Genomic DNA, 57,671 nt, shown 5'->3' on the forward strand with positions numbered 1-57,671 from the left:
CTGTGTTGATAACGCAGAGGTCCCAGGTTCGAGTCCTGGATGGCCCATGACAAGAAGAGGACTTCCTCTTCTTTTTTTGTGCGATAATATTGGTATGACAAGTTCTGATAATCAAAATTTAAAGCCCTTTGACCTCGATGATTTAACAAAAGACCAGGCTACTGTCTTTACTGAGCTGGAGCAATCCGTCGTAAAAGCGCTAAACCAAGTCGATGGAAAGTATATTGGCGTGGTTGAAGGTGCAGCGGGCACTGGGAAAAGTGTTTTACTAACCAAGCTTTTTAAAGAGATTAAGGCAGACTATAAAGACTCGAATAGTCCTTATTTTAATTTGAAAACAGCTTTTACTGTTAACCACCCTGAACTTTTGAAGGTTTATCAGGAGATGAGTGACCAGTATTCCTTCATTCATAAAAAAGACTACCTCAGGCCAACTTCTTTAATTAACCGAGCACGGCAAAATGATGAAAAATATGACTTGGTTATTGTTGATGAGGGGCACTTGCTCTTAAGTAAGAAGGAGCCATATATTAAATTCAACCAGAATAACCAGCTTGAAGAGATTATCAAATTAGCGAAGGTCGTGATAGTGGTCTTTGACTTTCAGCAGGTTATTCAAAGTAAGATGTTTTGGTCAAACGACTTACTGAATTCATTAATTGAACCTTATTCCCATCAAGTTTTTAACCTGGACTTTCAGTACCGGATGACGGCTAATCAATCGGTTTTGGATTGGGTAGAGAATTTTTCTAAGGGGGTGTTAAAGCCTTTACCAGCTTACCCAGAAAACTACGATTTACGAATTTTTGATTTGGCAATTGACCTTTTTGATGAAATTAAAAAACGTAACCAAGAAAGCGGTATGGCCCGAGTGGTGGCAACGACGGGCTTTCAACGGCGACCAGATGGGGCCCACCATGTTGTCTTGGATGGCTTTGATTTGCCATGGGATGAATTGGATAGTCAAGTTAAAACTTGGCCGAATCGGCCGGAGTCAATCAACCAGGTTGGTTCAATTTACACTGTCCAAGGTTTCGACCTGAACTATGTCGGTTTACTTTTGAGCCCGGCCTTTGAATATGATGAGGCTAAAGACCGAATTAGAATTAACCCAGACAAAGTAACTCACCGGGAAATTTACAAAAAGAGTCCACATCTAAATAATCAAGAAGCAATTAACCAGGCCAAGACTGATTTTATGATGAATGCCTTAAATATTTTGGCCAAACGAGGCCGTCATGGTCTGTACATTAAGGCCGCTGATTTAGCTTTTAATCAGCGGTTATTAGAATTACAGCAATAAAAAAAAAGTCCGAGGCTAATCGGACTAGGAGAATCAATCAAAGGACCATTCGTCAAAGTTTTGAACGGTATGGCTTGGTTGGTTCTTTTCTTTTGCAATTAATTCGGGCGTTGAAACGCCGGTGTATACAAGCAACGTTGATAGGCCATTTTGAATACCAGCTAAAATATCAGTGTTGTAGTTGTCACCAACCATAATTGGGTTTTCGGGGTTGCCAAGCTTAGCTAAAGCGCCTTCCATGATTGGTGCTTCCGGTTTAGCAATAATAGTGGGTGTTACGCCTGTAGCGGTAGTCAGTGCAGCTACTAAAGAGCCGGCTCCGGGGAGCATACCGTTTTCACTTGGTAAGTTGGTATCAGCATTAGTGGCAATGAACTTGGCCCCGCGTTGAATAGCAAAGGTGGCTTCTTGAAGTTTCTCATAGGTAAAGTGCCGGTCTAAGCCCATCACGACAACATCGGCTTGGTCGCCAGCGACTAAGTCAATCTCATTTGCTAGCAAAGCATCTTTTAACCCGGCTTCGCCAATTAAGTAGACCTTTTGCTTTCCTTCTCCACCGTCGAGATTTTTGACGTAATCAGCCGTGGCCATGGCCGAAGTATAAACCTGGTCAATAGTTGTGGGAATCTGATGGTTTTTCGTTAAGTTATCCGCAACGTCGACCGCTTTTTTAGTTGAATTGTTGGTGACAAATAAATAAGGAATTTTTGCCTGGTTTAGCCGCTCAATAAAGCGCTTGGCAGCGGGAATTTGGTTAGCACCATGGTAAATGGTTCCGTCTAAGTCGATTAAGTAAGCATCATATTTGGGCATTTTGGTTATCCTTTTATATCTCTTAGTTCCTTTATTGTCCCGTATTTTGCTTGAATTAGCAAGAAACCGACATATGTCTGATTATTTTCAGATGAAACAAAAATTTCAGTGAAAAGCCCAGTAATAAAGGGTATAATGGCAGTACTATGGAAAAAGTGTTGCACAATTTGCCAGGTAAAATGAAGTTCTGGTTCCACCAAAGTTTAAAGGCTGTTCAGACCCGCCGTGGTTTTTATGGTTGGGCTGTTTTTTTGTTTACGGTTAAAACCATTATTGCCTATGGCGTCGACTTTCACTGGATGCACGCTGGGTCGCCCTTTGAATTTTTGTTGATGCTGGTAAACCCAATTGGTTTTACCATGCTGCTTTTTGCGATTCCGTTGCTTTTCAAGAGTCGACAGCTTTTTTATGGTGGCATAATTGTTATTGATAGCTTATTAACGACTTTGCTGTACTTGAACATCGTTTACTTCCGTGAATTTAGTGACTTCATGAGTGTCAACGTGATGCTGACCTACTCATCGGTTAACCAAGGAAGTAAGGCTTCCGGGGCGATTTCATTTGGCTATCACGATTTCATCTTTTGGCTTGATATTGTGATTCTGATTTTTCTTTTGATTTTTAGAAAGATCAAGCAAGATAAGAATGCGATGAAGCGGACCAAGGCCTTAATTCTAATGGCCTTTAGCTTTTTCTTTATCATGGCAAATTTGACTTTGGCAGATATCGACCGGCCCCAATTGCTGACCCGGCAGTTTGACCGGGAGTACTTGGTTAAGTACTTAGGCTTAGGGCCCTTTACCATTTTGGATGCCTATAATACGTATAATACGAGCCAGGTCCGTAAGAGTGCCAAGCCAGAAGAAGTCAATGCGATTAAAAAGTATGTGCAAGAGCACTACGCCGGCATGAATCCAACCTATGCTGGTCAGGCGGACGGAAAAAATGTGATTGTTATTCACTTGGAGTCCTTCCAGCAGTTTGTAATTGATAAAAAGATTAACGGTCAAGAGATCACGCCGTTCTTGAACTCTTTGTACCACAGCAAGGATTCGCTTTCATTTGATAACTTCTTTAATGAGGTTGGTCAGGGAAAGACTTCCGATGCTGAAAATATGCTAGAGACCTCAACCTTTGGTTTGCCACAGGGGTCTTTGTTCTCAAAGCTTGGTTCTGACCAAACTTTCCAGGCTATGCCAGCGATTTTAAGTGAACGAGCTGGTTATACCTCAGCGGTCTTCCACGGAAATAATGGCTCATTTTGGAACCGGACTAATGTTTATAAGAATATGGGTTACCAGTACTGGTTCTCAGGCGAGTACTTTAATGTGACGGGTAAACGGTCGACTGCCTGGGGTCTAAAGGATAAACTTTTGTTTAAGGATTCCATCCAATACCTTGAACAGTTGCAAGAGCCGTTTTACGTGAAGTACCTAACGGTTACCAACCACATCCCGTATGAATTAGATAAAGAAGACCAGGATCCAAACTTCCAGACCACTGATTCTGGTTCAAAGTATGTTGATAACTACTTTATTACCAACCACTATTTGGACCAGGCTATCAAGGAATTCTTTACTTATTTGAAGAAATCTGGCTTGTACAATAATACGATGGTGGTCTTGTACGGTGACCACTATGGCTTGAATAACTCAGATAATAAGTACTTGGCCCCAATCTTAGGAAAGTCTGCTAGCCAGTGGACGGACTTGGATAACGAAAACTTGCAACGAACGCCGCTGATTATCCATATGCCTGGATTAAAGGGTGGGGGCATCAAGCATACCTATGGTGGAGAAATTGATGTGATGCCAACGATTGAGCACCTTCTTGGCATTTCAAGTAAGCAATATATCCAGTTCGGTCAAGACTTGCTATCGAAAAACCGCAGCCAATTGGTTGTGATGCGCAACAAGGACTGGATTACCCCTAAGTATGCCTCAATTTCAGGGACAGTTTGGAATACTCAGACTGGTCAGGCCATCAAAAATCCGACTGAATCTCAACAGAAACTCTTTGACAAGTACCAGGCTGAAGCCAATGAAAAGTTGGCCATGTCTGATTCTTTGAACCAAAAGAACTTACTCCGGTTCTACCACCCTGATAGTTTTCGGGCAGTTGACGCCGCTTCTTATGACTATTCGAAGAACGCGGCCTTGGCCCGGTTAAAGAAGGGTGAGCGGAAGGCTAACAGCACAGCTTTGATTACGAAGAATGGTGGTCAGTCAACGGTTAGCGAATACGTTACTAACGCACCAGAAGATAATAGTAAGACGACTTCAACTACACGGATTATGCCGCGTGGACAAGACGATTCGTCTGGTGATGATTAAAAAAGATTAAGTCAGGAAATTTTCCTGGCTTTTTCTATAGGAAAATAGATGTACCAAAAAGAAATCACAATTGAACCCGGATTTTCCGGGTTAACAGTTAAAGAATACCTGACTGCCATTTATTTGCCAAAGCACTTGCGAGGGTACCTTCGCCAAGAACGGTTAATTAAAGTCAATGGCCAGCAGGTATCGGTTGCAACTGTTTTAAACCAAGGGGACTTTTTGACTTTGTCGTTTGCTGACCAAGCCTTTGGACCAGGCCAGGGCCCTTATCCAGCCAATAATAATCAAACTGTCAGTGTGGTCTATGAAGATGAGGACTTAGTAGTTGTCGACAAACCAGCCGGAATGAAAATGCACCCGCACTCGCCGACAGAAACGGATACAGTTTTAAATTATTTGGCTGCTTATTTGAGAGAAAGTCAGTCAATTTCAGCAGGACAACCTGCCAAACCTTATATGGTCCATCGCTTGGACAGGGGGACGTCTGGCTTGGTGATTATCGCAAAAAATCCAGTGGTGGTCCCGATTTTAAACCGGTTAATCAAAGAAAAAATTATCAAACGTGAATATACTGCTTTAGTTACTGGGAAGTTTGAAAACCAACAGAACCAGTTTAACCAACAAATTGGAGCTCATCCACAAGACAAACGGTTACGCTGGGTTGACCCAGAGGGCCAGTCTGCTAAGACCCTTTACCAAGTCGTAGACTACCAATCAAAATCCGATACTACTCGGGTGTTGTTACAACTTTTCACGGGGAGGATGCACCAACTTCGGGTTCACTTAGCAGCTAGCGGCCATCCGATTGTTGGTGACGAGTGGTATTTCGGTCGTCCAGCGGACCGATTGGCCTTGCATTCAACCAAGTTAAGGTTAATCGTGCCCTTTACCAAGAAGGAAGTAAATTTAAATTATTTAGTACCATTTTAAAGATAATTCAAAAAAGATGAACAATTTTCTATGTCGACTGGAAAATAACCACAAAAAGATAACAAATACGATAAGAAAGTCGATAAAAAGTCTAAATTGCATCAAAATTTTAATGAAGGAGATAGTAAAAAGATATACTTTGCTAACCGAACGTGTCATAATAATGGTGCATTTGTTAACAATAATTATAATAGTATCGGTTGAAAGGCTTTTTTGGTGATGAGATTTAGAAGACCCGAATATTTTAACAGTCGGGAAATTAGCTGGTTGGATTTTAATTTTCGGATTTTGGATGAAGCGCTTAATAAGGCGAATCCACTGTTAGAACGGTTACGTTTTTTGGGTATCACGCAAAGTAACATTGATGAGTTTTTCAATGTTCGAGTTGGTTCACTGCATAATAAGATTCAAAATGGTGAACACGCAGATAGTGCTGGTCGTCTACCGGCCCAACAGCTAGCTGTAGTGTTGAACCGTGTTGGTTATTTTTTTGACCAGCGCGGGCATGTCTATCGTCGTCACATTATGCCTCATCTGCGTCGGCAAAAAATTAATCTCAAAAAATGGCGGCAACTCAGTCTTAGTCAAAAAAGGACTTTGGATAAGGTTTTTGAAAAGGATATTTTCCCAATTATTACGCCGATTATTGTTGATTCAGCCAAGCCACTTCCATTTCTTAAAAATGGTACTTTAAACCTTGCTGTTCAGCTGAAAGCTGACAAGCGTGGGGGTCAACAGACCTTTGCTATTATTCCTATTCCGACTAGTTTGTCACGGGTGATGCAACTTGAGAAAGGTAAGAATGACTTTACCTTACTAGAAGATGTCTTGCTGCACCATTTGAACCACTGGTTTTCAAAGCGGAATGTCGAGGCGACAGCTGTCTTTAAACTAGCACGGAACCGAGATGTTGATGTCAATGAAAACACCGATGATATTAAAGCAGCTGTAAAAGAAACCTTAAGAAAGCGGGATGTAGGGGCCGTTTTAGGGATTGAAATCTCTGCTCGTGCAGGCAAAGCAATGATTGCTTGGTTGAGTGAATCGTACCATGTGACGACGGATTCAATTTTTTCAACAACTGCTCCAGTTGATTTAACTTTCGTTAACAAGCTTATCAAGCAAGTAGAGGGTCGCAAAAACTTATTGTTTAAACCCTTTAAGGCATATGACCCAGCCGTTTTGCAAGAGGGATCAATTTATGATTTGATTTTGCAAAATGATATACTAGTACAGCACCCCTATGACTCGTTTAACCCTGTAATTCGCTTTGTTCAGGAAGCTGCGACTGACCCGCAAGTCTTATCGATTAAGATGACCTTATACCGGGTATCGAAAAATTCACCGATTATTAAGGCCTTAAGCCAGGCTGCTCAAAATGGTAAGTCCGTGACGGTGATGATTGAATTAAAAGCCCGCGGCGATGAAGCCAATAACTTGCATTGGGTAAAGGTCTTGGAAACAGCAGGATGTCGGGTTGTTTATGGCATTAAGGACCTGAAGGTCCACTCTAAATTGGCTTTAGTTGACCGTCGAGAGGGTGTCGGTGTTAAGCGTTATGTTCACCTGGCGACGGGAAATTATAATGATAAGACAGCACGTTTATACACGGACATGGGCTTGTTCACAGCGAACCCGGCCATTGGAAATGATGCTGCTAAGATTTTTGATATGTTCACAGGCCCATTAAGAATGCCAAAGTTGAACAAATTGGTGGTTTCACCAAACAACATCCGAGACTTTTTGCTTCATAAAATGGACCAGGAAATTGCGAATGCTAAAAGCGGTAAGCCTGCCGGCATCTTTTTGAAAATGAATTCTTTGTCGGATAACCATGTGATTGAAAAGATTTATGAAGCTAGTCAGGCTGGTGTTCAAGTGCATATTTTGGTCCGAGGAATTTGTGATTTACGGGTTGGCGTTCCTGGTATTAGTGATAACGTCACAGTTCACTCAGTTGTCGGTCGCTTACTGGCTCACAGCCGAATTTATATCTTTGCCAATGGTGGCGGTCAGCCTGATGTTTATATGTCTAGCGCTGATTTGATGGACCGGAACTTGAGTCGCCGGGTTGAAATTCTTTTCCCAGTGGAAGATTCAGCACTAAACGAATCAGTACGGCAAATTATGCACCTGCTTTGGCGTGATAACGTGCAAACTCGGTACCTGGACAATACGGATACTTGGAAGCATATTAAACACCGAGGGGTGAAAGGGTTTAATGCCCAACAATACCTGATTGACCATAACAAAGAAATTACTGATCGGCGGTTAGCCGCCTCGGGTTTTTTAGTACCGGCCCGGTCACGGGAAAAGGTGGCACCGTTATTTAAGGAAAGTCTTTGAGTAGCATCTAGTTAGTCACAATTAAGTAAGTATCAATTGGCGCCTCGTTGCTTCGAGCTTTTCAGCACCGACCCTGCCATAGGAGAGAGCTATACTCATTGAGTACGGGAGGTTTTACTATGGAAAATTTTGTCATTATTGATTTGGGATCGAATTCTGCTCGTTTGGAAGTCAACCAAATTAACGATGATGGTTCTTACGAACCAATCATGGATGGGAAGGAGCCAGTTCGCTTGTCCGAAAATATGGCGCCTGATAATATTTTAAAACGCCCAGCAATTGACCGAACAATTGCTGCGTTGAAAAGTTTTAAAGAACGTTTTCAGGACTTGCCAAATTTGCGTGTGCGTGCGATTGCGACTGCGGCTACCCGAAATGCTGTTAATCAAGCCGAGTTCTTACAAGAGGTCCGAGAAGAAACCGGAATTGATTTGCAGGTGATTTCAGGAACTCAGGAAGCTCATTACGATTACTTGGGCGTGATTAATTCGCTACAAATCGTTAATGGTATTATCATGGATACTGGTGGCGGTAGTATTGAAATAGTTTTGGTGCAAAATAAAGAGCAGGTTAATTCGATTAGTATTCCCTTTGGTGCTGTGACGCTTTCGGAAACTTTCCTGGATGAAGACGAACCAAGTGCCAGTGAGTTGTTCCAGCTCTTTGATTATTTGCATACGACTTATAATGATATCTGGTGGCTAGAACGTGGTATGAACCTACCGATTATTGCATTGGGTGGGTCAAACCGGACCTTAGGACGGATCAAGCGCCGTAACAGTTCTGACCGCAGGACCTGGGAAGATATCCATGGTTTCCATATGTCAGCTGAGGAAGTCAAAAGCATCTTCGTTAATATTTTAAATACTAGTCTGGAAGGTCGCCGTGAAATTCCTGGTTTGGCCAAAGAACGAGCTGATATCATTGTTGGTGGTTTATCACCAGCAATGACGCTTTTACGCCGGTTAAATTCAGACCGGGTTATTTTTTCAAAGCGGGGCGTTCGCTTTGGTATTTTGCATGAACGGATTTTTGAAATTCGTGATGAAAACGATAAGACTCTGGGTAAAGATAAAAAGTCTAAGAAAAAAGAGAAGTAAAAAAAGCAGCCATCAGTTGATGGCTGCTTTTAATTTGTTCGCTATTAGTTTTTCTTAGAGAAGTACTTAACTGTCCAACCAGCCAAGGCCCCTGCAAGGATTTCAACGATTAAGAAATACCAGAGGTGGATCGTGTTACCAAAACCAGAGCAGATGGCTGGGGCCAAAACCCGGGCAGGGTTCACCAAACCACCGGTGATTGGGTAAGTTACAAAGGTAATTACAGTGAAAGTAGCACCGGTAATTACAGCACTTTGCTTGGCATACTTCTTCAAGGCTAAGATAGTAAAGAAGGCCAAAACGTAGGTGAAGAAAAGCTCGATCAACAAAGCGGCGCCAAAGGCGATTGATGAGGCCGATGGTTCCACGGAAGCAAAGAGCTGGCTGGCTTTGACAGTCGTGCTCGTTGCTGTTGAGGTTGAAGTTGAGGTTGCTTGGTTGTTGATGACTGGCAACAAGGTAATGGCAGCGATACCCAAACCAACAACAGCGCCAACTAGTTGCGCAAGGACGTAATAGCCAAAGTCCTTCCAAGAAATATCCTTATCGATGGCTGCTGCCAATGAAACGGCCGGGTTAAAGTGACCGCCATGGGCAAATGAACCAAAGACCATCATCAAGATGGCAAGTGACAAACCAAAGATAGCGCTGGCGTCGAAAAGACGACCAGTTTGGAAGGTAGTGACGTACAACATTGCTGTTGTGGTAAAAATTACCAACAGCATCGTTCCTAAGAATTCTGCAAAGTACTTGCGCATAAAAAAAGCTCCTTTTATTTCTGCTAAAAACCATTATACAGTTTCAGCTTAAAAGGTGCTTTAAAAATAAGATTTTTAATTGTTTTTCGTCAAATTACTTATGCAAAGTCATGGCGTTTCCGGCCACGATAACTGTTGAAAGGGACATGACAATCGCACCAACCATTGGGTTTAACATGATGCCGATAAAGGCGAAGAGTCCAGCAGCGGTTGGGATAGCGAGGATGTTGTAACCAGCACCCCACCAGAGGTTTTGTAATTCCTTACTGTTGGCGTTGTGCGCCAAGTTAATCAAGTCAATAATCTTAGGTAATGACTTTGAAATCAAAACGGCATCGGCAGAGGCTTGCGCAACGTCGGTTCCAGCGCCAATTGCAACTGATAAGTCTGCTTGAGCTAAGGCAGGGGAATCGTTGATACCATCACCAATCATCATGGTCTTACCTTTCTTTTGGTATTCCTTGACCAAGTCAATCTTGTCTTGTGGTGAAACTTCAGCCTGAACGACTTCGATACCAAGTTCTTCAGCGACCTTGTTAGCCGTCTTTTTGGCATCACCGGTTACCAAAACAGGGGTGATGTGGTGAACCTTCAATTGTGAAACGAAGTCCTTGGCAGAGTCCTTGATGGTGTCACCAAGTGAAACAGCCGCCAAGACCCCTTTGCCATCAGTCAAATATGAAACGGAACCATCCGCATCAAGTGGGGTAAAGTTAATTTTTTGCTCAGTCAAGTAGCGGGCAGAAACTACGAAGTACTTCTGGCCATCGACTTGCCCTGACAAACCAGACCCGGCGATGTTTTGAACGTCGCTTGCCTGTTTCTCGGCTAAGCCTTTGTTCTTGGCTTCTTCAACAATTGCCTTAGCCAAAGGGTGGGAAGACTGTGATTCAAGGGCGGCCATAATCGCTAACCCATCATTTTCTTCGACCTTGTAGGCTTCAAATTGTTGGACTTGGAAGTGACCGTTGGTCAATGTTCCAGTCTTATCCATCAAGGCGTAGTCTAAGTGCTTGGCCTGCAAAACGGCCCCGTGTTTCTTGATTAAGATACCGTCCTTGGCAGCAATCGCCTTAGTCCGTTGGATAACCAATGGAATGGCCAAGCCTAATGCGTGAGGACAGGCGATAATCAAAGTGGTAACGGCGACGTTAAAGGCCGTAGTAGGACCAGAAACAAAGGTCCAAATGACCAGTGCCAAAATGGCGGCAGTCAAACCAACCCAGAAGAGCCAGCCGGCAACTTTGTTAGCCAACGATTCAGCCTTTGAAGAACTAGCCTCTGATTCCATCAAAGATTGCTTTAAGTGACCAATAAAGGAATCGTCACCAACGGCTGCAACTTTGACAACCAAAGTACCATCGCCGTTAATTGTTCCACCGATAACATCGGCTTTTTCACCCTTTTTAACAGGCTTTGATTCACCGGTCATTAAGGATTCGTCAACTTGAGAAGAACCGCTGATAACGGTTCCGTCGGCGGGGAAAGATTCACCGGCCAACACCTGCACTTCAGCACCTGCTTGCAAGGAAGCAACGGGCATGTCCATGTAGGAATCGCCGTGCTTAACATGGGCAGTCTGTGGCGTTAACTTTGAAAGCTCAGAAGTGGCATTGCCGGCTTTCATGGTTGCTTGCATTTCAATTAAGTGACCAAGCAACATAATGACAATCAATGTGGCAAATTCAAAGAAGTAATCGGTCGCATTAACGTGGAAGAAAGTTTTAGCAATGAAGGCGTAAATCGATACCCAGTAGGTGACGATTAGTCCCATTGAAATTAAGGACATCATGGCTGGCTTCTTAGAAGAAAGTTCGCCCTTAGCACTAGAGAAGAAGGGCTTGGTTCCAACGACGTACATCGCAGTGGCCAAAATAACTGTCAACCAGTTCGAACCAGGGAAGACGAGGGTAAATGGTAGGTCCATGCCCATAAATGGCGCAACAAAGACCAATGGGACTAAGAGAATTAGGGACCACCAGAACCGCTTTTTCATGTCACCGTGGTCCATATGCATGTGCATACCGCCCATTCCAGACATGTCATGACCCATGTGCATGTGGTCCATGCCAGCCATGTTGCCCATATCATGACCAGACATATCCATATGACTCATATCATGGTGACTGTGGTCCATCTTCATCTGATCGTGTCCTTGGTGGTCAGACATATCCATGTTGTGGTGGTCATGGGTCATGTGCATGTGTTCATGGTCCGTGTTATGGCTGTCATGGTTGTGGCCGTTGTGGTCACATTTGCCGTCTTTGCAGCAAGCGTGGGCATCACTGTCTTTTGTGTGACTCATACTCATCTGACCATGATCCATGTTTTTCATATCATGGCCCATGTCCATATGACTATGGTCCATCTTTGACATGTCGTGGTCGGCGTGGTTATGGCCTTGGTGGTCATGGTGGTCACACTTGCCATCTTTACAACAGTCGTGTTTCTCCTCATTTCCATCATGGTTCATCTTCATCTGACTGTGGTCCATTTTGCCCATGTGATCCATGTCGTGGTGACTGTGATCCATGTGCATTTTTTCATGGTCCATCTTACCCATATCGTGGTCATGGTGGCCCATCTCTGACATATCATGGTCCATGTGCATGTGGTCGTGTCCCATTTCATGCCCATGGTTCATCTGATTTTTCTTATCGAAATCGTCTGCCATAGCGCCTCTTCCTTTCTTAAAACTAAATTATTTGCTTACTGGTCTAATTTATATCAAATTGTGTGAAGATGCAAGAGGAATAAGAATTATTTTAAGTTAAATTGGTTTGTCAAGTCTAAAATAAAACAATATAAATACTTATAAATAGGCATTTAGAAGTAAAATAATTACTTTATAAAATAAAGTGAAAAAAGATACAATTATAGTTTTTAATAGCAGGATTTAAAATATAAATGAAATTGGTATAGTTTTATTTATATTGTTTTCTGATAACGAAGATGTAAAAACGGTTAAGAAGGCGTCTTAAATAATGAAAAACGCTTGCTTTTTGGTAAACATTTTTGTAAATTTATAGACGGCCTTAAAAGCGAAAACCGTTGTCCTAAACCGAATAAGGCGGGTTTTGATCCGTTAGGGCTGAAATTTAATTTACATATTTAATAGAGGATTTAATAATGGCAAGTCAAACAGTGGTTGGTCAAGAAAAGCTAGACCAAAGAAAACATGAATTGCTGAACTTAGTAATTGCAACGGCGGTCTTAGCGGTTGTGATTGGGTTGATGGCAGTCTTATTATCGCTGTTCTTGGATGTGGTTGAACATTATTTCTTGAACTTCCACGAAAACTTTCATAACTATAGCCCCAACCACTCCGGTGCTAGCCGCCGTTTCTGGTCAGTTACGGTTGGTGGGATGATTGCCGCTATCGTGTGGTGGGCAATCCGGAATAACGGTCGGGGAAAGATTGTTGGCATTAACGGCGCCTTAAAGGGGCAGCAGATGCCAGTTTTCAAAACGATTATGAATGTTTTGGCTCAAATCTTTTACGTTGGGACTGGTGGGTCAGTTGGCCGTGAGTTGGCTCCTCGTCAAGGCGGGGTAATGCTAGCTCAAACTTACCAACGCTGGACGAAGAAGTTTGGCTGGCACGTCTTGGATGAAGAAGACCAGAAGCTGCTCTTAGCTGCGGCAGCCGGTGCCGGTTTTGCTGGCGTTTATATCGCCCCAATTACCGGGATGCTTTTTGCAGTCGAACTCTTATATAAGAAGGTCTCGGTCAAAGTTGTCGCGGTTTCCCTATCGATGTCTGCGATCGCCGCCTTGCTGGGAACTCTTGCCAAGGGCTTTGACCCATATTATGGTCTGCTAAAGACCGAACACTTTTCAATTTGGCTGGTGGTTGCAGCAGCAATCATCGGCCCAGTCGCTGGAATCTTTGGTGCTTTGGCAAAACAAGGCTTTGCTTGGGCACAAAGCCACCAAGCACCTGGTAAGTTGGTCTTGGTAACGATGCCGTTGGCCGGAATTTTGACAGGAGCCATCGCCTACTTCCTTCCTTATATTACGGGAAATGGTCGGGCAACTGCTCAGCTGGCCTTTTTGCAGACCAACCAAAAGTTGCTGGGGCTCTTATTGGTCCTTGGTATCTTAAAGTTTATTGTCACCTTCTTAACGTTGTACGCCGGTGGAACCGGTGGTGTTTTGACCCCGGCAATTGCGCTGGGATCAGTCCTTGGCTTGTTAAGCGTCTTGGTCTTCCACCCCTTCATGCCAACAATTGCACCTTGGGAATTTGCCTTAATTGGTGCGGTTGCACTACTAGCAGCATCGCAACAGGCCCCATTAATGGCGATGTTTATGATTTTTGAAATTGCTCATTTGGATTATTCGGCCCTGGTTATCTTCGCAGTTGCAGTCTCGTTATCATCTTCAACCGCTAAGCTTTACTTGAATTGGCGAGCAAATAAATAAGGAAAAACCAGGTTGGTTCTATACCAACCTGGTTTTTTAATTGCTTAAAATTTGTTTTCTGCGAAGATGAATAATAATCCAAGTTAGTAGAGCATAAATCAGGCAGTACAGACTAACTACTTGATAGTTAAGGCTGCCAGTCCACAGCAGGTTTTGGATTTGCCAAAAAGGGGTCAGTCGGCTGAAAAAAGTCAGCCAGCTTGGATAGGAAGAAATGGGAATAATGGCTGCTGAAATAATGGGCATTGTTCCTACCAACAAGTTCGAACTAAAGAACGGATTATAAGTATTCAAAGAGCAAATAACTACAGCTGTCCCTAACAAGAAGGTAAAGATAGTGAGTAGGACAAAAATAATGATCAAGTTACTGATTGATAAAATGATTGGTAGTCCAAAAATACTATAAAGAACAGCTAAAATGATGCCTTGGCTGATGGCGGTTAAAAGGGCAATGAAGTAAGCGTTGATTGTAAATATTAGTAGTGAACGGCAATGAATAAAAATTATTTTTAATAATTGATTATTTTGGGCTACTACAAAAATTTGCGTATATAGGCTGATCACTTGGTTTACGATGGTTAAAGTGATGACGGCCGTTAATAGGACACTTCTGTTGTTCGAAGGGCTAATCAGATAATAGAATAAAACAGCAAAAAATGGTTCAGCCAAAAAAGTAACAAGGATTGTCTGCCAGTTACTAAAAGTTGGCAAACTTTTGACTAAAGCTCTAATAACCATTCAAACCACCTCCAAGTCACCGCTAACGCGAACGCGAAATAGAACTTTCTTTAAGACTAATCCGGCCAAAAGTAGCCAGACAGCCAATACAACAATCCAAATCACCGCAGATTGTAAGCTGAATTTTTCCTGGTTGATTAATATGTGAACGGGCCAAGCTATGGGCAAAAGGTTGCTTAATAAAACTGAAGGGTTTTGGAAGGTATTGGTAGAGCCGAGTAGACCAGAAAATAAAAGTACGGGTGTCACAAATAGCCCCTCGTAGACAAAGGCGTTTTTCGTTAATAAAAATAACTCGGCGACTAAGTAGGTGATTGGTAGTGTACCCAACCAAAAGAAAATAATGCCAATCAGCTTAGCTAACTGAATGGTCGGAAAAACTCCTAAGTTCAATAGGGAGCTAGCTAAATAAGCAAGTGGAAAGGCAATCAATCCAAAGGTGCTGGCCGAAGAAATCAATGCGACAAGGTTACTTACGACGGCGTTTCCCCCGTTTACAAGGTAAACTAGGACGCCTTGGTTTCGTTGAAAATGCAAAATACCAGCTGAAGTAATGGCACTACTCCACATGCCAAATAAGCCGGCGGTAATTACATCGGTTTCGTTAAGCATAGTGCTGCTTGAATAAGCACTGATAAATCTCAATATTACAATGCTGAGAGTGCTCATTAAAACTAACCAGCAAAAATAGGAATTGTTCGCATACTGGCGGATATGAAATTGGTACATTGTTAGAAAACGGATGATCATTTACCTCCTATTTGGGCTAAAAAGCCAAGGTAGGATTCTTCAAGGGTTGCTGGACGATTAATTTTTTGAACGTCGGATTTGGCAATCAGTTCCTTCGCAGTACCGGCAAAACGAATTTCACCATTATAGAGTAAATTGATTTTGTCAGCTAGTTCGCTGACTTCGTTTAGTATGTGACTGGTTAAGATGATTGCTGTGCCGGTATTGGCGATGGATTGAATTGTTTGACGAATGGAATGAGATATTTCAGTATCGACTCCGTTCGTAGGTTCGTCAAGAAGTAAAATTGGTTTTTGTTGTAGTAAACCACGAGCAATTTGTAGTCGTTGCAACATTCCCATTGATAATTGGAAAATTTTCTTGTTTTCATCTGCCACTAAGTTGACTTGCCTTAGAGCGACTTTAACACGGTCGGGGATTTCTCTTTTAGGGCACCCTAATAATGTCGCAAAAAAGAAGAGGTTATCTTTGACGGTGGCACTGCGATAGAAACCACTTTCTCCACTAAAAACAGTTGCCACTTTGTTATTTAATTGCCCAAGTTGATTGGTTTGGTCAATATCGTTTATTATTATTTTTCCTGCATCACTCGTTAAAAATCCTGCCAGCATTTTTAGCAGGGTGGTTTTTCCTGCACCGTTTGGTCCAATAAAAGCTAAGATTTCACCCTTATTGAGTTCAAAGGAGACTTGTTGAACGGTGGGTCTACCATGGTAGCTTTTGCTTAGCTGATGAGTGAATAAAATTGGGGATTGTTTTTTCATATATAAAGCTCTCTTTGATTGTTTTGTAGCTTCTCCGCTAAAGTAGTAGCTTTATTTTGTAAGCCTAATTTATCGTATGAGGCCAATAAAACCTTATAGACCTCAGCCATGGCACTAACGTTTCCGATTCTTCTATAAAGTTTTAATGCTTGTTCGGCATTTTGAATTGCTGATTGATAATCATTTGCCTTGTAATCAATAACGGAAAGGATACCGTAGGCTTCAGACGTATATAAAGAGTGGGCTTTATTAAGGCGCTTTAAACTAAGGCGTAGAATTTCTTGACTTCGTTTTATTCTTTTTTCGTGCATGTAAAGTTGGGCTCGATTGATAGCGATTTGTCCTAAGTAGCGAAGGACCATATCTCGTTTTCTGGGGTTCGTTTCTGAAGATAATGCGGCAGTTAAGATGCTATCAGCGTCTATCATAATGAGTTCTAACGTAGGTGTGGGACCATTCTGTTTAACAAGATGTAGGCCATACAAATTATTAAGCAGTCCAATGATGATCCAAAATTCATCTGAGTGATTCATATTGTATTTAGACAAAATAGCTTCGACTTGCGAATTAAACGCCGATAAGTCGTGACTTCTTTTTAATTCACTGACGGCTAATCGATGATGAAGCACAAGTCGATCTTTTAGGCTGAGAGTTTTAATTTTTTCTGCAGTCAAAAATATTTGACGGAATCTAGTATCGCTTTGACTTGCAAGCACAGTGCCAGAATAAAGCAGTAGTCTATAATCGTCTGATTCTAATATTTCTAAGAATCTGGTTAAAACAACTTGATAAACGACATCGTATCTACCGGTTAGTAAAATAGAAATATCAAGCCAATGTTTTAATTTTGATATTTCGACACTATTGATTTCGGCAATCATGCTTTTCGAATCTGGTAATGTTGTGTCGAATTCTTTACTGATGTATTCAGCATACATTTGGGCATCTTTTAACATTCTGACGCCCAAATCACTTAAGTAATAAGGAACTGCAAGGTCTCGATCATCATCTAGATTGGTAATGTTATTTAGCAGCTTACGAGCTAATTTTAGCCTAGCAAAAAAGGCCGGAAACTTCTTTAAATGCAAAGTATCTGCCCTTTCGTACTGGCCAATGTATTCACGGAAATTCATTGGCACCTCCAATAGCTTGTCATTAGTGATTCCATCCGCCCATCATCATGCCAATCATAGTTATTGAGTCGTTAGTTAACTGATTGTTAGCATTCTCGATTAGACGACGTGTACTTACTGCTTTTGCATCTTTTTTCATAATTGATTCTCCTTTTTTTATTTGAAAAGCTTTTCTGGTGCCAATATAAAACTGTTTTTTAAAAATGTCAATAAATGTTTTATTATTTTATAAATAAAATACTATTTTATATAAAATGTATAAATAATACGAATTAACAAACTATTTGTTGGTTTTGTTTATTTTTTTAAACAAAAATCTTAGAGGTGTAAGGTAAGTTCGTTATAGTACCCAAAAAGAAATAGTTTGAGTTAATTTATTTAAAAAATATGAGTTTAACATTTCTTTCCTGTAACGTTCGCCTTTTGTTCGAATATTTCTTCTTATATTAGAAAATTATTATCAAAAAGCGAACACATTATTCTTAAAATTTGTTATTATGATTTTGAACCGAACTGATGGAAATGAAATCAGTTTTTATCTATTTAAAAAACGAACATTCAGGAGGGAACCATGACGCTTCACGTTGCGGTAGTGATGGGATCGACCAGTGACTGGCCGGCAATGAAAGAGGGCTATGCCATCTTAGAGGAATTGGAGATTTCAGCCGAAAAGCGAATTATCTCGGCTCACCGGATGCCAAATGAACTCCAAGAATTCGCCCAAACTGCTCGGCAAAATGGGATTGATATTATTATTGCTGGTGCCGGCGGTGCTGCTCATTTGCCAGGAATGTTAGCCGCTAATACGACCATTCCAGTGATTGGGGTCCCAATGAAGTCCAGCAACCTGAATGGGATGGACTCATTACTAAGTATCGTGCAAATGCCAAGTGGAATTCCCGTTGGGACGATGGCAATTGGTGCTTCTGGTGCCAAAAACGCTGCTCTTTATGCCGCTTCAATCTTGAGTTTACAAGATAAGATGATTGCTTCGCGCTTGGCCAAGTACCGCCAAGCTCAAACTGAAAAGTCAATTGTCAGCCAGGAGGACTTGAAATGATCGGTGAAAGCCATTATGTAAAACCTGGGCAAACGATTGGGATTATCGGTGGCGGTCAATTAGGCCAAATGATGGCCTTTTCTGCCAAACAGATGGGTTATAAGCTCTTGGTTTTAGACCCAACGCCTGGATGTCCAACTGCGCAAGTCTGTGATGACCAAATTATAGCGGAATATGACGACCAACAGGCCTTGCAAGAATTAGCCGACCGGTCAGATGTTTTGACTTATGAGTTCGAAAACGTTAGCCAAGCAGCCTTGAACAAACTCCAAAATGCCTATGTTCCTCAGGGAGTTCGCTTACTAGAAATTACCAGTGACCGGATCCAGGAAAAGACCTTTATCCGTGATGAAGCGAAAGTCCCAGTGGCTGGCTTTGCCAAGGTAAGCTCACCACAAGAACTCGACCAAGCCATCCAAGAGATTGGCTTGCCAGCAATTTTAAAGACGGTTTCTGGCGGTTATGACGGTCATGGTCAGTTTGATTTGAACGATGAAGCTGATGTAGCAAAGTTGAAAGAAGACTTCCCCGCTGGAATTTTAATCTTGGAAGAAAAGATTAACTTTACCAAAGAAGTTTCCGTCATGGTTACCAAGACTGCCCAAGGGAACTTGGTCACTTGGCCAATTTCTGAAAATGTTCACCAAAACCACGTTTTGAAAACCTGCGTGATTCCAGCGACTATTCCAGACCAGATGAGTGGTCGGGTTCACGAAATTGCCAAGACGGTCGCTGATGAATTGGACCTACGTGGTGCTCTTGGGATTGAGCTTTTCGTTGATGAAGAAAGTGGTCAAATTTGGGTTAATGAATTAGCCCCACGGCCACATAACTCCGGTCACTATACGATTGAATCTTGTGATATTTCGCAGTTTGATGGTCATATCCGCAGTATTGTTGGCTTGCCAATTCCAACAATCCGTCAATTCGACCAGGCGATGATGGTCAACTTATTAGGTGATGAATTGACCACGGCCAAGGAAGCTTTGCCAGACCATCCCGGTTGGCACTTCCATGACTATGGCAAGGCAGACATTAAGCCTGGTCGAAAGATGGGCCACATCACAGTCGTTGGCCAAGCTAACTGCCAAGACTTGGCAGACTACGTTACACAAATGAAGTAAAGAGGGAAAAACAATGGGACAAGAAGTTGAGTTTGCCGGCCAAGTAATTACACAGGGCGACTTGTTATACCAAGGAAAGGCCAAGCAGGTCTTTGCTACTAGTGATCCTGAAATTTTATGGATGCACTACATGGATCAGGTCACGGCTTTGAACGGGAAGGTCAAAGAAGACTATGCCGGTAAGGGTCAGTTAAACAGTAAGATATCCACCTTGCTGTTTGAATACTTGAAAGACCAGGGGATTACCCACCACTGGTTGACCTCGGTTTCGGATAACGATGAATTGGTTCGAAAAGTTGAAATTATCCCGCTTGAAATTGTGACCCGGAATGTCACAGCCGGCCACTTTGTCAGCCGGTTTGGGGTTGAAAAGGGGATGACCTTAGACCCTCGTGTCCAAGAGATGTATTACAAGTCAGATGAATTAGACGACCCTTTTATGAACCAGTCTCAGGCTTTGTCATTAAAGATTGCTACGCAAGAAGATATGGACTTTGTCTTTAGGATGGCCGACCAGGTCAATGCCTTGCTGGTTGATGTCTTTTCAAAGATTGATATTCAATTGATTGACTTCAAATTGGAATTTGGCCGGGTTGCGAACGGCGACTTAATTTTGGCCGATGAATTATCACCTGACAACATGCGTTTGGTTGATAAGAAGACGGGTAAGTCCCTTGATAAAGATGTTTTCCGCCAAAAGCAGGGTGACTTGCGTGTTGGCTATGAAGATGTTTTGAACCGCTTAGAAAAAGTTTTGAAGAAGTAAGAGGAAAACCCAATGTATTTGGCAAAAATTTACGTAACTTACAAGCCATCAATCTTAGACCCACAGGGTGTCGTGATTAAGTCTGCCTTGGAACGGTTGGACTACCAGGGAATCGAAGATGTGACCCAAGGAAAGTACTTCCAAGTCAAGCTTTCAGGTGACTCAAAGGAAGCAGTCGCTAAGGAAGTTGAGGACTTGGTCAAAGAGTTGTTGATCAACCACAACACTGAAACTTATACCTACGACTTAGAAGAACTTTAAGGAGAACCGGTGATGAAAGCTGCAGTAATTACTTTTCCAGGATCAAACTGTGACAAGGATATGTACTACGCCTTGGAATCATTTGACTGTGAAGTTGACTTATTAGATGACCAGGCTAGTGACCTAGCTGAATATGATGCCATCTTCTTGCCTGGTGGTTTCTCATACGGAGACTACCTTCGTTCAGGGGCGGTTGCCAAGTTTTCGCCGGCCATGGATGCTGTTAAAAAGGCAGCTGATAACGGTCAATTGGTAATTGGTATTTGCAATGGCTTCCAAATTTTGACGGAAGCTGGTTTACTGCCAGGACAGTTATTGGTGAATGAACAACCAGGTTTTATCTGCGACGAAGTTAATTTGACCGTTGAAAACAACCAGTCGGCCTTTGCCAACCAGTTGGACAAGGGGCAAGTGATCAAGGTACCAATCGCCCACGGTGAAGGAAATTACATTGCTGATGAAGCCACTTTGAAAGAATTAGAAGCTAACAACCAGGTCATCTTCCGTTACCAAGAAAACGTGAACGGGTCAATGGACCGGATTGCCGGTGTGATGAACAAGGCTGGCAATGTCTTTGGAATGATGCCTCACCCAGAACGAGCTGTTGATGCCTTGACTGGTAACGACCAGGGGCGGGCCTTCTTTGAAAGCTTATTAGCTGCTAAAAAAGTACAAGCTTAATGTTTTTGTTTGGTAAAGGAGAGAAACAATGACAACTGCACCGGTAAATCCGATGGCCAATGAACCAAGCCCAGAAGAGATCGCCGACCAGCGGATTTACGCTGATTGGGGTTTGACTGACCATGAATACGATTTGATTGTGAAAAAATTGGGTCGTAAGCCAAACTATACAGAAGCTGGTATTTTTTCTGGAATGTGGTCAGAGCACTGCTCTTACAAAAAATCGAAGCCGGCCTTACGGAAGTTCTGGTCAAAAAATGACCGAGTCTTGCAAGGGCCTGGTGAAGGGGCTGGAATTTTGGATATTGGCGACGGCCAAGCGGTTGTCTTCAAGGCTGAAAGTCACAACCACCCATCCTTTGTTGAACCCTATGAAGGGGCTGCGACGGGTGTTGGGGGCATCCTTCGAGACATCTTTTCGATGGGTGCCCAGCCAATTGCAGTCTTAGATTCCCTTCGTTTTGGTGAATTAGATGATTCTAAGACCCGGCAAATCGTCGATGGCGTCATTGCTGGAATTGCTGGTTACGGCAATGCCATTGGGATTCCAAACCTTGGTGGTGAAATTGCCTTTGATGATTCTTATAAGGGAAACCCACTGGTGAACGTGATGTCCGTTGGTTTGGTTGACCAATCAGCGATGCAGGTTGGTCAGGCCAAGGGTTCAGGGAACACCATTATTTATGTTGGGGCTAAGACTGGTCGTGATGGGATTAACGGTGCAAGCTTTGCCTCTGCTGAATTTTCGTCAACTGAAGAATCAGACCGGTCAGCTGTCCAAGTTGGTGACCCCTTCTTGGAAAAATTGGTGATGGATGCCACGATTGAAGCCATTCAAAAGTATGGCGAAAGCATTATTGGCATCCAAGACATGGGGGCTGCTGGCCTTTTGTCATCAAGTTCTGAAATGGCTTCCAAGGCTGGAACTGGAATCGAATTGAACCTTGACTTGGTTCCCCAACGAGAAGACGCTCTAACACCATACGAATTAATGTTGTCCGAATCCCAAGAACGGATGCTTTTGGTTGTGAAAAAGGGTGAAGAACAACCAGTAATCGACTTATTTAAGAAGGTTGGTTTGGATGCGGTTGCGATTGGAAAGGTAACCGATGATAGCCGTTACCGTTTGGATTTTCAAGAGGAAACGGTTGCCGATGTTGATATCGACTTCTTAACTAACGCCCCAGAACCAAAGTTAGAACAAGTGGAACCAGTTCGGATTAAAGAAGCTGACCAAAACCAGTACCAGCCAAAAGTAACAAAACCGTCTGAGGTTTGGCAAGACTTGTTGGCCCAACCAACAATTGCTTCCAAGGCCAGTCTTTTCCGCCACTTTGATTCCCAGGTCCGTGCCGACACGGTTGTTAAGCCGGGGGGGGATGCCGGGGTAACTCGGATTCGCGGCACAAAGAAGGCCTTGTCGATGACTACCGATGTTAATAGTCGTTATATGACCTTAGACCCGAAGGTTGGCGGTAAGATGGCAGTTGCTGAAGCCGGCCGGAACCTGGTTGCGACCGGGGCTTTGCCAATTGGAATGACGGATTGCTTGAACTTTGGTTCGCCTGATAATCCAGAAGTTTATTATGAACTCCACCAAGGGGTTGAAGGCTTGTCAGAAATGGCCCAAAAGTTGAACACACCCGTTATTTCAGGGAACGTTTCCTTGTATAACGAAACTGATGAAAAGGCGATTATGCCAACGGCAATGGTCGGCATGGTTGGTTTGGTGGAAGATAACCGCCATATCACGTGGGCTAACTTTGAAGAAGTTGGTGACTTAATTTACTTGGTTGGTGAGACCAAGGATTCCTTTAACGGGTCAGAAATCCAAAAGATGCAAACTGGTGCAATCGCCGGTAAGCTCTTTGACTTTGACGAAGACGCTGAAGTAGTTAACCAGAAGGCAGTTTTGGCTGCTATCCAAGCAGACCTGGTTGTCAGTGCTCATGACTTGAGCGAAGGTGGCTTGGCGGTTGCTTTGGCTGAAGCTGCTTTGACGAAAGGCTTTGGCTTTGAAGCGGACTTTGCCGGCACAACGGCCCAGGTCTTTGCTGAAACGTCAGGACGGTTTGTTTTGTCAGTTAAGGCTGAAAACCAAGCCAAGGTCGAGGCCGTTTTGGCCGAATCACAGGCAACTTTTGCCAAGTTAGGCCAAGTGACCACCGACGGTCAAATGAAGATTCAAACTAATGATGGGCAATTGAACCTAGCAACTAAGACAGCTAAGGACCGTTACCAAAATGCAATTCCTGAACTGATGGCTGAATAGAGGTAGGAAAAATGGAACAGTATCTGAATCAAGTGACGGGTCAAGCCGCCTATTCCTCTTTGAATGAAGAATGTGGAATTTTTGGCGTTTGGGACCGGGAAAATGCGGCTAACCTAACGTATTATGGCTTGCATGCCCTCCAACACCGTGGCCAAGAAGGGGCAGGCATTGTCGCCAATAACGGTGGCCACCTCTGGCAAGAACGTGGAATTGGCCTTGTTGCCGATGTTTTTTCAGACCCCCGGCGCTTAGAAGCATTGCAAGGCAAGGCCGCGATTGGCCACCTCCGCTATGCGACTGCTGGTGCTCACGGCATTGAAAACATCCAACCTTTGATGGCCAATTTCCATGATATGCAAATGGCCCTGGCCCACAATGGAAACTTAACCAATGCCAAGACCTTGCGCAACCATTTGGAAGAAGAAGGGGCGATTTTCCAATCATCTTCTGACTCTGAAATCATCTTGCACTTGATTCGTCGGTCAAAAGCTGAAACCTTTGATGACAAAATCAAAGACGCTTTGAATCAATTGCGTGGTGGCTTTGCTTTCTTGTTGTTGACGCCCCACGCTTTGTACGCGATGTTGGACCCACATGGTTTCCGGCCCTTTGTTGTTGGTCAAATGCCAGACTCTGGCAGCTATGTGGTGACCTCTGAAACCGCTGCTTTGCACGTGGTTGGTGCCAAGTATGTCCGCGACGTCCAACCGGGCGAATTGATTCGAATCGACCAAGATGGGATGAAAATTACCCACTTTACCGATAAGACGACATTGGACGTTGACGTGATGGAGTACGTTTACTTCGCTCGTCCCGACTCTGATATTCATGGTATTAATGTCCACCAAGCTCGGAAGCGGATGGGGGCATCTTTGGCCAAGGAGCAACCGGTTTCGGGCGCTGACATTGTCGTTGGGGTGCCAAACTCAAGTTTGAGTGCTGCTTCGGGCTACGCTGAAGCGGCTGGGTTGCCAAATGAAATGGGCTTGGTGAAAAACCAATACATTGCCCGAACCTTTATTGAGGCCACCCAAGACAAGCGCGAACGGGCCGTGCGGATGAAGCTGTCGGCGGTTGAAGCGGTTGTCAAAGGGCAAAACGTGGTTTTGGTCGATGATTCTTTGGTTCGTGGAACAACTTCTCGCTATATCGTCCGGATGCTAAAAGAAGCGGGTGCTAAGTCAGTCCACGTCCGGATTGCTAGCCCGGTCTTCAAGTACCCCGCTTTTTACGGCATTGATGTTCAAACTCGGGCTGAATTGCTTGGTAACGACCACTCACTTGCCGAAATGACCGAAATCATTGAGGCCGATTCACTGGCCTTCTTGAGCACCGACTCATTAATCAAGTCAATCGACCTGAAAATTAAAGACGGTAAGTCTGGTTTGACGACCGCCTACTTTGACGGTCATTACCCAAGCCCAATTTATGATTACAGTCCTGAACTAAAAGAAGAAGCGAAGACTGGCGAAGTGACCTTTGACGAAGAGCCAAAGACGACTTACCACCCAGTCAACGCTGCAGAAGACCAGTGGGCTGAACAAGGAGCACATTAATGGCAGAGAAGGCCAACGCATACGAAAATGCCGGTGTTGATATTGAAGCCGGTAACCAAGCGGTCAAAATGATGTCGACCGCTGTCAAAGAAACTTATACACCAAACGTTTTAGAGGGGCTTGGTGGCTTTGGTTCTTTGTACGCCTTAGATTCTAATCTGAAAGAGCCAGTTTTGGTCAGCGGTGCTGATGGTGTTGGCACGAAGTTGTTGCTTGCCATCGCGGCTAAAAAGAATAACACCATCGGCCAGGACCTGGTCGGCATGGTTGTCAACGACATCTTGGCCCAGGGGGCTAAGCCAGCCTTTATGCTCGATTACTTAGCCGTTGATAAAATGCGGCCAGCTGTCGCAGCCGAAATCGTGACTGGGATTGCCAAAGCCGCTAAGGAAGCAGAAATCGCCCTGGTCGGCGGCGAGTCCGCCGAACTCCCAGGCCTGTACCAAGAAAACCACTACGACCTCGCCGCCTTTGCTGTGGGTGTGGCTGATAAAAGCCACTTGCTGAACCACAACGATGTCCGAGAAGGCGATGTTTTGATTGGCTTGCCATCTTCTGGTATCCATTCTAACGGTTATTCTTTGGTCCGGTCAGTCCTTGGCATCCATGAAAATGCTGAAGACTTTAATAGCCTTCCGGACGACTTGCAAGCTCAAGTCCTTCAACCAACCAAGTTGTACACCAAGGCGGTTTGGCCTTTGATTCAACAGGACTTGGTGAAGTCCGCTGCCCACATTACCGGTGGTGGTATCGTGGAAAACTTGCCACGGGCTTTGTCAGCTGAGGTTTCTGCTGAAGTTACCTGGGGATCATGGCCAATTTTGCCAATCTTTGACCACTTGCAAAAAGCTGGTAACTTATCACTCGAAGACATGTTGTTGACCTTTAACAATGGGTTGGGAATGGTTTTGGTGGTTGCTGCTGGGGATGCCAAAAATGTTTTGGCTGACTTGCAAAAACGTGGTCACCAAGCCTACCAAGTGGGTCGCTTGATTAAAAAGCAGGCCGGTCAAGAGAGCGTTGTCTTTACTGGGGAGGCACCATGGCCAAGCAAGTAAATAAAACAGCCCGGTTGGCAGTCTTTGCTTCTGGGAAGGGAACCAACTTTACGGCCTTAGAACAGGCAATCGAAGACCAAAAGCTGGCAGCACAAATCGTTTTGGTGGTGGTTGACCACCACGATGCGCCGGTGATTGACCGAGCCAAAGCCAAAGATATCCCGGTCTTCAAAGTCGCCTACCGCGACTTTGAGACCAAGGCGGCGGCCGAAGCTGCCATTGTGGCAGAGTTGCAGTCTTACGGTGTTGATGGGATTTTGTTAGCCGGTTATATGCGGATTTTAACTGACACCTTGTTGTCGGCCTTTCCCAAGAAAATTGTGAATTTGCACCCGGCCTTATTACCTAAGTTTCCAGGTCGTCACAGTATTGAAGACGCCTATGAAGCCGGTGTTTCTGAGACCGGTGTGACCGTTCACTTTATCGACAACGGGATTGATACTGGACCAGCCATCGCCCAACAGGCGGTACCGCGCTACCCAGAAGATTCGTTGGCTGACCTAGAAGAACGGATTCATGCAGTTGAACACAAGTTGTATCCAGCAGTGCTGGCACAATTATTAGAAGAGGGAGTATTTGTACAATGAAACGAGCATTGTTAAGTGTTTCAGATAAGACTAACTTGGTCCCATTTGCTAAGAAGCTAGTCGACCTTGGCTTTGAATTGGTCTCAACTGGTGGAACCCATAAGGCCTTGGCTGATGCTGGCTTGAAGGTGATTGGCATTGAAGAAGTAACTGAATTTCCAGAAATGCTTGATGGCCGGGTGAAGACTCTACACCCTCGCGTTCATGGGGCCCTGTTGGCCCGGCGTGACTTGCCAGAACACATGCAAACCTTGAAAGACCACAATATTACCCCAATCGATATGGTCGTGGTGAACTTGTATCCCTTTAAAGAAACGATTTCAAAGCCAGATGTAACCGATGCGGATGCGATTGAAAACATTGATATCGGTGGTCCTTCGATGCTCCGTTCTGCGGCTAAGAACTTCGCAGCAGTTTTGCCAGTGGTTGACCCAACCGACTATGATGCTGTCATCGAACACTTGCAGGCTGATGATATCGACCAGGCTTTCCGCCGGCAATTAGCTACCAAGGTCTTCCAACACACTGCGGCTTACGATGCCCTGATTGCTAGTTACTTGACGGAAAAGGAATTCCCGAACCAATTAACGGTTTCTGGTGAGAAGTTTGCCGACATGCGGTACGGGGAAAACCCAGACCAAAATGCTGCCGTTTACAAGGGTGGCATGCCAGAAGATTACTCAATCTTGAACGCCAACATCTTGCATGGCAAGCAATTGTCTTACAATAATATCCGCGATGCGGATGCCGCTTTGCGGATTATCGCTGAATACGAGGACACAACGGTTGTGACCGTTAAGCACATGAACCCAGCCGGAATCGGCCAGGGTCAGACAATTGAAGCTGCCTGGGACCAGGCCTTTGCTGCTGATAATATTTCAATTTTTGGTGGCATTGTGGCGTTGAACCGGGAAGTTAATTTGGCAACGGCCGAAAAGATGCATGCCATTTTCTTGGAAATCATCATCGCACCAAGTTTTACGGATGAAGCCTACGACGTTTTGGCTAAGAAGAAGAACTTGCGCTTGTTGACAGTGCCGTTTACGACTGACGTACCAAACCGCACGGAAGTAACCAGTGTCTTGGGTGGTTTTGTCGCCCAAGACCGGGACCTGTTGAGTGAAGAAGAGGCCGATTTTAAGGTCGTTTCTGACAAGCAACCAACAGCTGCTCAATTGCGGGCAATGGTCTTTGCCCAAAAGGCCGTTAAGCACACCAAGTCAAATGCTATTGTGGTCGCACGTGATGGTCAAACCCTTGGGGTTGGGGCCGGTCAGCCAAACCGAATCGACTCCGTTAAGATGTCAATTCAAAAGGCAGCTACCAAGCAAGGGTTTGACGAAGCTGTTTTGGCTTCTGACGCCTTCTTCCCAATGGATGATTCGGTTTCATATGCTGCCGAACACGGCATTACAGCGATTGTTGAACCGGGTGGTTCAATCAAAGACCAAGATTCAATTGATAAGGCCAATCAATTAGGGGTTGCCCTGGTATTTTCTGGTCGTCGTCACTTCAAGCACTAAGCAAGAGGAAAAGTTTACATGGCAAAGGTATTGGTGATTGGTTCTGGGGCTCGTGAACACGCCCTGGCACAGACATTTTTGAAAAGCTCACAGGTTGACGGAGTCTTTGTGGCACCCGGTAACGACGGGATGCAAGATGAGGGACTCACTCGGTTGGCCATTTCGGCAACCAATTTGGCTCAATTGGTCCAAGCAGCTCAGGACAACCAGGTTGATTTAACCTTTGTCGGCAATGAAGATCCTTTGATTGACGGGATTGTCGATCGGTTTCAGGCCGCAGGGTTAAAGATTTTTGGTCCAAACGCTGTTGCCGCCCAACTCGAAGGGTCAAAGACCTTTACCAAGGATTTGCTTTCTGAAAATAATATTCCCACTGCCAAATCAGTTACGGTTGAAGGCCAGTTGGCTGCCCAACAGGCCTTAGACCAGTTTGACTGGCCGGTAGTCTTCAAGTTAGATGGTCTGGCCCTTGGTAAAGGGGTTACGATTATTGAAGACCAGTCTTCAGCCGATGAATACTTGCAAAGCCTGTATTCTAAGGATGCTACTGCCAAGTTAGTCATCGAAGAATTTATGAACGGGGTTGAATTTTCAATCTTTTCATTAGTTGGTAAGGACGGCCAAGTGGTACACGCGCCAATGGCCCAAGACCACAAGCGCCGTTATGACCATGACCGTGGTCCCAATACCGGGGGGATGGGGGCGTACAGTCCCTTGGCTTGGCTCCGTGACCAAGATGCCATCCAAGCCATTGACGAACTGGTAACGCCGACTCTTCAAGCAATGGCTGACCGTGGTACGCCCTTTACCGGCGTCTTGTATACTGGGGTGATGTTGACGGCTGCTGGTCCAAAGGTGGTTGAATTCAACGTTCGCTTCGGGGACCCCGAGGCCCAGGTTGTTTTGCCCCAGCTTCAATCTGATTTTTACCAGTTGGTTTTGGATTTGTTGGATGGTAAAAAGCCTACAGCAGTCTGGCAAGAAGATGAGGTATACTTAGGGGTAGTGCTAGCGGCGCCAGGGTACCCAACGGCCACCGAAAAGGGTGGAAAAGTGCCGGGTGTCGCCGACTTATCCCCATTGGCAGTCAACTATGCTGGGGCCAAAGCAAGTGAGACTGGCCTGGTCGCTAATGGCGGCCGGGTGGCCACTGTGATTGCCCATGCAGTCAACACCAAGGCCGCCCAAGAAGCGGTTTACTCCCACTTGGATGACCACCACGGTGACCTGGTTTACCGTCATGATATTGGCCACTGGGCCCTTGATTTAACAAGAGAGTAGAGGATTTTTCCGATGAAAACCGATATCGAAATCGCACAAGAAGCCGAAGTTTGGCCAATTAGCCAAATTGCCGAAAAAGCTGGCTTGCAAAGCCAAGAAATTGAACCTTACGGTTTTGATAAGGCCAAGATTAACTTGGATTCCGCCGTTGCCCGTAAGGATTCCTTGGGCAAATTAATTCTCGTGACCTCGATTAACCCAACTCCAGCCGGGGAAGGTAAGTCGACGGTCACGGTTGGCTTGGCGGATGCCTTACAGTTGGCTGGTAAAAAGACGATGATTGCCTTGCGTGAACCTTCTTTGGGCCCTGTGATGGGCTTGAAGGGTGGCGCCACTGGTGGTGGGTATTCCCAAGTCGTGCCGATGGCTGATATTAACTTGCACTTTACCGGTGACTTTCATGCTTTGACCAGTGCCCATAATACGCTGGCGGCCGCCTTGGATAATAGCATTTACCAGGGGAACCCCCTGCAAATCGACCCTCGCCGGGTCTTGTGGAAGCGGGTCTTGGACATTAACGACCGGGCTTTGCGCCATACGACAATTGGCTTAGGTGGGCCAACTTCAGGTGTGCCTCGAGAAGATGGTTTTGATATCACTGTCGCTTCTGAATTAATGGCGATTTTGACCCTTTCAACTGACCTGCAAGACTTGAAGCATCGGGTCGAAAAGATTGTTGTTGCCTACAACTACGATAAAGAGCCATTAACGGTCCAAGATTTGGGTGTTGCTGGGGCTTTGACTGTCTTGTTAAAGGATGCAATTAAGCCGAACTTGGTCCAAACCTTGGCTCACACGCCAGCTATTATTCACGGTGGTCCCTTTGCCAATATTGCCCAGGGAACCAACTCCGTTCAAGCAACCAAGACGGCCTTGAAGTTGGCCGACTACGTTGTCACGGAAGCTGGCTTTGGTGCTGACCTTGGTGGTGAAAAGTTTATGGACATTAAGGTGCCAAAACTTGGCAAAGCACCGGATGCAGTCGTGGTAGTTGCCACTGTCCGGGCTTTGAAGCACCACGGGGGCGCAGCCTTAGCTGATCTTAATTATGAAAACTTAGACGTCTTGCGGGCCGGCTTGGAAAACCTTGGTCAAAACATCAAGGCCATGCAGCGCTATGGCAAGCCGGTGATTGTCGCCGTTAATCGCTTTACGGCGGATACAGAAGCAGAAATCAAGCTAGTGGAAGACTTTGTCCGTGATGCGGGCGCAACCGCCTATATGGCCGATGTCTGGGCCCAGGGTGGTGCTGGTGCGAAAGACTTGGCCACTGCTGTGGTTGAAACGATTGACCAGACTGCCGGTGTCGACTTTAAGCCGTTGTACCAAGCAGATGATGCCGCCGTTGATAAGTTGACTAAAATTGTTCAAAATATTTACGGTGGCGCTGAGGTTGAGTTATCCAGCAAAGCCTCCAAGCAGCTGGCAGACTTTGCTAAGCACGGTTGGGACAAGTTACCAATTGTAATGGCTAAAACCCAGTATTCTCTATCAGATGAACCTAAGAAGTTGGGGGCTCCGAAGAACTTTACTGTTCACATCCGTGAGTTTGTGCCAAAGCTTGGTGCGGGTTTCTTGGTGGCCTTGACTGGGTCAATCTTGACCATGCCAGGTCTACCAAAACACCCGGCTGCTCTTGATATTGATATTGATGAATCCGGCCAGATTACTGGCTTATTCTAAATTTTAAAGAATGCTCGTTGAGTATTCTTTTTTATTTACAAATAAAATTAAAAAAAGGCTTGTCTAATTATTTTCTCATGTTATAATTTATTTATCATTTAAAACAACGACCTTGAAAGGAGACCGATTATGACAAATGCACACTTTTTCCAAAAGAATACCATGACTGCTCCAAAGGCGTTGTTGCTCAGCTTGCTTAGTCTATCCTAGTAAGCTGGTTTTTGAGTTGTTGGCTACTAGGAAGAACCCTAGTAGCTGTTTGAAGGAAAAGGTCCTGACAGTTACAAACTGTCAGGACCTTTTTTATTTGATAAGGAGAAGAATTATGGATGTGAAGAGACCTGCCAGTGTTGCCGACCAAGTAAAGGCAGCAGAAGAACAGACAATGCAAGGCGTTGGCCAAAAGGTTGAAAAGGCCAACATTAAAGAAATGGTTTATAACGTCAGTGCCGCTGTTTCCAATGCCATTTTGGTCACCTTGGGAATGGGCTTGCTGTTACAAACCATTGCTGGCTTTATCCACTGGGCACCAATGGTTGAGTTGGGAGCCATTACCAAGATCTTGTTGCCAGCCGCCTTTGGCGCTGCAATTGCCTCACAAATGAAAACCAATACGATGGTGATGTTTTCAGCGATGGCGGCCTCGACCGTCGGCGCCAACGCGGTCTTTTTCACAACAGCACCTCAGCAATTGGCAACTGTCACTGGTTATTCCAGCATGCAAGTTGCCGGTTCAGCGGTCATGACCACTGGACAACCAATTTCGGCCGTTTTGGCTGGACTGGTTGCCGTCATCTTTGGTAAGTGGCTGTCGGGTAAGACGCCACTAGATATGGTAATTGTACCGGCTGCGACTACCATTGTTGGAACGGTTGCTGGTTACTACTTGGCCATTGTGACAACTCCAATCTTGGTTGCCATCGCTAAGGGCGTAACTGCCAGTGTTGCTATCAGTCCCATTATTGGAACGGCTGTGGTTGCCATGGTCTTTGGAGCTTTGACGATGACACCAGCGTCAGCTGCCGCTTTAGCAGTTGCAATCGGTGCTACTGGGGCAACCTCTGCTGATGCCGCGGGTGCGATTTTGATTGGAACCACCGCCGTTTTCGTTTCGTACCCAGCAATGTCTTTCCATGAAAATAAAATTGGGGCCACAATTGCCCAAGGAATCGTGACACCGAAGATTCAGTTCCCAAATATTGTTAAAAATCCGCTGTTGTTAATCCCACCAATGGTTGGCGCAGCGGTGGCTGCTCCGATTGCCACGATGATTTTCCATATTACGGTTCCTTATGCGATGGCCGGGATTGGCTTTAACTCCTTTATTGTCCCACTGGCCTTAGCAGGGAAGAACATCGGAATTTTTGCTGCCTACATGGTAGTTGGTGTCGTCGTTCCAGCTGCAATTTCCTTTGCAATTTATTGGGGAATGCGGAAGGCTGGTTGGATTAAGGCCAAGCAAACGCATCTGGAAATGATTTAATAAAAAACTCGACGAATTTTCTCATCGTGCTATAATAATTTTATCATTTAAAGAAAAGAGGGTAATGACATGACACAATCAAACAATCACTTCGTTGCCCAAACTCAAATTATTATTATCAGCTTACTAACAACTTAACTAGTAGGTTGATTTTTACTGATCAGTTACTAGCAAATTAGTAACTGAGTGGAAGAGGTCCTAACGCTTAGCGCTAGGACCTCTTTTCTTTTGAGTTTGGAGAAAGGATAAGCAGATGGATGCAAGAGTAGAGAATCAAACAGTAGAAGAGGAGTTGGCCCTGGCCAAGGAAGCGATGACGCCAGCCAAGCCAACCAAAGAAGCTTGGCGTGAAACAGCCTATAATGTTAGCGCCGCGATTTCAAATGCCATCTTGGTCACCCTAGGAATGGGCTTTTTGATGCAGTAGGTTGCAACGTTTGTCCATTGGGAACCTTTTTTGCAACTGGGCTTGATTGCCAAAGTAATGCTCCCGGCCGCCTTTGGGGTCGCGGTGGCTTCCCAGCTTAAAACCAACACGATGGTCATGTTTGCCGCCATGGCAGCTTCGACGGTTGGTGCCAATGCGGCCCTTTTCACCACTGCCCCCCAGCAGCTTTCAACGGCGACTGGCTTTACCAGTGTCCAAGCTGCTGGCTCGGTTGTGCTGACAACAGGTCAGCCAATTTCGGCCGTCTTGGCAGCTCTGGTGGCCGTCTTATTTGGTAAGTGGCTCAGTGGGAAGACACCGCTTGATATGATTATCGTGCCAGCCCTAACGACCTTGGTCGGCACCGTTTCGGGCTATTATTTGGCCCGGGTCACCACACCTGTCCTAGTTGGAATGGGCGAGGGAATTGCAGCGACCGTTAAGTGGAACCCCGTATTGGGAAGTGCCTCGGTGGCGATGCTCTTCGCTTTCTTCTTGATGTCACCGGCTTCATCCGCCGCCTTGGCGGTTGCCATCGGAGCAACGGGGGTGACGTCACCAATCGGGGCCGGGGCCATGTTAGTCGGGACAGCAGCGATGTTTTCTTCATATCCAGTCATGTCGGCCCATGAAAATAAGGTCGGAACCTTTATCGCCCAGGCCTTTGTCACACCAAAGATCCAGTTTCCAAACTTGGTCCGCAACCCTTGGCTCTTTTTGCCACCGGTTGTTTCAGCGGCGGTTTCGGCCCCAATTGCAGCAGTTGCCTTTCATTTGACGGTGCCATTCTCACTGGCAGGGATGGGTCTGACTTCTTTGATTGTGCCGCTGAACCTGATGAGCTCAAACCCAGGAATGCTAATGGTCTTCCTCGGCTTTGGCGTGGTCTTGCCAGCAGCCTTGTCCTACTTGCTTTATCGGTTGTTGCGGTCCTTTGGTCTAATCAAGTCAGGACAAACTCACCTCGACTTAATCTAACTTTGAAAATCCCTGGTCGGGGATTTTTTATTTCGGAGATATTGACACCCTGTCATTTCGTGGTAAACTATTCCTCGAATTTAAAAAATGACACTGTGTCATTATTGGAGAATGATTATGCCAAAACAAACTTTCCTAAACTTAAAAGACAAAAAGCAGGGCGAGATCACCCAAGTTTTGCGGGGAGAATTTTCAAAATTCTCGCTCTTAGAAGCCAACGTCAACCATATTATTAAAGACGCCGGGATTTCGCGGGGGTCTTTTTACACCTACTTTGACAGCCTGGAAGACGCCTACCGCTATATCCTAGCCGAAGTTTTGACGGTGATCCACGAAGGGATTTTCGACCAGGACCCTTACCAAGCAGCAATCGACTTTATCAACCAGGCCGAAGAAAGCCCCTATTATGACTTTCTCCGTCATTACTATGTTGTCAATGAAGTCGTGCTGAAGGCCAACCAGCCAGCAGACGGTCAAGCCTTTAATGCAACGGCAATCAAAAAAGACTTACCAGCCTTCCGTGATGCGGTGGTCGTCCACCAGCTAATCCGGTCTTACTTCCTGTCGCCAAGTGATAAGGCTGGGATTATTGAAGTTTTGCAAGCAATGAAAAAGGAATAACGATGTTTTTAGCACTCAAAGAAATTAAAAAAGAAAAGCTGCGCTACGGTTTAGTTCTAGCAGTCGTCGCCTTGGTAGCCTACTTGATCTTTATTTTAACGGCCCTGGCCCTTGGCCTAGCAAACCAGAATACGACGGCGGTCAACAGCTGGCAGACTAAGTCGGTTGTGCTTAGTAAGGATGCGAACGGGGACCTGACCCAGTCGCTTTTGACAAAAGACCAGGTTGACCAGGTCAGGCACTCTGACCAGGACTTGCTTTCGGTAACGCCTGGAATCTTGAAGAAGGGGAACATTCGCCAGTCATCAATTTTCGTTGGTTTATCCAAGGACAGCCAGGTTCGCCAGACCATCAAGATCGCCAAGGGCCGGTTGTGGCAGACCAAAAATGAAGTCGTGCTGTCAACTGATTTTGAAAATCAGAAAATCAAGCTTGGCCAACGTGTCAAAATCGGCCTGAACGACCAAGTCTTGACAGTTGTCGGCTTTGCCAAGAGTGCGGAATACAACATGGCGCCAATCGTTTATGGGTCTCAGTCGCAGTGGGGTGTCATTAAGGGCGTTACTAGCCAGTACCTCGGCTCTGGCCTTGTTAGTCGCCACCAAGTAGCCAGAGTAAACAAGCAAAACTTAACAGTCCTATCAAAATCAGAGCTCTTTAATAAAATGCCCGGCTATAGCGCTCAGAACAAGACCTTTCTCTTTATGATCGGGTTTTTAGTGGTGATTTCGGTCGTTGTGATTGGTATTTTCCTCTATATTTTGACGTTGCAGAAGATGAAAAACTTTGGGGTTTTGCGGGCTCAGGGAGTTCCTAGTGCCTATTTGGTGAAAAACACCCTGGTCCAGACAGTCGTAATGATGGTCGGTTCTGTTTTGATCAGCTTGATTTTAACAGCCTTGACCTCCTTAGCCATGCCGGCGGTTGTTCCGATGACTTTCAACTGGTCGGTGATGGTAGCGGTGGCACTAGCCCTAGTTCTGATGGGGCTAGTCGGGGCCTTAGTCCCAGCCCGGTTAATTAATAAGATCGACCCAGTGGTTGCAATTGAGGGTTAACAATGAAAAAGATTGAATTAAGCAATGTTAGTAAAATTTTTGGCCAGGCTGGTCAAAACCAGGTTAAGGCCCTGGACAAGGTTGATTTTTCGGCCAATGCCGGAGAACTGACCTTGATTTTAGGTCCGTCCGGGACTGGGAAAAGTACGCTCTTAACAGTGATGGCCGGCCTCCAAACCCCTAGTGCGGGAACCGTCCGGGTTAATGGCCAAGAGGTCGACCAGCTATCTAAGAAGGCCAAGGACCACTTCCGCTTAGACCACCTGGGCTTTGTCCTGCAGTCCTATAACCTGGTCCCCTATTTGACGGTCCAAGAGCAGTTTGACCTGGCTGCCAAAGTTAAAACGGCTGGCAACCTGGCCAAGGAAATCTTTGATAGGTACCTGGACCGCTTGGGCATTAAGGGCTTGCTCAACCAATACCCCGGCACATTGTCCGGTGGCCAAAGCCAACGGGTTGCCATCGCCCGGGCCCTTTACACCAACCCGGACATTATCCTGGCCGATGAGCCGACCGCCTCGCTCGATAGTGCCAAGGTCAACGAGGTTGGCCAGATTTTACAAGAAATTGCCAATAATGAAGGTAAAGCGGTCGTGGTGGTTACCCATGACGACCGGCTGAAGCAATATGCCGACAAAACCTACCAGCTACTAGATGGACAGATCCGACTAGCAGATTGGTAAATCATCTCACTAAGCTAGACCGGGTGAGGGTCTGGCTTTTTTAGTTGATGGTTTCGTTAGGCCCGTTAAACCCTGGTGGCATGGGCTGAGATCAGACTTTTTTCTTTTTGCTGGACCCTTCTCAAACAAAAATTAAGGAAATTAGTAAAAAGGGGTTGCAAGATTAAACCGAGGTGTTATAATTATTAAAAATTGATAATAAAAACGATTAGGAAGTAGTAATCCTTGGTCTTGTAGGACAGTGAAGTGCTGGTTGGTGAAAAGCACGTGCAAGCTTGGATGAACGTCACCTAAAGGTGTATGCGATATTAAACCATACTGGGCGCTCCCATTATAGAGCTGACGATTAGTAGTTTTGATCGAATAACGAGTGATGCTTTTTAAGCATAAGTAAGGTGGTACCGCGTGAAAACGTCCTTTAGTCTATATGACTAAAGGGCGTTTTTTTATTATCAGAAAATGAGAAAAGAGGAGCAGGGGATGTTAGAGAAAAAGAATTGGAGCTGGCAATGGCTGCTAGCGATGTTGGTATTTGTATTTGCCAGCCTAAGTGCTGGCCAGGTGGCCCACGCTGATGACGGCCTGCAAAAAGTTAAAAAGGCCGGAGTCTTGAAGGTGGCGATTTCACCGGATTACCCACCTTATGAATTCCAGACTAGCAAAAACGGCAAGTCAACCGATGTCGGAATGGATGTTGAAATTGCCAAGCAGTTGGCCAAGGACTTGGGCGTAAAGCTTGAGCTCGATAATATGGACTTTGGTTCTGTCTTAGTCGCTGTGCAAACTGGTAAAGATGATATGGCTATCGGGGGTATTAACCCGACCGATGAACGTCGGCAAAGTGTTGATTTTTCAAAAATCTACTATAACGGTGGTCAAAGCTTCTTGATTGCCAAGAAGAACGCGAATAAGTACAAGTCTCAAAAGGACTTGGAAGGCAAAACGGTTGGTGCTCAAACCGGAACCCTCCAATATGACTTAGCCCAGCAAAAACTAGCTGGTGCTAAAGTTACCGGAATGGATAAGACACCGAACCTGATCTTTGCTTTGAAGACTGGTAAGGTCGCTGCGGTTGGAATGGAAAAGCCGGTCGCTGAAGCCTATGCCCAAAACGACAAGTCTTTGAAGGTTGTTTCATCAAGCTACAAGTTGGATGTGAATGAAACTGGTGCCGCTATCGCGGTTGCTAAGAACAACCCTGAATTGGTCAATGCCATTAATAAGTCACTGACTAAGATTCAAAAGCATGGTTGGATTGAAAAGTACTTAAAGACAGCCGCCACTTACATGAAAGACAACACCGACGATACTTCGATGGTACGGTACTGGCATTACTTCTACAATGGCTTCACTTACACAACCTTGATTGCCTTGGTTTCTGTTGCTGTTGGAATTGCCTTTGGAATTCTCTTGGCTTTGATGAAGATGTCCAAGTACAAGCTGTTGTCTTGGCCAGCAATTTCTTATATTGAAATTGTCCGGGGCACACCAATGATGGTTCAAGTTCTCTTGGTTTACTTCGGTTTGGGCGCTTTGATCAATTTGCCGGCCTTAACCGCTGGAATTATCGCAGTTTCGCTAAATTCAGGAGCCTATGTTGCCGAAATTATCCGGGGTGGGATTACCTCCTTGGATAAGGGCCAAAAAGAAGCCGCTAAGAGTCTTGGTTTGAGCCAAAAGGACACGATGCGTTTTGTGATTTTGCCACAGGCCTTTAAGAACATCTGGCCGGCTCTCGGAAACGAATTTATCTCAGTCATTAAGGAAAGTTCGATCGTTTCGATTATCGGGGTGACCGATTTGGTATACGAATTGAACATTGTCCGGGCCGACACCTACCGGGGTGTTGCACCGATTGTGGTCGTGATGGTGATTTACTTCTTGATGACCTTTATCCTAACCCGGTTGTTGAACTACTTCGAAAGGAAGATGCAGCATGACTAACCCACTAATTTCAATTAAAAACTTACAAAAGCAGTTTGGTGATAACGCTGTCTTAAAAGATATTAACGGCGATATCAATGAAGGCCAGGTGATTACCATCATCGGTCCGTCCGGGTCTGGTAAGAGTACCCTGCTCCGTAGCATTAACCAGCTCGAACGACCAAGTGCCGGTGTCGTTGACTTTGACGGCACGAACCTGGTGGACCAGACTGACCAGCAATTGGCGAAACTGGGTGAGCAGATTGGGATGGTCTTCCAAAGCTTTAACCTCTTTCCAAATATGACCGTTTTAGCCAACTTAAAACTGGCCCCCATGCGGGTTAAAGGGCTCTCAGATGCTCAGGCACAAGAAATTGCGATGAAGTATTTGACTAGTGTTGGCTTGGCCGAAAAGGCCGATGCTTATCCTAAGTCCTTGTCTGGTGGGCAGCAACAACGGGTAGCGATTGCCCGGGCCTTAGCCATGGAACCAAAGGTCTTGTTCTTTGACGAACCAACTTCGGCCTTAGATCCCGAAAACGTCAAGGAAGTCTTGAAGGTAATCAAGTCATTGGCCGACGGGACGATGACGATGGTGGTTGTTACCCACGAAATGAACTTTGCCAAAAAGGTTTCCGATGAAATCTGGTTTATGGCCGACGGCATTATCCAAGAAAAGGGTAGTCCCGAAGAAATTTTCAATAACCCACAAAATCCAAAGACCAAGGACTTCATCGGTAAGGTTTTGGAAGATTAAGTTCGATGTGCTTGCCAAGCATCGAACTAGATAAAAAGGTTACATGCACTGAGGGGGAGTCAAACCGTCTCACCCCAAAAATAAGACATTTCAGTAAAAATAGAGGAGAAAACTCATGACAGAAAAGATCGTACTCGCATATTCAGGTGGACTTGATACATCCGTCGCTATTCCTTGGTTGATTGACAAAGGCTATGAAGTCATCGCCGTTGTCTTGGACGTTGGCCAAGGTGGTAAGGACTTGGATGCCATCCAAAAGAAGGGACTCCAAGTGGGCGCAGCTCAGTCGATTGTCGTTGATGGCAAGGATGAATTTGCTGATGAATATGTGGCGCCAGTTATCTTAGCAAATGCCCTTTACGAAGGGGCTTACCCATTAGTATCAGCCCTATCACGTCCGTTGATTATTAAGAAGCTAGTCGAAATTGCCCATGAAAATGGTGCAACGGCGATTGCCCACGGCTCAACTGGAAAGGGAAATGACCAAGTTCGTTTCGAAGCAGCCATCCATGCTTTGGATGCAGACTTGAAGATTGAAGCCCCAATCCGTGACTTCCACTGGTCGCGTGAAGAAGAAATTGATTACGCCAAGGACCACGGTGTACCGGTTCCAATCGGCAAGGAATCACCATACTCAATTGATGCCAACTTGTGGGGCCGGGCCAATGAAGCCGGCATTTTGGAAGACCCCTGGAACCAGGCCCCAGCTGATGCCTGGGGGATGACAGTTGCCCCAGAAGAAGCACCCGATGAAGCCTTGTTCTTAGACTTGGATTTTGAAAATGGTTTGCCCGTTGCATTAGACGGTGAAAAGCTACCATTATCACAACTAATTGTGAAATTAAACCAAATCGCCGGAGCCCATGGAATCGGCCGGATTGATAAGATTGAAAACCGTTTGGTTGGAATCAAGTCCCGTGAAGTTTACGAGGCTCCAGCCGCAGCCGTCATTATGACCGCCCACAAGGACTTGGAAGACCTAACCTTGGAACGTGACGTCGCCCACTACAAGCCAATTTTGGAACAAAAGGTGACGGATTTGATCTATAACGCCTTGTGGATTACACCGCTCTTCGATGCCTTGCAGGCCTTTATGCAAGACACCCAAAAGGTTGTTAACGGAACAGTTAAGATGAAGCTTTACAAGGGTCAGGCGGTGGCCGTTGCTCGTAAGTCAGCTCACAATTCGTTGTATAACAAGAATTTGGCCACTTATACCGCAGCCGACAGTTTCGACCAAGTTGCCGCTGGTGGCTTTATCAAGCTCTGGTCTTTGCCAGGCATGGTTTACGAACAGGTTAACCACGTTCATTCCCAGTCAAAGTAAAGTAGTTAGTAGAAAGAGGATTGCCTATGTCAGATAAGTTATGGGGTGGCCGGTTCACCGGTCAAGCAGCTAGTTGGGTCGATGAGTTTGGCGCTTCGATTGGCTTTGATTACCAGTTGGCCGATGAGGACTTGGAAGGTTCACTGGCCCATGTCAAAATGCTTGGCCACCAAGGAATTATTGCACCTGAAGAAGCCGAACAAATCACAGCTGGTCTGCACGACCTCCAAGCTGACCTGGCTGCTGGCAAATTAAAGTTCTCGATCCAAAACGAAGACATCCACCTCAACATGGAGTCCTTACTGACCGAAAAAATCGGCCCAGTGGCAGGCAAGCTGCACACGGCCCGGTCCCGGAACGACCAAGTTGCCACCGACTTTCATCTGTGGGTCAAGCACCGTCTGCCGGCTGTCAAAGCAGTCATAACAGACCTGCAAAAGACCTTGCTAAAGCTAGCAGAAGAAAATGCGGACGTGATTATGCCGGGCTATACCCATATGCAGCACGCTCAGCCAATTAGCTATGGCCACTATCTGTTGGCCTACTTTGAAATGTTCCAACGGGACTTTGAACGCTTTGAATTTAACGAAAAGCATACCGACAAGTCACCGCTTGGGGCTGCCGCCTTAGCCGGGACGACCTTTCCAATCGACCGGGAAATGACGGCAGAAGAGTTAGGCTTTGCCGGTGTTTACCATAATTCCTTGGATGCCGTGTCCGACCGAGACTTTGCCCTGGAATTCTTGAGTAACGCTTCAATTCTAATGGTCCACTTGTCACGGTTGGCAGAAGAGCTAATCCTTTGGGGCACCTATGAATTTAATTACATCGAGCTTTCAGATGATTTTTCAACCGGATCATCAATCATGCCCCAGAAGAAAAACGCTGACTTCGCCGAATTGGTCCGTGGCAAAACCGGGTCTGTTTTTGGCAGCCTGATGGGCTTGCTGACGGTGATGAAGGGCTTGCCGCTAGCCTATAACAAGGACATGCAAGAAGACAAAGCATCTACCTTTGCTACGATGGATACCATTTTGGCCGCGGTCAAGGTCTTTACGGGAATGCTGTCAACTATGACAATCCATAAGGAAAAAATGGCTGCGGCTACTAAGGACGACTTTTCCAATGCCACCGAACTGGCTGACTACTTAGCAACGAAGGGGCTCCCATTCCGCCAGGCCCATGCAGTGGTTGGTGAGTTGGTGTTGAAGGGCATTCAAACTGGTCAAAGCCTGCAAGAAATGCCTCTGGCTGACCTGCAAGAGGCTAGTTCCTTGATTGAAGAAGACGTTTACCAAGAACTTGAATCAGATGTGGCGGTTAACCGTCGGACTTCACTCGGTGGCACGGCTGTCACTAATGTTTTGAAAGAAGTGGAGTCTGGGAAGAAGTCTTTATCGAACCGATAAAAACTATTGCAGATAAATCAATCCGTTGCTAGTTAGCAACGGATTTTTCTTTAAAAAAGATGTTATAATATTCTTACAAATGAAGGGACGGGCGTAAGCCTACCCAAAAAATCTGTTGTCGGCTAACAACAGATTTTTTTATTTGAGTAAAAATAAAAAAAGTGGGCCTCGACCGGCTAATCGAGGCCCACTCTGGCTATCACTTTCGATCAAGCCTTCGTTTTAGCCAAAATCGAACTAAAAACGTTAAGGACGATTTCAGTATATCGAAAATCAGCTGAAGCACAAATGAAGGAATCAAACCTTTCTCCTCCTTTCCAACGCCTTCTTTGGCGCCTAATGAGTTATACGGAAAAGGAGTCAATTAATTACAAAAAGCCAACCTTACCCAGAAATCTTTCTAAGTAAAGTTGGCTTTTGATTTGTGTTTTTAAGAGCTGGTTGTAGGCCCACCGACAATAAAAACGAGCAAAACAACCATCGTGTGTATAACATCAATAATTGTCAAAGTTTATCAACACATATCCATGCCCATTTTCTTGTATGAATCTAAGCTCTTAATTTTTAACTCTTCAACAGTGCAGCCCCGTTCTTCGGCTAAGGCGTTCATCAAAGTATCCATCATCATTAAGTCGTACTTCTTTTCAGGTTCTTCTTTTGTCCAAACCTGCATTTGTGCCATCATACCACCATCTTCGTGCTCGATGATGTGGCAGTGGTACATGAAGACTCCTTCGTAGTTGAACTTCATCTTGATGCGGACAGTTTCGCCAGGGTTAACCGAAACGGTGTCTTTGTAGCCGAGTTCGTTGGGGTAAGGGGCCTTACCGTTACGCGATACGATTTGAAAAGACCCACCGTGCATGTGGTAGGGGTGGAGCATTCCGCCACAACAATCGTTGGTGTTGGTGATGTCCCAGTACTCGGATTTACCAAGTTCTTGCCGGTCATCAATGCGCATCATGCCAAATTTCTGCCCGTTTATGCCAACCTCTTCGTCGGTTCCAGACAAAACGACCTGGTGGATGTGGGCATTTGGTTCGGGGTCAGGGTAAGGTGTGTTAGCCAAAACGGCAGGAATTTCACTGTCGTCCTTGGCAAAGTCTTTGATATTAAAGGTCAAAATTGGCGTGTCATCAGAGAAAAGGGTGACGGTGTCGCCTTCCTGGTAGTCCTTGAAGTCCAAGATGAACTCGGCCCGCTCGGCGCAGGTAATCATAAACTTGGTCATCTGCACGGGTTCAGGCAAGAGGCCGCCATCCGAAGCAATCTGGGTCATGACCAAATCGTCTGACAAATGCAGGCGCCATTCGCGCCTGTTCGACCCATCCAAGAACCGGACCCTTAACTTTTGCTTGGTGACATCAAAACTTGGATTAACAGTTCCATTAATCAAGGCAGTCGGACCGGCCGTCCCATCGGGGTCGTAATCGGCATCGTAGTCCCACTGGTTATCCTCGTGGAATCGGCGATCTTGCAACACCAGCGGAATATCATCGACCCCGTATGTCCGAGGCAAATTGAGGCTTTCTTCGTGGTCGTCTTTAACCAAGACTTCTGTGGCCAGCCCATGCCAGACATCCCAACCCGTCAATGGGCAGGGGTGGGCGTGGAGCCAAGTGGTTGAGGCCGGTTGGTCAACTTTAAAGGTGATTTCTTTGCTTTCGCCTGGGTAGACTGGAGCGTGGCAGCCCCCGTCAGTAAACGGACCGGGAACGTCTAGTCCGTGCCAGTGAAAGGTCGTCAATTCCGGCAAACTATTCTTTAGCATAACGTGATAAGTTTTTCCGCTTTGGAAAACAATAGTTTGCCCCAAGAGACTTTGGTTGTAACCCCAGGTCTTGGTCTTTTGGCCAGGAACAATCTGGGTCTCACCCGGCTGAGCGTGAACCGTCATCCAGACGTCAGTATCAGTTTCCTTGTCTGGCTTCAGTAATTCTGGAATGTTCAACGGTACCTGCGGTGAGTCGTAAACTTCCAAAGGGACGTAGCCACCGTCATGGTAGTCATAGGCCGACTCATTGAAAAAATAATCGTCGTAAATGGTCTTTTTTGTCTGTGCCATTATTCTTCTCCTTCTTTTCTCTATCGCCATTATACTAGAATTATTCTACTTTTGGTAATATTTGTGGTATTCTTGACACATTGAGAGAAAAAGGAGAGAGATAATGTCATTTAACCGAATTTTTCATTTTGTCATGGTTTTAGTTTGGGTCTACACGATTTACCTGGTGACGACCATGCAAGACATGGAGGCCATGTATGTGATGGCCGGCGGCATGCTGGTTCAATCACTGTACGCAGCCCTATCTAACCAAAAAAACTGCTAAATTTTTATTTTTTTAGCAAATAAAAGCCCAGCCCGGTTATCTAACCGAGCTGGGTTTTGTGTATTATTCTTCCTTTTGCTTTCGTTTTGGCCAGTAAGGAAAGGCCCACATGATAATGGCCGTCCCAACAACTGCCAAGGTTACGCGCAGCCAAAAAGGGTATTGGGCAAAGAAGTGATAGATGTTGCCGTGAACTTCCTTATTGAAAAAGTTGGCTACATTAATGACGGCTTCTGTTAAGGCAATTCCCCAAAAGATAATTGCCCGGTAATGTTTTTTAATCATAGCTTCTCCCGTTTTCTCTCTTTACTAGGAAAATTTTACAGGATAGGTTCTAATCTGAAAACCCCTAATTAAAACAAAAAAGGCACCGAGCTCCAGAGGGAGGACGGTGCCTTGGTTTGCTAATATTAGCCAACAATCTTCTCAATCTGCTTCAATTCGCTCAACTTCCATGACACATATGAGGTGTTATCAGGTGAAGTTTCGGTCACTTTCACAACTGGGACGTTGTTTTGCTTAGCGAGTTTGACAATCTTCGATACTGACCCACCCGTTGTCTGGGTGTTGTCAACCAAGAAGGCAATCTCGTGGTTCTTAATCTTGTTTTGGACATCGGCCAAGATGGCAGGAGATGGGTCGTTTCCTTGTTCGATGGCTTCAGAGAAGTCGTTTCCAACAAGGTTAACACCGAGGGCTTCGAGCATGTACTCGTAAACCGGTTCGGTCTCCAAGACTTCCTTGCCAGAGGTCTTCGCCTTTAATTCATTGATTTTCTTTGTGAGCGGTTCGAGCTTTTTAGCGTAGTCCTTAGCGTTTTGCTGGTAGTCAGCCTTATGCTTAGGGTCTTTCTTGCTTAATTCATCTGCCAAACCTTGGGCAGCCTTGACCATGTTGTCAGGGTCGTTCCACAAGTGTGGGTTAGCATTGTCGGCCTTGTTTAGGATCTCAGCCACGGTGACCACATCCGTGTTCTTGGATGTCTTGGCCAACTTGGTTAGCCAGGCATCATAACCAAGCCCGTTACCAAAGACGATGTCGGCATTTGAAATCTTTTTAGCAACGGAGTTGGTTGGTTCGTAGTCTTCTGGTGAGACGGATTGCTTGGTAATTACGGCTGAAACATCAGCGTGCTTGCCAGCAACGTCTTTGGCGAGCTCAGCATAGACATTGGTTGAGGCAACAATCTTTAATTTGCCATCATCTTTTTGGCCCTTTTCGCTAGCTTCTTGCCAAAGGGCGATGCCCAAGACAACGACAATAATCGCCGTCAAAACTGAGACGACTGCGGTAGTTCTTTTCATCTTCATTCCTCCAATGGGGGTATCAGGTGATCGGGTTGCCCAATTTTGCTGGCAACCAGCAGCTCATCGAGAATCTCCTTTAATTCGGGGGTCAAAACGAGGTCTTTACGGTAGGCAAAGCCGACTTTAAAGACCGGTTGGTCCTCATCTTTAATTGGTAAAGCAGTCACGCCGGGAATTGACAAAGCCTGGTGGGCAGCCATAAAGCTAATACCGCGGTTTTGTCGCACTAAGTTTAAAATCCCGTAGGGTTCTGACGAACTGAATAGGACGTTGGCTTGAAAATGAGCAGACCGGGCAATTTGCTCGAAGGCTTGCTTGTGGACAAAGTTACCCTTTAATAGGATAAAGTTTTCATCCTTGAGCTCTTCAAAACTGATGGCAGCCCTGTCTGCTAGAGGGTGGTCATCTGCGACCAAGACCGCAAAGGACTGCTCGTCAAATGGAATTAAGTTGAATTCGCTGTGGTCGATGTTTCCCAGGTAGCCGACAAAGGAAGCATCAATTTCACCGTTCTTCAACTTTTCGATGGCCTCTTGGGCCCCGACTTCCACGGTTTTCAAATGAGCCAACGAATGGTCCGACAATGCTGTTGCAATCGCAGGGAAGTAGGCAATCTGGATAATTGGCGGTAGGCCAATTAACAAAGTGTGGTCGTTTATCCGCTTAATTTCGGTCAGGGACACATCGTATTGTTCGACCATCAAAAGGGCATGCTGGCGCAAGACTTCGCCGGCGTGACTCAGCGAAATGTTCTTGTGAGCAGTACTCCTGGTAACCAATTTAGTGCCAATCTCTTTTTCCAAACGCTGGATAGCGAGTGAAACAGTTGGCTGCGAAATTTCAAATTGGTCCGAAACCTGTGAAAAGTTCCGGTACTTAGCTAAGGCTAAGAAATATTGTAGGTCGGTTATCCGCAATTGCTTATCTCCATGGTCATTTTCATGTATTATTCAAGCCACCTTCTATTATAGCAAATCCTGTCAAGCCCAAGGGTTATGGCTCAGGACGATTAGGGGTGAAGTGTTGGTTATTTTCAGATTTTATTATAGCGTATATATTTTATTTTTAATATATATGATATAATCAAAGCATGAAAAAAACAGAATTCGAATCATACAAGCGACCTAATGGCCGAGATGAATTTGATGAATGGCTACAGCAGTTGCCGTTATTAGATCGGGCCAAAATGTTACGGGTCATTGCCGATACACAAGAACAAGGGCTATTAGTTGCTCAGCGAATGACGTGGGTCAAAAAGATAGAAAAGGAAAAAAATTTATACGAGTTACGTAGTAAAACTGCTACTAATATTCAACGAGCCTTTTATTTTCATGTAGAGGAATCCCGTTACATTATTACACATGGTTTTACGAAGAAAACCCAGAAAACCCCTTTATCAGAAATTAAACACGCTCTTGACTTACGAAAAGAATGGAGGAGTCAGAATGAAGATAAATGATATCTTAGCTCGCGAACTACAAAATGAAGAATTTGCTAAACTATATCAACATGAAAAAGAACATTCTGCCACAGCACTTGCATTATATTATGCAAGAGAAGAAGCGGGACTTACCCAGGCAGATTTGGCGGAGCGAGCGGGTGTTCCTCAAGCCACGATTGCTCGTATTGAAAGAGGCGATAACGTAACTTTTGATAAAATGGATGAGATTGCTCATGCAATGGGGAAGCACCTTAAAGTAGAATTCGTTAATTAAAAAATCCAGTTGAGTTGAATCAACTGGATTTTTTGTTTCTTATTATTCGAAATACATAATCAATAATAAATGTTGCCACCATATAAGGAATCGCGATGGCAGCTAGGTAAGCCCAAAAGCTTAAGTGCAGGTGGTCAACGATCGCAGTAATCGTGAAAAAGGCAATTAGGTAGCAAATCACCGGCCAAATCCGTTCTTTTTTAAACATTCTCTCAGTCCTCTCTTTTTCTTCTGATGGTATTTTATCTTACCCAATCGGATTTGTATATATAGATAGAGATATTAGACAAGGGGGAGGAGCATCGTATAATATCTTTGAAAAGAGATATAGAGGGTTTTCCTTCTAAATTTAAAATCCATTGCCTGCTAGCAATGGATTTTTTATTGAAAAAGCCCCGTCCTGGCAGATGATTAGTTCATTTTAATCCCAGGTGATATACCAGTTCTTTTTATCTTGGGTTTCTTGTGCTTTTTGACCAATATCGGCCAGTTGCTTTCGGCGCTCATCAGACAAGTTGCCTTTAATGCGATTTTGAAATTTTTTATATTCCTCTTCATTTAGCTCAATAATATTATCGGTTGTGCGCATAATTGCCATGGTGACACCTCCTCATGCGTGATTCTATCGCCAGTATAACACCTCTATTTGAGGAATAAATCAGGCTGAGTGGATGTTAAATAAAGGTTTGGTTGAATGTATAACATTATGAAGGATAACCTAGTTTAGACCAATACAGATGTTTACCGTGTTATAATATGAATATAAAAAGGGGAGGCAAAAGGCCTCTTTTCAAAAGTCATTGTCTGCCAACAATGACTTTTTTTATTGAAAAAGTCCCGTCCTGCCAGACGAGACTTAGATGATTAGTCCTTTCGGTTATCTAACCATTTTTGCAGATTGATGAGGATTAATCCAGAGATAACTGTACTCACAATATCGCTCAAAAACTGCAATATAAAAAAGGGGAGGTTCATCAAAAAGCCTCCTTTCCGGTGCCGTGGAGCGAGCACCTAAAAACAGTTTACAATAAAACCCAACGAATTATAATAATATTTTAAAATAACGAGATGTATTTATAAAATAAGTACAAATAAAGCCAAATTGTATAATATCATAAAACAAAAGAGCCGCTCCTATTTTAGGAGCGGCTCTTTATTTGAAAAATGTTTACTTATTAGTCAAAGCTTAGTCAGCTGACAAAGCGTCGATTGGGTTCAACTTAGATGCGCGACGGGCTGGCAACATAGCGGCCAACAATGAGATCACGAGGGCTAAGACGAAGGCGGTCAAGACATTGCCAAATGAGATTTGAACAAAGGCGTAATCAGCAGTGCCCTTCAAGGCGGCGTTGACACCAACCTGGGCCAAGAAGGCAAAGGCAGTGGCAAAGATTGCTGAGAGAAGACCAGTAATCAATGATTCGGTAATGAACAACCATTGGATATCGCTCTTAGCTTCACCGATGGCCCGCAAGATTCCGATTTCCTTGGTACGGGCGGAAACTGACATGTACATCGTCACGATAATCATCAAGGCTGAAACAATCAATGAGATTCCGGCGATGGTTGCCAAAACGTTGGTTGCCAAGTTGACGTAAGTTTGGGCTTGGTTAATAATGCTCATCACTGAAGAAGTGCTGTACAAGCGGTTAGATGAACTATCCTTAATCTTGTCAATCTTCTTAGTGGTTGCTTTGACGTTGTCCATGTCATCAATCTTCAAGTTCAATGAAGTTGGGGCAGTTGACAAACCAGCCTTGGCCATTGCATCGGTAAGGGTTTGAGTATTGATAATTCCTTGACCAACACCTTGGCTGTTAGCCTTCACAACTCCACCAATTTTGGCGTTGATTGTAACGGTGCTTGCTGATTGTCCGTTTTGAACTTGGTAAGTCAAAGTGACGTCCTTACCAACAGCGTCCTTGTAGTTGGTGATACCAAGTTGCTTTGTAACTGTGGTTTCATCCAAGAGCACTTCGCCAGACTTAGGCTTGTGGCCAGCTTCGATGGAGTCAGTCGTGTCTTCGGAAGTCCAGTTAGCCAAAGTTGTGACAGTGGCATTCTTACCATTGTAAGAAGCGGTCACGTTCGATGCGTTGTAGGAGTTTTCAACCTTAGAAACGTGGCTAACGCCCTTGATTTGCTTGATTTGGTCATCAGTAAAGCTTTGCTTATTACCAGACAACAAGGCGGCAATGTTTGATTGACCCTCTGATTCCTTACTGTAGCGAGAAACTGTGACGGATTGAGGGTTGGCCACCTTGGTAATCTGGTCACTAATATAACCAGAAATTCCATTACCAAGACCTGAGAACAAGACCACAGCAAACAAACCAATGGCCGTTCCCAAGATAATCAAGGAATTGTGCTTCAAGTTGTACTTGAAGTGCTTGGTAGCGGTCCGGATACTTGCGCTCTTTGGAAGTGGGCGTGAACCAAGCATTTCCTTATCGGTAGCGCCAAATGCAGGCTTGATCCGGTCGTCAGATTCGATTTGGCCTTCGGCCAAACGGACAATCCGCGTACCGGCATCAGCAACCGCCTGTGAGTGGGTAACCGTAATAACCAAACGGCCTTCCTTGGCAATTTCATTCAACAAGTCCAAGACTTCTTGAGTGTTTTCGGCATCCAAGGCCCCAGTTGGTTCATCGGCAATGATGACCTTTGGGTCAGAAGCAAGAGCTCGAGCAATGGCAACACGTTGCTTTTGACCACCAGATAACTGGTTGGGGTACTTCTTCATTTGAGCACCCAAGCCGACCTTTTCCAAGAGTTCCTTGGCCCGGTCTTCACGTTGCTTCTTATTTAAAGTCGTCATATCCAAAGATACTAAGACGTTGTCAAAGACTGACAAGTGAGAAACCAAGTTGTAAGACTGGTAGATGTAACCGATTGTCTCACGACGGTACCGGTCCAATTCCTTTTCTTGCTTGTGGTCAAGCAACTTGCCCTTCACTAAGACTTGGCCAGAGAAGTTTCGGTCCAAGCCACCGATGATGTTCATCAAAGTTGACTTACCACCACCAGATTCACCAAGAATTGACACGAAGTCACCGAGGTCAAAGTCAAGGTCAATTCCTTTTAGGACAGGAAATTCTTCCTGGCCCAAGAAATAAGACTTTTTAATGTCTTTTAGCTCTAAGTATGCCATATGCTTCCTTTCAACAATAAACTTAAATATGGATTGACTATATTAAACCTTTTATTGAAATAAATGTCAAGCTATTATAAAATAAATTTATCGATAAGGAGAGAGCCTTTGAAACGAGAAGAATTAAAACAATTAAACCGGCAAAAAATCTTAAAAGCCGCCACTGATTTGATGGTTGAAGACGGAATACGAGCCACTGGATTAAAGGATGTTAGCCAAGCGGCCGGCATCTCAATCGTCACGATGTATAAGTACTTCTCAACCAAAGAAGACTTGGTTGAGCAGGTCGTCTTGGACTACCATAAGGTTCACTTTGAACCAATCGTGAAAATGGTTCAAGACGAAGATGCTAGTTTTGCCCAAATTATTCAGGCCTTTAAAAAGGAGAGCGAGGACAGTGCTATCCGTTTAGGAATGGCGACTTTCAAAGAGTTCCAACAGGTGATTAAACAGTCACAAGTTGTCGAAGACTACCTATATAATAGTCAGATGTCTCTGATGTATTCTTTAATTAAAAAAGGCCGGGAAAGTGGTGAGATTCAAACAACTGCCAGCGATGACGTTATTTTGATGGTCCTATCCTGGGTCTTTGCAGAGCTTGGTAAGATCGATACAGACTTAAGCCCCAAGCAAATTGAAGGGCTCCAAGCCTTCTTCCAGTATGGTGCGGCTGGCCGGCCCAAGAATGAGCCGGGAGCCTTTGACCAAATCAACCAAGGTTAACCTCAAATTATTTTATTTCAATTTGAGGCTTTTTTTATGCCTTATTTTACCTAAAGGTTACGGATGTAATCGATAAAACAACGGCTCAAAAAAAGTGTTGGAGATATTGGTAGAAATAGCCTGCAATTTGTCAGCAAACTGTCTCATTATAAGGAAAAGTGAGGATAAGCTACCTGTTTGACTATACTTTTTCTCCAGGAATAAAATAATTTTGTTAAATAGCACGGGAATTTCCCCGGGTTAAAGACTAAAAAAGGAGCCGTCTCATAATGAAGACACCAATCGAAATTTTGAATAACCCCTTCTTGAACAAGGGTACTGGCTTCACGATGGAAGAACGGAAGGAACTCGGCGTTGCCGGCTTGCTTCCTCCTCGTGTGCAAACGTTGGAAGAACAATCTGACCAAGCCTACCAACAGTTCTTGTCTAAGCCATCTGACTTGGAAAAGCGCTTGTTCTTGATGGAAATTTTCAACACGAACCACACATTGTTCTACTACTTGTTCTCACAACACGTGGTTGAATTTATGCCAATCGTTTATGATCCAGTGATTGCTGACACGATTGAAAACTACTCAGAATTGTTTGTTGACCCACAAAACGCTGTGTACTTGTCAATTGACGAACCTGACGTAATGGAATCAGCCTTGAAGGCTGGTGCCGATGGTCGCGACATCAAGTTGATCGTTGTAACTGATGCCGAAGGTATCTTGGGTATCGGTGACTGGGGTACTAACGGTGTTGATATCGCCGTTGGTAAGTTGATGGTTTATACTGCAGCTGCTGGTGTTAACCCTGAAAACGTTTTGCCAGTTGTCTTGGACAACGGAACCAACAACCAATCATTGTTGGACAACCCAATGTACTTGGGTAACCGTCACGAACGTGTTCGCGGTGAAAAGTACACGCAATTCGTTGACAGCTTTGTTGAAGCTGCTGAAAACTTGTTCCCTAACTTGTACTTGCACTGGGAAGACTTCGGTCGTTCAAACGCCGCTGTTATCTTGGACAAGTATAAGGACAAGATTACGACCTTTAACGATGACATCCAAGGAACTGGTATCATCACTTTGGCAGCCGCTTTGGGTGCCATGACGATTACTGGCGAAAAGTTGTCTGACCAAACTTATTTGACATTCGGTGCTGGTTCAGCCGGTGCAGGTATTGCCAACCGGATGTACGAAGAAATGTTGCAAGAAGGTTTGTCAGAAGAAGAAGCCCGCAAGCACATCTACATGGTCGACAAGCAAGGTTTGTTGTTCGATGATATGGATGACTTGACTCCTGAACAAAAGCCATTTGCGCGTTCACGTTCAGAATTCGCCAACGCTTCAGAATTGACGAACTTGGAAGCCGTTGTGAAGGAAATCCACCCAACAATCATGGTTGGAACTTCAACGCAACCAGGTGCCTTTACCAAGGAAATCGTTCAAGAAATGGCCGCTCACACTGAACGCCCAGTTATCTTCCCATTGTCTAACCCAACTAAGTTGGCTGAAGCAAAGGCTGAAGACTTGCTTGAATGGACTGATGGTAAGGCCTTAATCGCCACTGGTATCCCTGTTAACCCAATCGAATACAAGGGTACTACTTACGAAATCGGACAAGCTAACAACGCCTTGGTTTACCCAGGACTTGGACTTGGTACTATCGCCTCAACCGCTAAGGTTTTGAACGATGAAATGATTTCAGCTGCAGCCCACTCACTTGGTGGTATCGTTGATACTGCTAAGGCCGGTGCCGCTGTCTTGCCTCCTGTTTCAAAGTTGAGTGTCTTCTCTGAAACAGTTGCGATTGCCACTGCACAGTCTGCCGTTGACCAAGGAATTACGAAGGAAAACATTTCTGACGTAAAGAAGGCCATCGAAGACTTGAAGTGGGAACCTAAGTACTAAGATTTAGTACATTCTCTTCACAAAAACAAACAAAAACAAACAAAGCAAAGCAACAAATAGGAAAAGGACGTTAAGTCCTTTTTTTAGACGAAAGAACTTCAAGTGGGATGACTAAAAATGCTCCTTTTACTAGTCATATTCTCCTACTTTTTAGTCTTGTTTGAATGCTGTTGCTGTTTGATAACAACCTAGTCGGTAATTAGGTCACATCAGAACCCGTTCCTGCGTCAAGATTGTCCTCTTTGATGCAAATAATTTTAAAAGAATTAACTTTGTTCAGGGGGATGATTGTGCAAAGCGTTGGGCGCCTCACCTTTCACCGATGGCCTTACTCGAACTCTTGCTTGAGTTTTGGATGCCTACAGATCCATTAACTTAGCGCATTGTTTTTGTCATGTTCTAGCAAATAAAAACCGGGCAACCGCAGGTTAATCCCTGTGGTTGCCCGGTTTTTTATTTGTCAGCCTTAGTCAAAACTCTTTGTCCTAGCCTTTATTAGTGCACTACAACCAACCAAAAGGGCATCATTAACGTGGCTGCAATCGTGGAAACCAGCGAGATATTCGACGCTAACTGACTTTCCTTGTTAAAGGCCATCGCGTAGTTAACAGCGACGGTTGCCACCGGGGCGGCCATCATAATTACCATTGTCGCTAAGGCGACATCATTCACGGCCAAAACATGGGCAGCAGAAGCGACGACTAAAACACCCGAAAAAGCCGCAGGGACTAAGACAACTTTGGCCAAGGAATAGTACCAAGCTGTTTTGTTGGTCAAAGCTTTTTGAATTGGTACGTTGGCTAGGTTGGCACCGATGGCAAGCCAAATTAGTGGGGCGGCCAAGCCGGCTAAGAGCTTCAACCAGGCATACAACCAAGGTAAGGTTAGGTCAATCCGGTAAAAGGCGGCGTGGGTCAATACTCCGGTGGTCGCATCATGGGCTGCCACCGTTGGCATGATTGGTTGCAAGACCCAGAGAAACAGTCCTAGGAAAGTCGCAATGATGTTGGGGTTTAATAGGAGGGTTTTGAGGTGCTTTTTTTCAAAACTTTGCCCAGACATTTTGATATAGGCATAGGAATATAGTAAAATCCTGTAAACAATGTCAAAGACCGAGGCATACATGATGCCCTTAGCCCCGTACAAGGCCCCGGCGATGGGCATCCCAAAGAAAGTTGTTGAGCCAAAGGTGGTTAAGACTCCCAAAACTGACCGCTTTTCACGGTCATAGTGGGGGTAAAGCAGGGGTGCTAGGACAATCAGTGCCAGGTAAACAATCACGGCCCAGATCAAGACGTTGACCGCTTGGCGAAAAATTGTTTGGTTGAGTGGCGTCAAAAAAGAGGTAAAAGCCAAGAGGGGCAAGGCGACCGACATGGTCAGTGAGGTCAGTGTTTTGACGGCATCTGCCGTTAGAATTTCACGGCGGCGGATATAGTAACCCAAGACGATTGTCCCGATTGTTTCGAGAATGGCGGTCAAAAAGGTACTGCTCGTAAAGGTGCTGGTAATCGCTGCAAACATATTGTCCCTCGCTCTCTAAGTTAAATCGGCTTTTTCTCGATTATAGGGGCGAATTATACGAAAGAGCGGTCTTTTGTCACATAACATAACACCGTAACCGTGGCTGCAAGAGCTAAACCGAGGGTGTTTTTTCTAATATAAGTGGACTGGCCCAACTGCTGGCAGTAATTCCTTGTCATGCTTTTAGTTACTGAGAACTTTAAAAATCTAACCGACAAATTCACCCGGTTTTACCAAAAAGTTGTCGTCAAAGTCGTGGGCTCGGGCATGGTCGAAGTTTGTTAAAGAAGTCGAAACCATATCTTCCAGGGCGTTTTCCGTATAAGAACCTAGGTGAGGTGTGACAATTACCCTAGGATAGAGAGACTGAAAGGTTTTCATGATGGAGCCGGGTTGGTAAAAGGCATCGGGTTGGTCCTGGCCGAAGTACTGGTTTTCGTGGGTCACCACATCGGTGGCAAAGCCGGCGATGGTTTTGTTCTTGATGGCCTTGATGATTGCCCGCTCATCGGTAATTTCACCTCGGGCGGTGTTGACCAGGATGGCGGAGGGCTTCATTTGGGCTAGTTCAGTTTTGCCAAAAAAGCGACCATCGATGCCAGGAATATAAGGGGCGTGCAGGGAAACAATGTCGGCCTCAGCCAAGACAAAGGCTAAAGTCCCATACTTAATTCGCAGGCTGGACCCGGCGCCAATGGCACTGTTGATATCAAAGCCAATTACGGTTGCACCAACACCTTGCCAGAGTTTGGCTTCAGCTAGGCCAATCCGACCGGTGCCAACAATCCCAACCGTCAAGGAGTGTAATTCCGGTTTTAAGGCTAAGTTTTCGACCCGGAAGTCGGCATTTTGACTGTTTGAAATTGCCCGAGTTAACTGGCGGTGTTGGATAATGCCAAGCGTAAAGGCCAGTTCTGCCACGGCAAAGGGGGAATAAGCCGGTACATAGGCGACAACTTGCTTGTTTTTTCGAGCAGCGTTTAAATCAATATGGTTATAGCCGACGGTCCGAGTGAAGACGTAGCGAATACCGAGCTGGTTGAGCCGGTCCAAGACAGTTTTGTCGGCCTGGTCGGAAGCCCGGATTAAGACGCCGTCGCAGCCAGCTGCCATGTGAACGGTGTGCAGGCCGAGGTGCTTGCTAGTTAAGACCAGGTTGTACCGGTCTTGGTTAATTTGTTGGAAGTAGGGGATTTCGTTCTCGCGGGTTCCAAAAGACAAAATTTTAAAAGTCATTATTCTCTCCTTCCTGTTTTCACTGTGTTAGTACTTGTAAAACCATTAGCCATAGTGGCATTGCGACTGTGGCAGCAATCGTCGAAATTAACGAAATGTTGGCCGCTAACTGCCCCTCTTTGTTAAAGGCAATTGCGTAGTTGACCGCCACGGTTGCGACCGGGGTTGCCATCATTACGACCATCGTTGCCAGGGCCACTTGGTTGACTGCCAGCAATCCTAAGGCTGAACAAGTGGTGACTAGGCCGGCAAAGATGGCGGGAATGCAGATGATTTTTACAAAGGAGTAGTACCAGGCGGTTTGGTTGGCCAGGGCCTTAGTGACAGGGGTGTTCGCCAAGCTTGCGCCAATTGCCAACCAAGCCAAGGGGGCTGCTAACCCTGCCAACAACTTTAGCCAGGTGTAGACCCAGGGTAAGGTTAAGTCGATCCGGTAAAAGGCGACTTGAACAAGAGCCCCACCGACCAAAGGCTTAGCCGCAATCGTTGGCATGACCGGCTGCAAAACCCATAAAGCCAGGCCGATAAAAGTCGCCAAAACAATTGGGTTCACCAGCATTGTTTTGAGGTGTTCTTTTCGAAAAGTCTGTCCGGACAAACGGATATAGGCGTAGGAATACAAGAAGATCCGGTAGCCGATATTAAAAACGGAGGCATACATAATTCCTCTGGCCCCATACAAGGCGCCGGCAATCGGCATCCCAAAGAAGGTTGTCGACCCAAAGGATGAGAGGACGGCTAAAACGGTTCGTTCTCCCCGAGAGTACCTGGAATAAAAGAGTGGCGTTAAAATAATCAAGGCCACGTAAACGACAATCCCCCAAACTAAAACCGAGGTGGTTTGCTGTAAAATTTCTTGGTTTAACGGTACTAAAAAGGAAGTGAAGGCTAAAAGTGGCAGGGCGACAGACATTGTAATCGAAGTTAAAGTCTTAACGCCATCCCGGCCAATCACTTGGTGGAAGCGGAGCCAGTAGCCAAGGCTAATCGTGCCAATCGTTTCTAAGATTGCCGTTAGAAAGGTTGGCTTGGTAATTGTTTCAAGGACAGAGGAAAACATGGTGGGACTCCTTTCGTGAATAAAATAACAATTTGTGCCTCGATTATAGCACGAAAGTTTATATTTTATAATTTAATTGCGAATTTTATACATTTTAAAACAAAAAGTACAAGAAAAAAGACCACTGTCCGAAAGAATCGAACAGTGGTCGATATTTTATTTGGAAAAAATTTAATCAATCTTCCGCCACTTAGCATCAAAGGCGAAGCGGGCGACAAAGAGTCCGAGTGGCAGGAACATCATAATCAAGATCGCCTTGGTGACCCATTCGGCCCCGGTACCGATGTTATTCAGCCCGAGGTTGTAAACCCCGCGGTAGATGTAAAGACCAGGCACCATAATCACAATTGACGGCACGGTCAGCGTAATCCGGGGGTAAAGGGTCCGGTGGTTAATGCAAGAGGCCAAGAGGCCAGCGATTAAGGCTCCGATAAAGGCAGCCGCTGCCGGCTGGAAGTGGACCAGTTCGACTAATTCTAACCGGGAGGTGTTGGCGACCGCCCCAATCAAGCCGGCTGTCATCGCCATCTTGGCCTTGGAATTAAACATCACCGAAAAGCCGAAGACCCCAGCAAAGGAAGCGGCTAACCGGCAGAGTACTAATGGTACTAGTCCTAAGCCTTGCGGCAAAAAGTTTTGCGGCTGAAAACCAAAGACCAGGGCCAGCAGCCAGCCGACCAAGGTTGCTGTGATGATTGTCAGCAAGGCAAAAGTCAACCGCTCCAGTCCCGACCGCATGTCATTCTTGGTGATATCCAAGATACTGGTGATGTAGGGGAAACCGGGGATGACAAAGAGTAAGGCCCCGATGTAGCC

Annotated in this window: 48 protein-coding genes and 1 pseudogene (1 of these 49 running past the window's edge); 32 read left to right on the forward strand and 17 right to left on the reverse strand. The window is 45.2% G+C overall.

Annotation, left to right across the window (positions count from 1 at the left end):
- The first annotated feature begins 94 nt into the window (after nucleotides 1-94).
- The gene (locus AC5162_RS03090; RefSeq protein ID WP_496533784.1) at nucleotides 95-1,303 is read left to right on the forward strand and encodes a DUF2075 domain-containing protein; all 1,209 of its coding nucleotides are present in this window, start codon (nucleotides 95-97) and stop codon (nucleotides 1,301-1,303) included.
- A 33-nt stretch (nucleotides 1,304-1,336) separates the two neighbouring features.
- Here the strand turns inward: AC5162_RS03090 and AC5162_RS03095 are convergent, their stop codons facing one another.
- Nucleotides 1,337-2,116, reverse strand: coding sequence for a TIGR01457 family HAD-type hydrolase (locus AC5162_RS03095; protein WP_496533785.1), 780 nt, complete (start codon nucleotides 2,114-2,116; stop codon nucleotides 1,337-1,339).
- Between the two features lie 146 nt (nucleotides 2,117-2,262).
- On the opposite strand from AC5162_RS03095, the gene AC5162_RS03100 reads away from it, so the two are divergent.
- The 4 genes from AC5162_RS03100 (at nucleotide 2,263) to AC5162_RS03115 (ending at nucleotide 8,828) form a co-directional block, all read left to right on the forward strand.
- Nucleotides 2,263-4,449 carry an LTA synthase family protein gene (locus AC5162_RS03100; RefSeq protein WP_496533786.1) on the forward strand — a complete coding sequence of 729 codons (2,187 nt, stop codon included), beginning with the start codon at nucleotides 2,263-2,265 and terminating at the stop codon, nucleotides 4,447-4,449.
- 48 nt (nucleotides 4,450-4,497) lie between these two features.
- Entirely contained in the window at nucleotides 4,498-5,382 is an 885-nt protein-coding gene (locus tag AC5162_RS03105) for an RluA family pseudouridine synthase (protein ID WP_496533787.1), read from the forward strand.
- A 267-nt stretch (nucleotides 5,383-5,649) separates the two neighbouring features.
- A complete protein-coding gene (gene ppk1 / locus AC5162_RS03110; RefSeq protein WP_496533788.1) occupies nucleotides 5,650-7,728 on the forward strand; it encodes a polyphosphate kinase 1 in 2,079 nt (692 codons plus the stop codon).
- A 119-nt stretch (nucleotides 7,729-7,847) separates the two neighbouring features.
- Nucleotides 7,848-8,828 carry a Ppx/GppA phosphatase family protein gene (locus AC5162_RS03115; RefSeq protein ID WP_496533789.1) on the forward strand — a complete coding sequence of 327 codons (981 nt, stop codon included), beginning with the start codon at nucleotides 7,848-7,850 and terminating at the stop codon, nucleotides 8,826-8,828.
- 44 nt (nucleotides 8,829-8,872) lie between these two features.
- On the opposite strand, the gene AC5162_RS03120 is transcribed toward AC5162_RS03115, so the two are convergent.
- Nucleotides 8,873-9,586, reverse strand: coding sequence for an MIP/aquaporin family protein (locus AC5162_RS03120; protein ID WP_496533790.1), 714 nt, complete (start codon nucleotides 9,584-9,586; stop codon nucleotides 8,873-8,875).
- 94 nt (nucleotides 9,587-9,680) lie between these two features.
- A complete protein-coding gene (locus tag AC5162_RS03125; protein WP_496533893.1) occupies nucleotides 9,681-11,789 on the reverse strand; it encodes a copper-translocating P-type ATPase in 2,109 nt (702 codons plus the stop codon).
- A 926-nt stretch (nucleotides 11,790-12,715) separates the two neighbouring features.
- Between AC5162_RS03125 and AC5162_RS03130 the strand changes: the two genes are divergently transcribed.
- A complete protein-coding gene (locus tag AC5162_RS03130; protein ID WP_496533791.1) occupies nucleotides 12,716-14,011 on the forward strand; it encodes a chloride channel protein in 1,296 nt (431 codons plus the stop codon).
- A gap of 36 nt (nucleotides 14,012-14,047) precedes the next feature.
- Here the strand turns inward: AC5162_RS03130 and AC5162_RS03135 are convergent, their stop codons facing one another.
- Genes AC5162_RS03135 through AC5162_RS03150 form a run of 4 tightly spaced genes read right to left on the reverse strand, consistent with a single transcriptional unit; the run spans nucleotide 14,048 to nucleotide 17,396 of the window.
- A complete protein-coding gene (locus AC5162_RS03135) occupies nucleotides 14,048-14,749 on the reverse strand; it encodes a hypothetical protein (RefSeq protein WP_496533792.1) in 702 nt (233 codons plus the stop codon).
- Nucleotides 14,750-15,499 (reverse strand): hypothetical protein, encoded by a 750-nt coding sequence (locus tag AC5162_RS03140; RefSeq protein WP_496533793.1) that lies wholly within the window; start codon nucleotides 15,497-15,499, stop codon nucleotides 14,750-14,752.
- Nucleotides 15,496-16,263, reverse strand: a complete 768-nt coding sequence (locus AC5162_RS03145) for an ABC transporter ATP-binding protein (RefSeq protein ID WP_496533794.1) — start codon at nucleotides 16,261-16,263, stop codon at nucleotides 15,496-15,498. Before AC5162_RS03145 ends, AC5162_RS03140 begins: the two co-directional genes overlap by 4 nt.
- Nucleotides 16,260-17,396 (reverse strand): tetratricopeptide repeat protein, encoded by a 1,137-nt coding sequence (locus tag AC5162_RS03150; RefSeq protein WP_496533795.1) that lies wholly within the window; start codon nucleotides 17,394-17,396, stop codon nucleotides 16,260-16,262. The genes AC5162_RS03145 and AC5162_RS03150 overlap by 4 nt, the downstream gene beginning before the upstream one ends.
- A gap of 571 nt (nucleotides 17,397-17,967) precedes the next feature.
- Here AC5162_RS03150 and purE point away from each other — a divergent pair.
- The 21 genes and pseudogenes from purE (at nucleotide 17,968) to argH (ending at nucleotide 41,914) form a co-directional block, all read left to right on the forward strand.
- The gene (purE, locus tag AC5162_RS03155; protein WP_496533796.1) at nucleotides 17,968-18,456 is read left to right on the forward strand and encodes a 5-(carboxyamino)imidazole ribonucleotide mutase; all 489 of its coding nucleotides are present in this window, start codon (nucleotides 17,968-17,970) and stop codon (nucleotides 18,454-18,456) included.
- Nucleotides 18,453-19,580 carry a 5-(carboxyamino)imidazole ribonucleotide synthase gene (purK, locus tag AC5162_RS03160; RefSeq protein ID WP_496533797.1) on the forward strand — a complete coding sequence of 376 codons (1,128 nt, stop codon included), beginning with the start codon at nucleotides 18,453-18,455 and terminating at the stop codon, nucleotides 19,578-19,580. Before purE ends, purK begins: the two co-directional genes overlap by 4 nt.
- A 13-nt stretch (nucleotides 19,581-19,593) precedes the next feature.
- Nucleotides 19,594-20,346, forward strand: coding sequence for a phosphoribosylaminoimidazolesuccinocarboxamide synthase (locus tag AC5162_RS03165; protein ID WP_496533798.1), 753 nt, complete (start codon nucleotides 19,594-19,596; stop codon nucleotides 20,344-20,346).
- A 12-nt stretch (nucleotides 20,347-20,358) separates the two neighbouring features.
- Nucleotides 20,359-20,607: a phosphoribosylformylglycinamidine synthase subunit PurS gene (gene purS / locus AC5162_RS03170; RefSeq protein ID WP_496533799.1), complete on the forward strand. Its 249-nt coding sequence runs from the start codon at nucleotides 20,359-20,361 to the stop codon at nucleotides 20,605-20,607.
- Nucleotides 20,608-20,619: 12 nt separating this feature from the next.
- Nucleotides 20,620-21,288, forward strand: a complete 669-nt coding sequence (gene purQ / locus AC5162_RS03175) for a phosphoribosylformylglycinamidine synthase subunit PurQ (RefSeq protein ID WP_496533800.1) — start codon at nucleotides 20,620-20,622, stop codon at nucleotides 21,286-21,288.
- A gap of 28 nt (nucleotides 21,289-21,316) precedes the next feature.
- Nucleotides 21,317-23,560, forward strand: coding sequence for a phosphoribosylformylglycinamidine synthase subunit PurL (gene purL / locus AC5162_RS03180; protein WP_496533801.1), 2,244 nt, complete (start codon nucleotides 21,317-21,319; stop codon nucleotides 23,558-23,560).
- Nucleotides 23,561-23,571: 11 nt separating this feature from the next.
- On the forward strand, nucleotides 23,572-25,116 hold the full coding sequence (gene purF / locus AC5162_RS03185; RefSeq protein WP_496533802.1) for an amidophosphoribosyltransferase: 1,545 nt from the start codon (nucleotides 23,572-23,574) through the stop codon (nucleotides 25,114-25,116).
- Nucleotides 25,116-26,174, forward strand: a complete 1,059-nt coding sequence (gene purM, locus AC5162_RS03190; RefSeq protein WP_496533803.1) for a phosphoribosylformylglycinamidine cyclo-ligase — start codon at nucleotides 25,116-25,118, stop codon at nucleotides 26,172-26,174. Before purF ends, purM begins: the two co-directional genes overlap by 1 nt.
- Entirely contained in the window at nucleotides 26,159-26,761 is a 603-nt protein-coding gene (purN, locus tag AC5162_RS03195) for a phosphoribosylglycinamide formyltransferase (protein WP_496533804.1), read from the forward strand. Before purM ends, purN begins: the two co-directional genes overlap by 16 nt.
- Nucleotides 26,758-28,284 carry a bifunctional phosphoribosylaminoimidazolecarboxamide formyltransferase/IMP cyclohydrolase gene (purH, locus tag AC5162_RS03200; RefSeq protein ID WP_496533805.1) on the forward strand — a complete coding sequence of 509 codons (1,527 nt, stop codon included), beginning with the start codon at nucleotides 26,758-26,760 and terminating at the stop codon, nucleotides 28,282-28,284. The genes purN and purH overlap by 4 nt, the downstream gene beginning before the upstream one ends.
- An 18-nt stretch (nucleotides 28,285-28,302) precedes the next feature.
- The gene (purD, locus tag AC5162_RS03205; protein ID WP_496533806.1) at nucleotides 28,303-29,565 is read left to right on the forward strand and encodes a phosphoribosylamine--glycine ligase; all 1,263 of its coding nucleotides are present in this window, start codon (nucleotides 28,303-28,305) and stop codon (nucleotides 29,563-29,565) included.
- A gap of 12 nt (nucleotides 29,566-29,577) precedes the next feature.
- Complete coding sequence (locus tag AC5162_RS03210; RefSeq protein WP_496533807.1) at nucleotides 29,578-31,248, forward strand: formate--tetrahydrofolate ligase; 1,671 nt, start codon at nucleotides 29,578-29,580, stop codon at nucleotides 31,246-31,248.
- A 385-nt stretch (nucleotides 31,249-31,633) separates the two neighbouring features.
- The gene (locus AC5162_RS03215; RefSeq protein WP_496533894.1) at nucleotides 31,634-32,731 is read left to right on the forward strand and encodes a PTS sugar transporter subunit IIC; all 1,098 of its coding nucleotides are present in this window, start codon (nucleotides 31,634-31,636) and stop codon (nucleotides 32,729-32,731) included.
- Between the two features lie 298 nt (nucleotides 32,732-33,029).
- Nucleotides 33,030-34,136: pseudogene (locus AC5162_RS03220) on the forward strand (PTS sugar transporter subunit IIC).
- 117 nt (nucleotides 34,137-34,253) lie between these two features.
- On the forward strand, nucleotides 34,254-34,757 hold the full coding sequence (locus AC5162_RS03225) for a TetR/AcrR family transcriptional regulator (protein ID WP_496533808.1): 504 nt from the start codon (nucleotides 34,254-34,256) through the stop codon (nucleotides 34,755-34,757).
- A gap of 2 nt (nucleotides 34,758-34,759) precedes the next feature.
- Entirely contained in the window at nucleotides 34,760-35,815 is a 1,056-nt protein-coding gene (locus AC5162_RS03230) for an ABC transporter permease (RefSeq protein WP_496533809.1), read from the forward strand.
- 2 nt (nucleotides 35,816-35,817) lie between these two features.
- Nucleotides 35,818-36,498: an ABC transporter ATP-binding protein gene (locus tag AC5162_RS03235; RefSeq protein ID WP_496533810.1), complete on the forward strand. Its 681-nt coding sequence runs from the start codon at nucleotides 35,818-35,820 to the stop codon at nucleotides 36,496-36,498.
- A gap of 480 nt (nucleotides 36,499-36,978) precedes the next feature.
- Nucleotides 36,979-38,442 (forward strand): ABC transporter substrate-binding protein/permease, encoded by a 1,464-nt coding sequence (locus AC5162_RS03240; protein WP_496533811.1) that lies wholly within the window; start codon nucleotides 36,979-36,981, stop codon nucleotides 38,440-38,442.
- The gene (locus AC5162_RS03245; protein ID WP_496533812.1) at nucleotides 38,435-39,178 is read left to right on the forward strand and encodes an amino acid ABC transporter ATP-binding protein; all 744 of its coding nucleotides are present in this window, start codon (nucleotides 38,435-38,437) and stop codon (nucleotides 39,176-39,178) included. Before AC5162_RS03240 ends, AC5162_RS03245 begins: the two co-directional genes overlap by 8 nt.
- A 115-nt stretch (nucleotides 39,179-39,293) precedes the next feature.
- A complete protein-coding gene (locus tag AC5162_RS03250; protein WP_496533813.1) occupies nucleotides 39,294-40,505 on the forward strand; it encodes an argininosuccinate synthase in 1,212 nt (403 codons plus the stop codon).
- Between the two features lie 26 nt (nucleotides 40,506-40,531).
- Entirely contained in the window at nucleotides 40,532-41,914 is a 1,383-nt protein-coding gene (gene argH / locus AC5162_RS03255; RefSeq protein WP_496533814.1) for an argininosuccinate lyase, read from the forward strand.
- A 514-nt stretch (nucleotides 41,915-42,428) separates the two neighbouring features.
- On the opposite strand, the gene AC5162_RS03260 is transcribed toward argH, so the two are convergent.
- A complete protein-coding gene (locus AC5162_RS03260) occupies nucleotides 42,429-43,979 on the reverse strand; it encodes a multicopper oxidase family protein (RefSeq protein WP_496533815.1) in 1,551 nt (516 codons plus the stop codon).
- A 103-nt stretch (nucleotides 43,980-44,082) separates the two neighbouring features.
- Here AC5162_RS03260 and AC5162_RS03265 point away from each other — a divergent pair, with 103 nt between their 5' ends.
- Entirely contained in the window at nucleotides 44,083-44,244 is a 162-nt protein-coding gene (locus tag AC5162_RS03265) for a hypothetical protein (protein WP_496533816.1), read from the forward strand.
- A 63-nt stretch (nucleotides 44,245-44,307) separates the two neighbouring features.
- Here AC5162_RS03265 and AC5162_RS03270 read toward each other — a convergent pair whose 3' ends face one another.
- The 3 genes from AC5162_RS03270 to AC5162_RS03280 all read right to left on the reverse strand — a co-directional run bounded on the left by AC5162_RS03270 (nucleotide 44,308) and on the right by AC5162_RS03280 (nucleotide 46,468).
- Nucleotides 44,308-44,529, reverse strand: a complete 222-nt coding sequence (locus tag AC5162_RS03270; RefSeq protein WP_496533817.1) for a hypothetical protein — start codon at nucleotides 44,527-44,529, stop codon at nucleotides 44,308-44,310.
- Nucleotides 44,530-44,654: 125 nt separating this feature from the next.
- Nucleotides 44,655-45,548, reverse strand: a complete 894-nt coding sequence (locus AC5162_RS03275; RefSeq protein ID WP_496533818.1) for a metal ABC transporter solute-binding protein, Zn/Mn family — start codon at nucleotides 45,546-45,548, stop codon at nucleotides 44,655-44,657.
- Between the two features lie 2 nt (nucleotides 45,549-45,550).
- Complete coding sequence (locus AC5162_RS03280; protein ID WP_496533819.1) at nucleotides 45,551-46,468, reverse strand: LysR family transcriptional regulator; 918 nt, start codon at nucleotides 46,466-46,468, stop codon at nucleotides 45,551-45,553.
- Between the two features lie 173 nt (nucleotides 46,469-46,641).
- On the opposite strand from AC5162_RS03280, the gene AC5162_RS03285 reads away from it, so the two are divergent.
- The gene (locus AC5162_RS03285; RefSeq protein ID WP_496533820.1) at nucleotides 46,642-47,010 is read left to right on the forward strand and encodes a type II toxin-antitoxin system RelE/ParE family toxin; all 369 of its coding nucleotides are present in this window, start codon (nucleotides 46,642-46,644) and stop codon (nucleotides 47,008-47,010) included.
- Nucleotides 46,997-47,266: a helix-turn-helix domain-containing protein gene (locus AC5162_RS03290; RefSeq protein ID WP_496533821.1), complete on the forward strand. Its 270-nt coding sequence runs from the start codon at nucleotides 46,997-46,999 to the stop codon at nucleotides 47,264-47,266. The genes AC5162_RS03285 and AC5162_RS03290 overlap by 14 nt, the downstream gene beginning before the upstream one ends.
- A 421-nt stretch (nucleotides 47,267-47,687) precedes the next feature.
- Here the strand turns inward: AC5162_RS03290 and AC5162_RS03295 are convergent, their stop codons facing one another.
- The gene (locus tag AC5162_RS03295) at nucleotides 47,688-47,864 is read right to left on the reverse strand and encodes a hypothetical protein (RefSeq protein WP_496533822.1); all 177 of its coding nucleotides are present in this window, start codon (nucleotides 47,862-47,864) and stop codon (nucleotides 47,688-47,690) included.
- Between the two features lie 588 nt (nucleotides 47,865-48,452).
- Nucleotides 48,453-50,417: an ABC transporter ATP-binding protein/permease gene (locus AC5162_RS03300; protein WP_496533823.1), complete on the reverse strand. Its 1,965-nt coding sequence runs from the start codon at nucleotides 50,415-50,417 to the stop codon at nucleotides 48,453-48,455.
- 108 nt (nucleotides 50,418-50,525) lie between these two features.
- Between AC5162_RS03300 and AC5162_RS03305 the strand changes: the two genes are divergently transcribed.
- Both AC5162_RS03305 and AC5162_RS03310 read left to right on the forward strand, forming a co-directional pair.
- Nucleotides 50,526-51,140, forward strand: coding sequence for a TetR/AcrR family transcriptional regulator (locus AC5162_RS03305; protein WP_496533824.1), 615 nt, complete (start codon nucleotides 50,526-50,528; stop codon nucleotides 51,138-51,140).
- 269 nt (nucleotides 51,141-51,409) lie between these two features.
- Nucleotides 51,410-53,035 (forward strand): malolactic enzyme, encoded by a 1,626-nt coding sequence (locus tag AC5162_RS03310; RefSeq protein WP_496533825.1) that lies wholly within the window; start codon nucleotides 51,410-51,412, stop codon nucleotides 53,033-53,035.
- Nucleotides 53,036-53,530: 495 nt separating this feature from the next.
- Here the strand turns inward: AC5162_RS03310 and AC5162_RS03315 are convergent, their stop codons facing one another.
- From AC5162_RS03315 to AC5162_RS03330, 4 genes are all read right to left on the reverse strand, one after another.
- Nucleotides 53,531-54,559: an AEC family transporter gene (locus tag AC5162_RS03315; protein ID WP_496533826.1), complete on the reverse strand. Its 1,029-nt coding sequence runs from the start codon at nucleotides 54,557-54,559 to the stop codon at nucleotides 53,531-53,533.
- Between the two features lie 207 nt (nucleotides 54,560-54,766).
- Entirely contained in the window at nucleotides 54,767-55,795 is a 1,029-nt protein-coding gene (locus AC5162_RS03320) for an NAD(P)-dependent oxidoreductase (RefSeq protein WP_496533827.1), read from the reverse strand.
- 19 nt (nucleotides 55,796-55,814) lie between these two features.
- A complete protein-coding gene (locus AC5162_RS03325) occupies nucleotides 55,815-56,855 on the reverse strand; it encodes an AEC family transporter (protein WP_496533828.1) in 1,041 nt (346 codons plus the stop codon).
- 171 nt (nucleotides 56,856-57,026) lie between these two features.
- On the reverse strand, nucleotides 57,027-57,671 hold the end of the coding sequence (locus AC5162_RS03330; RefSeq protein WP_496533829.1) for a threonine/serine exporter family protein. Its footprint extends 717 nt past the window's final position; only the last 645 of its 1,362 coding nucleotides appear in the window; its start codon lies off the right edge, out of view; its stop codon occupies nucleotides 57,027-57,029.

It is taken from the genome of Fructobacillus sp. ChS1-6f1-1-27 (assembly GCF_059579415.1).

Excerpts from the sequence above, each read along its gene's own strand:
- AC5162_RS03295 (WP_496533822.1), bottom strand. The coding sequence starts at position 47,864 with ATGGCAATTATGCGCACAACCGATAATATTATTGAGCTAAATGAAGAG.
- AC5162_RS03120 (WP_496533790.1), bottom strand. The coding sequence starts at position 9,586 with ATGCGCAAGTACTTTGCAGAATTCTTAGGAACGATGCTGTTGGTAATT.
- AC5162_RS03090 (WP_496533784.1), top strand. The coding sequence starts at position 95 with ATGACAAGTTCTGATAATCAAAATTTAAAGCCCTTTGACCTCGATGAT.
- AC5162_RS03150 (WP_496533795.1), bottom strand. The coding sequence starts at position 17,396 with ATGAATTTCCGTGAATACATTGGCCAGTACGAAAGGGCAGATACTTTG.
- AC5162_RS03215 (WP_496533894.1), top strand. The coding sequence starts at position 31,634 with ATGCAAGGCGTTGGCCAAAAGGTTGAAAAGGCCAACATTAAAGAAATG.
- AC5162_RS03235 (WP_496533810.1), top strand. The coding sequence starts at position 35,818 with ATGAAAAAGATTGAATTAAGCAATGTTAGTAAAATTTTTGGCCAGGCT.
- argH (WP_496533814.1), top strand. The coding sequence starts at position 40,532 with ATGTCAGATAAGTTATGGGGTGGCCGGTTCACCGGTCAAGCAGCTAGT.
- AC5162_RS03270 (WP_496533817.1), bottom strand. The coding sequence starts at position 44,529 with ATGATTAAAAAACATTACCGGGCAATTATCTTTTGGGGAATTGCCTTA.
- AC5162_RS03320 (WP_496533827.1), bottom strand. The coding sequence starts at position 55,795 with ATGACTTTTAAAATTTTGTCTTTTGGAACCCGCGAGAACGAAATCCCC.
- AC5162_RS03140 (WP_496533793.1), bottom strand. The coding sequence starts at position 15,499 with ATGATCATCCGTTTTCTAACAATGTACCAATTTCATATCCGCCAGTAT.
- AC5162_RS03300 (WP_496533823.1), bottom strand. The coding sequence starts at position 50,417 with ATGGCATACTTAGAGCTAAAAGACATTAAAAAGTCTTATTTCTTGGGC.
- purK (WP_496533797.1), top strand. The coding sequence starts at position 18,453 with ATGATCGGTGAAAGCCATTATGTAAAACCTGGGCAAACGATTGGGATT.
- AC5162_RS03325 (WP_496533828.1), bottom strand. The coding sequence starts at position 56,855 with ATGTTTTCCTCTGTCCTTGAAACAATTACCAAGCCAACCTTTCTAACG.
- AC5162_RS03115 (WP_496533789.1), top strand. The coding sequence starts at position 7,848 with ATGGAAAATTTTGTCATTATTGATTTGGGATCGAATTCTGCTCGTTTG.
- AC5162_RS03135 (WP_496533792.1), bottom strand. The coding sequence starts at position 14,749 with ATGGTTATTAGAGCTTTAGTCAAAAGTTTGCCAACTTTTAGTAACTGG.
- AC5162_RS03275 (WP_496533818.1), bottom strand. The coding sequence starts at position 45,548 with ATGAAAAGAACTACCGCAGTCGTCTCAGTTTTGACGGCGATTATTGTC.
- AC5162_RS03100 (WP_496533786.1), top strand. The coding sequence starts at position 2,263 with ATGGAAAAAGTGTTGCACAATTTGCCAGGTAAAATGAAGTTCTGGTTC.
- purF (WP_496533802.1), top strand. The coding sequence starts at position 23,572 with ATGGAACAGTATCTGAATCAAGTGACGGGTCAAGCCGCCTATTCCTCT.
- AC5162_RS03240 (WP_496533811.1), top strand. The coding sequence starts at position 36,979 with ATGTTAGAGAAAAAGAATTGGAGCTGGCAATGGCTGCTAGCGATGTTG.
- AC5162_RS03225 (WP_496533808.1), top strand. The coding sequence starts at position 34,254 with ATGCCAAAACAAACTTTCCTAAACTTAAAAGACAAAAAGCAGGGCGAG.
- AC5162_RS03285 (WP_496533820.1), top strand. The coding sequence starts at position 46,642 with ATGAAAAAAACAGAATTCGAATCATACAAGCGACCTAATGGCCGAGAT.
- AC5162_RS03105 (WP_496533787.1), top strand. The coding sequence starts at position 4,498 with ATGTACCAAAAAGAAATCACAATTGAACCCGGATTTTCCGGGTTAACA.
- AC5162_RS03165 (WP_496533798.1), top strand. The coding sequence starts at position 19,594 with ATGGGACAAGAAGTTGAGTTTGCCGGCCAAGTAATTACACAGGGCGAC.
- AC5162_RS03230 (WP_496533809.1), top strand. The coding sequence starts at position 34,760 with ATGTTTTTAGCACTCAAAGAAATTAAAAAAGAAAAGCTGCGCTACGGT.
- AC5162_RS03260 (WP_496533815.1), bottom strand. The coding sequence starts at position 43,979 with ATGGCACAGACAAAAAAGACCATTTACGACGATTATTTTTTCAATGAG.
- purL (WP_496533801.1), top strand. The coding sequence starts at position 21,317 with ATGACAACTGCACCGGTAAATCCGATGGCCAATGAACCAAGCCCAGAA.
- AC5162_RS03095 (WP_496533785.1), bottom strand. The coding sequence starts at position 2,116 with ATGCCCAAATATGATGCTTACTTAATCGACTTAGACGGAACCATTTAC.
- AC5162_RS03250 (WP_496533813.1), top strand. The coding sequence starts at position 39,294 with ATGACAGAAAAGATCGTACTCGCATATTCAGGTGGACTTGATACATCC.
- purD (WP_496533806.1), top strand. The coding sequence starts at position 28,303 with ATGGCAAAGGTATTGGTGATTGGTTCTGGGGCTCGTGAACACGCCCTG.
- purE (WP_496533796.1), top strand. The coding sequence starts at position 17,968 with ATGACGCTTCACGTTGCGGTAGTGATGGGATCGACCAGTGACTGGCCG.
- AC5162_RS03290 (WP_496533821.1), top strand. The coding sequence starts at position 46,997 with ATGAAGATAAATGATATCTTAGCTCGCGAACTACAAAATGAAGAATTT.
- AC5162_RS03265 (WP_496533816.1), top strand. The coding sequence starts at position 44,083 with ATGTCATTTAACCGAATTTTTCATTTTGTCATGGTTTTAGTTTGGGTC.
- purM (WP_496533803.1), top strand. The coding sequence starts at position 25,116 with ATGGCAGAGAAGGCCAACGCATACGAAAATGCCGGTGTTGATATTGAA.
- AC5162_RS03315 (WP_496533826.1), bottom strand. The coding sequence starts at position 54,559 with ATGTTTGCAGCGATTACCAGCACCTTTACGAGCAGTACCTTTTTGACC.
- AC5162_RS03210 (WP_496533807.1), top strand. The coding sequence starts at position 29,578 with ATGAAAACCGATATCGAAATCGCACAAGAAGCCGAAGTTTGGCCAATT.
- purS (WP_496533799.1), top strand. The coding sequence starts at position 20,359 with ATGTATTTGGCAAAAATTTACGTAACTTACAAGCCATCAATCTTAGAC.
- AC5162_RS03125 (WP_496533893.1), bottom strand. The coding sequence starts at position 11,789 with ATGCACATGACCCATGACCACCACAACATGGATATGTCTGACCACCAA.
- purH (WP_496533805.1), top strand. The coding sequence starts at position 26,758 with ATGAAACGAGCATTGTTAAGTGTTTCAGATAAGACTAACTTGGTCCCA.
- AC5162_RS03145 (WP_496533794.1), bottom strand. The coding sequence starts at position 16,263 with ATGAAAAAACAATCCCCAATTTTATTCACTCATCAGCTAAGCAAAAGC.
- purN (WP_496533804.1), top strand. The coding sequence starts at position 26,159 with ATGGCCAAGCAAGTAAATAAAACAGCCCGGTTGGCAGTCTTTGCTTCT.
- AC5162_RS03245 (WP_496533812.1), top strand. The coding sequence starts at position 38,435 with ATGACTAACCCACTAATTTCAATTAAAAACTTACAAAAGCAGTTTGGT.
- purQ (WP_496533800.1), top strand. The coding sequence starts at position 20,620 with ATGAAAGCTGCAGTAATTACTTTTCCAGGATCAAACTGTGACAAGGAT.
- AC5162_RS03310 (WP_496533825.1), top strand. The coding sequence starts at position 51,410 with ATGAAGACACCAATCGAAATTTTGAATAACCCCTTCTTGAACAAGGGT.
- AC5162_RS03130 (WP_496533791.1), top strand. The coding sequence starts at position 12,716 with ATGGCAAGTCAAACAGTGGTTGGTCAAGAAAAGCTAGACCAAAGAAAA.